A 57,671-nucleotide genomic window follows, 5' to 3' on the forward strand; every position below is an offset into this window, starting at 1 on the left:
ATCGCAATACACTGCGTAATTTCTCATCATACTGCAATAATGCACGTGTCATTCCATGACATATCGCTCCAGCCTGACCAGACATACCTCCACCTTTTACAGTGATATAAACATCTAATTTATTTAGTAAATTAGTAATTTTTAAGGGCCTGATAATGATTGACTGTATGTTATGTTTAGGAAAATATTGATCTAATTCACGTTTATTTATAATAACTTTTCCATTACCTATCCCAGACCTAATAAACACTCGAGCGGAAGCAGTTTTTCGTCGTCCAGTACCATAATATTGATTTAAATTCATACTTTATTTCCATTGTTATTTCTCATTATTAACAATCTATAAATTGAGGTTCTTGAGCAGCATGCACATGCGCATTGCCCGAATACACTCTAAGTCTAGAGTACATCATACGACCCAAAGGACCTTTCGGTAACATACCTTTTACTGAAATTTCAATTATCTTTTCAGGGTATCTATTTATCATTCCTTTAAAATTCAATTGCTTAATACCTCCAATATATCCCGTATGATGATAGTATATTTTATCATCACGTTTATGCCCACTTACAGACACCTCTTTTGCATTTACAACAATAACGTAATCTCCGGTATCGATATGAGGAGTATATTCTATTTTATGCTTACCAATTAAATATCTAGTGATTACAGTAGATAAACGACCAAGTATTTTATTCTTAGCATCAATAATATGCCATTTTCGTCTAATTAAATGTGATTTTGCCATAAAAGTTTTCATCAACATAAAACCTCACTCAATATAAAAAATTTAACCATATTAACTAAACATAAAATAATGAATTCAATATGCCAAATAAGATACTTGATTAATATCAGCATATATACTACCATTGAACATTAAAATTGTTATATCATAATACCTTTTGAACCTATAAAACAGTATAAATTGGTACTACTTCAAACAATGTCTCAATCCATATATTATAGATTAACTAAAAGTAAATTAGTTGATGTGATAAGATATATTGTATCATCATTCTATTTCTAGAATCACTCTAATATTTATTTCAAAATAAATACTCAAATAGATACCTATCTACTTACTTTATAACATTCTGTATGAATATTTATTGATAAAGAAAACTAAGTAGAATAAAATTCTACTAAATCACGTATATATTAGATAATCGATAATTGGGATTATTAACTTTGAATATATTATACGATAACATAAACATATGCAAAATTATGTATTAAATCAATTAACATACGAAAACAAACACATTAAATAAAATAAATTTAGGGGTGTTATTATGATATGGATGTGTATATTCATAAGTTTAATAATCGGAATAATTATAGGGGGATCTATAATGTATTACAAAGCACGCTATTTACTACATGATCAAAAAACTTTATATAACGAACTACAGGATAAAAAAATTAAACTGAATGAATACCAAAAAGAACTAAGTAATCACTTTGTTTATACTATAGAATTACTAAACAAAATGGCAGATGATTATCGTCATTTATACCATAGCGTTAAAAAAAGTGCTAATTTTTTTTTACCAAATACACATATACAAGATAATATACACGCGTTTAATATAAAAAAAACAACCATAAAAAACGAACAATTACCAATAGTAGAAGCACCACTAGATTATTCCAGTAATGTAGAAGATACTATAAAAAAATCATGATATTAAACAATATAAGGCAACTTTCATTATTCTACATAAGCTATTTGACGTCATATACTATATACAGCATGTGTAATATAGTAACTCATCATCCACCTAAATCTATTCTAGACAATTAAAAGTTATTACCTAGAATAATAAAATTGGAGCTTGTATTTTTAGTTGTTAAAATTTATGAATATTTAAACAATACTATTTCTTGATTACAATATAACTAACTTAATTAATTACCTATGAAGATAACACATTTCCTGAACATATTGAGTATATTATTTACATTGGGAATGTCATATGCTGGGTCTTCTATAAATCATACAACATTTTCTACAGAAATGTCGGAATGCTTTCCGAGTTTAGCGCCCATGTTAGATACAGTGCTGCCAGCAGTAGTAAGTGTGCATGTAGAAGGCATTCAACCTGCAAGGAGGCTGACATTACCTAAAGAATTTAAATATTTTTTTGGACCAGATATCCCTGGAGGAAATTTTGGATCTAGACCATTCGAAGGACTAGGATCAGGAGTAATTATTAACGCTAACAAAGGATACATTATCACCAATAACCATGTTGTCAACGGTGCAGATAAAATTAAAATACAACTTAACGATGGTCGAGAGTTTAATGCCAAATTGGTAGGACATGATGAACAAACTGACTTAGCATTGCTTCAATTATTAAAATTTAAAAATCTCTCTGAAATAAAAATAGCTGATTCTGATATTTTAAAAGTTGGTGATTTTGCTGTTGCGATTGGTAATCCTTTTGGATTAGGTCAAACAGCAACTTCTGGAATTATATCAGCATTAGGAAGGAGTGGTTTAAACCTTGAAGGATTAGAAAACTTTATACAAACTGATGCCTCTATAAATAGAGGAAATTCTGGAGGAGCTCTAGTGAACTTACATGGAGAATTAATTGGAATTAATACTGCTATTTTAGCGCCTGGGGGAGGAAATATTGGTATTGGTTTCGCTATTCCTAGCAACATCGTGAAAAATTTAAGTCAACAATTAATCGAATTTGGAGAAGTAAAACGAGGACAATTAGGAATAAAAGGTACAGAATTAACTGCCGATATCGCTAAAGCACTTAATATCGACGCACAACGTGGAGCATTTGTTAGCGAAGTTCTACCGGGAACTGCAGCCTCCAAAGCAAATATTAAAGCAGGAGATATTATTGTATCCATAGAAGGAAAACCAATAAAAAATTTTGCAGAATTAAGGGTGAAAATTGGTACTACTACTCCAGGTAAAATTATAAAACTAGGATTGTTACGAGATGGGAAAATACAAACAGTATCAGTGCTATTAGATGATAGCACTTCTGTAAGTACCAGCGAAGAAATGTTAACTCCAGCATTACAAGGGGCTTCTCTAAGCAATGGATCTTCAAAAGATGGAACAAAAGGAGTACGAGTTGAAGATATAGTAAAAGATTCTCCAGCTTACTCTATTGGTCTTCAAAAAGGCGACTTAATCGTCGGATTAAATCGCACGAAAGTACACAATTTATCTCAATTACGTAAAATTTTAAACGAAAAACCATCAGTTATAGCGCTGAATATTATGCGTGGAGATACAAGTATATTTTTACTACTTCGTTAAGTTTAATCTACTTTAAACAACAACACAACTAATAAATAATTAATTAACCTATATTATATACCATTAAATAATTTTAACAAAGATTCCCATATAAACTCTAATTATTTAATATAATTAAATAACATAAAAACATATATTTCAACAAGAAGATCACTCAAAAAACGCAATTTAAAATTGCTACACTCAATAAAACAGTTATTTATTAGTAACTCGTTCAATATGAGCTCCCATATGTTTTAACTTTTTTTCAATATGATCATATCCACGATCAATATGATATACACAATCCACTATTGTCAACCCTTCAGCAATACAACCAGCTAATACTAAACTTGCAGAAGCCCGTAAGTCCGTGGCCATAACTTGAGCACCGATTAATGAATCAACACCGTGACACACAATCATATTATTTGATATTTTAACACGAGCTCCCATACGAACAAGTTCTGGTACGTGCATAAACCTATTTTCAAATATAGTTTCTACAATTTTTCCCGTTCCTTCAGAAACTATATTTAATAAAGTAAACTGTGCTTGCATATCAGTAGGAAATCCTGGATATGGTTTAGTACATACAGTAATAGCTTTGGGTCTTTTCCCATGCATATTCAAACCGATCCAATCTTTTCCAATATCAATATCAGCTCCAGATTCACGTAATTTTTTTATCACAAAACGTAAGGTATCCGGACGAGATCCTAAACAAACTACATTTGTACGCGAAATAGCAGCTGCAACTAAATAGGTACCAGTTTCAATACGATCGGGCATAATTGAATACTTCCCTCCGCCTAATTTTTGAGCCCCTTCGATAGTAATTCTGTTGCTTCCAGCTCCATTAATATTAGTTCCTAACATAATAAGAAAATTAGCAGTATCAACAATCTCTGGTTCGCGAGCAGCATTATCAATGACAGTAATCCCCTCTGCTAATGCAGCAGCACTCATTATAGTAACCGTAGCTCCAACACTGATTTTATCCATGATAATATGAGCACCGTGTAACCGTCCATTCACAGAAGCTGTAACATATTCTTCTTCTAAAATAATTGTCGCTCCCAATTTCTCTAAACCGTTGACATGTAAATCCACTAATCTTTTCCCAATTGAACATCCGCCAGGCAGCCAAATTTTACCTTCTCCAAACCGTGCTACTAATGGTCCTAATGCCCAAATAGAAGCGCGCATAGATTTAGACAAATCATAAGATGCGCAGTACGTATTAACACTACTAGTATCTACAAAGACTACATCGCAATGATCCACTTTTGCTCCAAGTTGTGTTAACAATTTTATAGTAACATCAATATCTTTTAACTTAGGTACATTAAAAATTTCTACTGGTTCTTCAGTCAACAATGTAGCAAACAAAATTGGCAATGCAGAATTTTTAGCACCTGATATACTCACTTCACCACTTAAAGGAGTAGGACCATGAATATAAAATCTATCCATTGTCATAGCCTAATATCATGATATATTATATTAATTTAACATTAATTAAAAACTGATTCACGTTCACGTACCGCATAATCGACGTTTCTTATTCCATTCCTTAGGATTGAATGCTTGAATAGATATTGAATGAATTTTATTATTTAAAATATACTTCATAAGAGGAGCATATATGATTTTATGCCGTTCTAACTCATCCATATCATCATAAAAAACATGACTTACGGCGATAATTTGATAATTATTATCACACAGAGAAACATATGCTTCATCTAATGACAAATTTTTTAATAAAATACTTTTGACTTCATCCGCACGCATAACTATCACCATTTAAATAATCATATATAGTATTAGAAAAATGCAGAATTATGTTCTCATATTTTTTATGACTATACAATTATTATTCTACTGTTGTTTTATATCAAAATATCAATTTAATCTAATATTTCATTTGCATTTGCATGACGAATCACTTACTTTCTGTTACAGTAAGTATAACAATATTCATTGTTATTGAACTTTTTCTAAAAAACAAATCGCAATATAAAATATACAATATATAATATAAAATATTACAAGATAATTAATTAATATCAATGATTTCCATTATTAATTAAAATATTTTCTGTAATTACTATTTAAGTATTCTTCAATACAAATAAAAACATTATAACAATATTCTTTAATCTATAAATAAAATTCATTATTAAACATCTCATATCCAAGACGTTATTATGTAATGCTACTCAATTTAATTTAAATATAAAAAAATAGGATATAATGTATTTTCAAGAATAAACACTATTAATAAATACCTTTTATAGGATAGACATCATATCTATCGATCGATAATTTTTATGCTAAAAGATATTATTTCAAATTGTTAATTCAATCATAATAAAATCCTTCACAAAACATATATCTAAACACATTGAATCAGTGATAATCCTTTTCATCAGAAAAATTACACATCATTTATAATGATATAAAAATTGATTATTCATAAAATTCGTAAAATAATTTAACTAACTCAAAATATCCACACCCTTAGCAATATTACACATGAATAATCAACAACACCTGTATAACTAAATTATTTGTTAGTCATTAGCAATACACCAATCTATCTTATTTGTAATTGTATTTAGAAATCAAAAATATTCTTATGTTTTTCGATGCTAAATCTTAAAATAATAAAAATTTTAATTGATATTGTTACTAATATTATCTAATCTAGATCGGTGTTATTTATTACTGATTTAAATAACATCGACTCACTTTAATGACTTTTATCATACAATAATACTCATATTTTGATACTAAAAATCCATATTAAATATCATGATGAATAAACTACACGAACGTCAAATAAATAGTATTTTTACCTAATTTTTAAACACACTGCTATATATCAATCGACAACCATAATTAAATAATTTCCCGAAATATCTAATCATACTGATGTAATATCTTTAATTACTGTAAGATATGGGTATCTTCAATTATTAATATTATCAAAATAACAATAGCCTTAAAAAATTTAAAATAATCATTTAATCATCATTATTAATCATTATTGAATGATTTTTCAACTAAATAATTTATTTAAATAATCTAATTACATAACATATATACACATTTATATCTCATATTTAAACACACCTTACATGAAAATTTTCTAATAAAAATGCAAATGCCTTCCCATTTCCAATTCTTTAATTTTACTAAAGATTAACTTATTTTTTGATTTTTAAAAACCATAACGATAATTATTGTTTAAATACATTCTAAACAAATGATTATTTTTACAAATCACATGATGCTGATGTTTCCATCTATAATGAAACTGTCAAATCATTCCATCTATTATTAATAATCTATTCTTTTTATTGTTTATATTCTAAAACCCAATTATGCAGTTATCATCAATAATAATTTAATTTTGAAAATAATTTTTTTCTATAAAACAAAAATTAAAATTTATACACGTCTATTTCATAGAAATACATTATAAAACATAAATTATTTAAATACTTTTACTGAAATATCAAAAATTTATAAATGATTACAGATACTATAATCGACCATATTAATAATATAAATAAAAAAATTATTAACATAAACAATTATTAATTAATGATAATAAATAAATTATTATGAGTTCGTGTACTTTAATATAAAAATATTCTTTATTATTCACGTTTTTCACCTAAATAATATAATTTTTTTATAATAAAAATTACTCTTTAATCTTTCTATTAAAAATAGAAGATATTTTAAATAAAAATAGTATCATTAAATATAATACTTCTTTAACAATATCGCAAAACTTAAGAATCTATTTGCTATATAAAAACTAAAAATATAAGTTATGATTTTCATTAACAAATATATTTTAAAAAAAAATTCATATATTTTATTTGATTACTATTAGTTACTGAAAATATATATGCGCATCAACAGTAGTATGCGTGATTTAAATTACAATCCATTAATTAACATAATAACTATTCATCTCGAACATATTCATATACAATGCACACTATTTACACAAACTTAAAAAGATACCTAAATCTTCTTATAGATGAAGACTTAAAAAACGTAATATTCTTCAGAAATATATCACTGCAAAATACATAATTTATAATTCATATATTCAAATAATCTTTGTTACATATTATTTTTTTAAAGGATAATTCTAAAATATTTTTATATTGTTTCATATTAAATAACTGATTATTTAAATGCGTATTTCATCGAAACAACAATTAAAAGAAAACAATCGTAATAATATTAAATTCATATTACCTATCTAATAATATCTTTTATCATCTAAAAAATAAAAAAAATATTAAGTTATAATCATTAATTAAATATGAGATCCTATATAATGTTTTATACATCACAGTCACCAAAAAAAAATAAAAAATATATTTTTATTTTAATTTTATTGATATTAATCATAATTTTTACGTTTTTTATCATGAAAAAAACATCAATCATGTTGAATACATCATTACACCTGTTATCTGATCATAACATATGTACTCATCAAGGCAACGATATCATCGTGAACATATACAATAAAACAGGACAACTGCAATTTAAATTGACGGCACATTGCATTCAACATTTTTCAAATCAAAAAATTACTTGGTTCATGTATCCTAGCATCACATCTTTCAACAACAAAAATATTCCAACGTGGAAAATCATAGCAAACCAAGCCAAATTGAATTCTGAACAAACATTACACTTATACGGATATGTACATATCAATAATTTAATAAATAACACATGCTTTCAGTCCATTATTACAAATCAAGCAACAATTAACTTAATAACTCAAGACATTATTTCAAATGAAACAGTAATTATACATGGTCATTATTTTTATTCTGTAGGGATGAAAATGTATGCTAATTTACATACACAAACAGCAAAATTAATTGATAATGCACAAACCTGTTATGAAATCCAACATATACGATAAATATAAAATAATGATTACTTGTATCAATACATTTTTAATATTTGCTCACTCCTATGCTGTAGAAGATAAAAAATCACAAATACTTCAAATTTGTTCTGAATGTCAATCAATCAATATGTTAACTAATACAATAGTTTTTACAGGTCAAGTGACGTTGAAGTATAAAGATATTAATCTTTATGCAGATAAGATATTAATCTCTCATGTAGAAGATACACATCACCTGTCCATGATAGAAGCGCATGGAAACCCTGTTACTTTAAATCAAACTCAAAAAACGAAGAATGTGGTATTTGCTCAATCATCAATAATACAGTACAATACCAACAATAATACCGTTATTCTTATTGGTAATGCTTATATAAAACAATCAGAAAATTCTATACAAAGTGATAAGATTACATACTCAATAAAAAATAAAAAAATAAAAGCCACTTCCAACCAAGGCAATAAAGTTATAACAACTTTATCAAAAAAATCCATTTAAAAATATATTTAACATACATTACATCATTAGTTATATTTTAATTTCATGACAACACTGACTATAAAAAATCTATCCAAAATTTATAAAGGACGACATGTAGTTAAAAATGTAAGCTTATATGTAACTTCTGGAGAAATTGTTGGATTATTAGGTCCAAATGGCTCGGGAAAAACTACAACATTCTATATGATATTAGGAATTATTCAACATAATTCCGGTAGTATTTTACTTGGTAACAAAGATATTAGTATGTTACCAATCTACCTTAGAGCTCGATTAGGAATAGGTTATTTGCCTCAAGAAAGCTCCATTTTTCGTCGATTAACTGTATTTGATAATCTAATGGCTATATTGCAAACGCAACATGATCTTAATAAAAAAAAACGTGATAAACTTATTACAGAATTAATGAATAACTTTCATATCAGTCATTTAAAAAATAACATCGGGCACACGTTGTCTGGCGGTGAACGAAAACGTGTAGAAATTGCAAGAGCATTAGCTGCTAATCCTAAATTTATATTACTCGACGAACCTTTTTCTGGAGTAGATCCAATTTCAATAATAGATATACAAAAAATTATTAAACAACTTCAAGCCAGAAAACTGGGAGTATTAATAACCGATCATAATGTACGAGAAACATTACGTATATGTGAACGAGCATATATAGTTAATCAAGGAAAATCAATTGCCCATGGATCCCCTAAGGAAATATTAAGTAATGAACACGTACAAAAAGTATACTTAGGAGATATATTTAAAATATAACACATGACACATATCATGTGTTATATGGAATAATGAAAATAAAATAATTTTAAAAAAATCAATTTGTGTAAACTATCAATATTCAAACATTATTTTCAATCGATCTATAAACAATAAAATTTAACAAATTACATCAAAATAAATATAAAATTACTAATAAAAAATACTTTGTGTACTACATCGTAAAAAAATAAACACACTAACTGAATAATTTAAAAACCAAAATAAACTTCGTAACACAAATATTATCTATTTTAACAATCAGTTCAAACCAATTATTGTTCCTGTTATTATAAGCCCCGTTAAATAAAGATTTAAGTTTTCTTAGATCTTCCATTTGTCTGTTTAAATACAATGAAAATATATCGCTATTATTAGTAATAATATACTTAAATTAATATTAATCCATACTTCTACATAGTATGTACTATGTTAATAAATTAATTACTTATACATAAAATTATAGCATTAGAATACTAAATTTATCTGTATACATCACAAAAAATACTCTAATCAAACAAATAATGATAATAATCATAAATTTTGTTTTTTGTTATATACAGAAAATACAATACCTTTATTTCTACCAAATAACACCGAAATTAAAAAAATTACACTACCACATAATACTATAGTAGGGCCTGCAGGTAAAAACATGTAAAATGATCCAAGCAACCCTATCCACGAACACAAAAAAGCAACAAATACTGATAAGAGCAACATATGTATTAAACTTTTAACCCAACATCGAGCTGATAGTCCAGGCAACATCATTAAACCAACAGACATCAAGGTACCAGTGACTTGAAAACTTGCTACTAAGTTCAACATGACTATTGACAAAAAAAATATTTGAATACATCTCGATACTTCAATGTTATTGTTTCTTAAAAAATTTGGATCAAATATTTCAATAATCAAAGCTCTATAAAATAATGCGACAGTAAGTAAAGTTATAGTACTAATGATCCCAATACATCCTAAATTTAATAAATTTACAGATAAAATAGATCCACCAAATAACAAATCCAACAAATCTATATTAGGACCATGTAACGACATTAATATAACTCCAAATGCTAAAGATCCAAGATAAAGTCCAGCAAAACTAGCATCTTGTTTCAACAATGTTTTTTCACTAATCCAATTAGACAATATTGCGACCATTAAACCAGAAATAAATCCCCCTATACTCATTATCATAAATGACATACCTGAAAAAAAATACCCTATCGCCACACCTGGTAATATAGCATGAGATAACACATCTCCTACTAGACTCATACGTCTCAACATCAAAAAATTACCTATTGGCGTGATACTAATAGACAATATACAACAAGCAACTATAGCTCTGCGCATATATCCACAGTTAATAAAAGGATCAAATAATATGTGAATGATCATTCATACAACCCTTTGATTTACTACAAGCAACTTTATGTATGTATACGGAAGTACATACAAAACAATCAAAAATATCTTAAAATTTAAAGTTTTTAACATTTATATGGACGGATTCCAAACACTACGGAAGCGAGTTAACGATAATATATTAGGAAAATATTCAGTAACGAATTCATTATTATGTAATGCAGCAATCACAGTACATCCTCGTCTACACAGAAGATTTACAGCGCGTATCATTATCTTGCAAGTATTCATATCAATACCCTGAAATGGCTCATCAAGTAAAATCAACGATGCCTTCTGAGCCAATATTCTAGCAAATAACATGCGTTGCACTTGTCCGCCCGATAAGGTTTCTATATATTGATTTAATACATCTAACAATTTCACTTGATCTAAAGAACGCCAGATTACTGCGATTTGATATCGGTTAAGTCTTTTTAATAAATTTACTCTCGGCCAACAACCCATAGATACTACGTCGAATACAGTTAATGGAAAATGGTGATCTATAGTTCTATTCTGAGGCAAATACCCCATACGAGGTTTACCTTTTTTTCCAAATTCTAATCGACCGGACACCGGAGGCAATAATCCAGCTAAAGTTTTTAATAAAGTAGATTTACCTATTCCATTAGGTCCTACAATAGCAATCATACTACCATACTTAATCTGGCCACTTACAGATGGACTAACATTACGCCCATAATAACCTGCTATTAAATTATGTAATGTTATCATAGTTTTAAGTGTTTGTATTATTACGGTAGCAAAGAAGACCAAAAAATAGCAACCCATGAACATAACAATATAAATAGTACTATGAGCATACGAAGTAACCCTGAAGCAAGAAATATTTTCATAGTAATTGACAAACGTTGTTTCAAATGAAATGCCAATGGGGTTTCCTTAATAATTTTGTTATGTTATAACATAACAAAATTATTAAGTAAAAACAACAACCTTTTTGAAAAAAGAAAAAATTCAAGACACAAACCCAAACGATTTTAACAAATCGACATAAATATTTATTACTCCAAACAAATTCAATCACTATATAATAGTAGTACTTTAATTAATAAATAGATGAAATTTGTTCATCATAACACCGAAATCTATTTGTACATCTTCAAAACTAAATTCAGATTATCAATCTTAAAATTACTTTCTTATAATTACCTGATATAAAATTGCCGAAGGCCGGGCTCGAACCGGCACACCATTAAGGTGATTGATTTTGAGTCAATTGCGTCTCCCTATTTCGCCACTTCGGCAAAATCTGAACATATCTAGTAAATCCACCTTATGTAAGAAGACTACACAACCTCAAAAAGTCTATCAAATTTTGAAAGATAATTCAATATACAAAATCAATTGTTCCACAATCATTCAACTTAAGTATTAAAATTGTAAATATAATATAATTCTTCATGAAATATAATTCAAAATATTAAAAAATTCGAACACCATCTATTAAATGTTTCATTTTTAATAATATAAAGAATTACCAAATACACGTATATTATGTGACATTGTTATTACAATAACAATGTATCAAAAACTTTTATTACATCAACTACACCACCACTTATGATGGTCACACTATACAAGTGTACAATAACATTATGATTAAGTATATTTAATATATTTTACTATTGTACATTTATACATTATAATACAATGTAACATAAATATTACATGAAAATTTATTATATGAATAATTTTGATTTCAATTTACTAGTAATTCTTAATGCACTACTAGAAAATAATAGCGTAAACTTAGCAGCAAAAAAATTAAATGTTACTGCTCCAGCTATTAGTAAATCCCTCAATAAAATACGTATTTTATTTAATGATCAAATTTTAGTTCGTAGTGGAACTAAATTAATCCCTACACCTAAAGCAATTTCTCTAAAGGAAAATATTAAAGAATTAGTTAATCGTATTGAGTCAATATTCAACAGCAACATAGTATTTGAGCCTACAACTACTACTATATCATTTACTATTGCATCAAATAATGCTATTCTTTTTATCCTGAATACTATCTTATTTCAAAAAATACAAAATGAAGCTCCCAATGTATTCATTCATTTAGTAAATGATTCAGATTACGATGATAATTTTTTGCGCAACCACACCATAGATTTATATATAGGAGAAATACGTGCACTTAATCCCGAAATAACTATTCGAACTATCTACGTATCCAAATGTTATATGATATGTCGGAATCATCATCCTATTTTATCTCAACCTAAAAATATGGATAATTTGTTAAAATATCAATTCATCAAAACCAAACATGAACATTTAACCAATGCCGATGAATATAGTAGATATTTTTGGTCAGAACGTAATTTAATTGGTATTACTCCTGGATATATTACCACTGTCAACGCTATAATTAATTCAGATGCATTAGCAATAATACCAGAGTTTACATTAACAATGATACAGACATTAAATATACCAGTAACATATTTTAATACTGATTTTAATTTAGGCAAAAAAAGTATTATTCAAGCATGGCATTCTAAACATAACCACTCTTCTGCTCATAAATGGCTGAGAGAATTTACTAAAAACATATTTTTAACCAAAATATAATATAAAAATTGTCAAAAATTTTTATATTCATAAGATTATGAATATATCCACATAATAATAACACTAATTGCTAAAAATATTACACTAGGTGATATAGATCCAATTATTGGAGAAACACTATGTGTAGCACTTAATATTCCAAATATTTGATTTACAATATAAAATAAAAACCCCACTATACTTCCTACAAATAGTCTAACACCTATCTTTTTTTTATATAATGGTCCAAAAGTAAACGCTAGTGCCATTATGGTCATCACCGACCCAGAGATAGGAGATAATATTTTCTTCCAAAAAATCACTTGATAATATTTAGAATTTTGACCAATCCTATTAAAATATTTAGCACAACTATATAATTTAGAAATAGACAAAAAATTTGGATGCGTAATCATCATGGATAATCTATATGGAGTTAACGCAGCATTCCATTCAGAATGGGGTGTTTTTTTATTAGTAACATATATTTCCTCAGAAATATCCAACTCATTTACATTAATTAAATGCCATACTTTATTCGCAAATACTGCCCGTTCAATATAACATATCTTTTTTAATTTTTTTTCTTCATTAAAATTATACAGATTTATTCCTAACAACTCATTACAAGTGATTATATTCTCAACATAAATAAAATTATTATTATCTATAAACCACAGATTTTTAATCTTTACAGACAGCGAAGAAGAATCATGTTGTGATTGATTATGATACATGCACATTATTTTTTCACTATTAGGCACCACCCATTCATTAGAAATGATGCTACATAATAGTACAGGAATAGAAGCTTTTATTACTGATACAGCAATCTGTAATCTGCTAAATCCAGAGACCTGCATTGCTATAAATTCATTATGCACTTCGAGCATACATAAACCCAAAAGCCCACCTAACAAAGTAGCTATAGGGAAAAATAATTCAAAATCTTTTGGTAAATTTAAAACCATATACACAATAACTTCAAAAACAGAATGATTTTCTTCTCCTGTTTTACGCAATTCATCAACTAATTTGATTACACTAGATAAAGATAGTAACACTAAGAACACCGCTGTTATATTCGATATAACCATTTTTCTAATGTAATCATTCAAAATGCTATACATATACACTATATTTTTATGTGACTACGATAACACATTATTAAAACTAATTTTTTCATACAAGAAGTATCCCATGAATTAAGCAATAAAATTATCGATAAATAAATACTATTAATAACCCACATCCATACTATAGGATTTATTGTATCCAACAGAATATAAGAGCGCAGTAAAATATGAAAAATAAAAAAAATTGTACATAGAACAAGTGTTGCTAACAAATTTGAGAAATAATTATATGAAACAACAGTGATTAATAATACTGCGATCATTGGCATAATAAAAATAGATACTAACAGAGTTAAACGCCAATGAAACTCCATCCGCATCTCTAATTGATCAGAACACCATAACTGATACATAGACATATGATCAACAGATTCATTTTTTTTTAACAATCTTTTAAAAGTACCATTGATTAACATTGCATACTGAGAAAAATCGGTAATAAACACATCTTTGCGCAACTCACACTTATTATAAATTTCATAATATGTGCCTTTTTCTAAAATAATTGATCGAGATCCATCAGAATTTCTACAAACACTGCCTTGATCTGCAGTGATAATTATAAACATATCACTATCTTTATCTGGATTTTTTTTCGATAAAAACACGTGTTTTAATGTATTTCCCTGAATGCTATCTGAAAATAAAATTAAGTATTTAGTAGCTAACGGTTGAAATTTTTTTTCTGATAAAACAACCGAATTAATATTTTCCTTAATTTGATACAACAATCTACTTTGACAACTTGAGCAATAAGGAGATAACCACGCTATATTAATCATAGTGAATATAGCAACGATCCCGCTAAAAAAAACCATGCTTCTTATAAAGATATATTTATCTACAGCACAAGAATACATAGCTATAATTTCTTTATGAACATGTAATCGATAAAACGTTACTAACACACTTAAAAATACACTAAAAGGAATAAGTAATTTTCCTAATTCTGGTATATTTAATCCAAGACACAGAAAAATCAAGCATATTGAAATATTATTATCTATCATCAAACCCAACATTTTAACCAATTTTTGAGAAAAGCACACTAAAAATAACAATGTTAAAATAATGAACTGATTCTTAAATGTTTCTTTCAATATATATTTGGTAAATATCATTATATTGCCTAAAAAAACTTGTTTTTACATAAAAAATAAGTATTGTAATGGTAACAGATTATGATGTTGAAAAAATGATACATATTCCGATTTGTGTATAATGCAACAAAAAAATTACTATTGAGTTATAAATCCAATACAAATCGTCACAATGATATATGTTAATTATGTTTCCACATAAAATATAAAAAAATTTATGAATGTTGTATCTAGTTTGTTTTGCAGCATATCATTTGACATATTTACACATAGGAAATTTTATGATAAAATTTAGAGTTACTAGCGATCATATAGAATTATATCCTGACGGCTGCATTGTTACTGGCGTATTTGAAGAATTACATTTATTTCCCTCTACCAAAAAAATTGATGACATAAGCGAAGGATATATCAGTTCGTTGTTACATCGTGGAGCGTTACACGGAAAAATCACTCAAACACTTTTATTATACGACGTACCTCATTTACAAAATAGACAAATTTTATTAATTGGTTGTGGCAACAAATCTGATTTTAATGAAAATTGTTATAAAAAATTAATTCGAAAAATAATAATCTTATGCAAAGAGATGCCCATAGTTAGGATATTACTTTTTTTAAGTGAATTAAATATAAAAGGATACGATAATTATTGGAAAATAAGACAAACGATAGAAATCGTCAATGAAGAATTATATGTTTTTAATAAATTTAAAAACAATAAAGCTACATTAAATCGATCACTAAATGAAATAATATTATATATTCCTAATGAAAATGAATTAAGATTTTGTAAAAAATCTATTAGGGATGGATTATCTATCGTTCATGGAATAAAAACAGCTAAAGACCTAGGAAACATGCCTCCTAATTTTTGTACTCCTGATTATTTTGTCAATCAAGTAAATGAATTATCTAACTATGATAATGTCACAATAAATATAGTCGATGCCTTAAAAATGAAACAATTAGGTATGAATGCTTATTTAGCAGTAGGAAAAGGATCTCGTTATGCTCCTACAATGCCCATAATTAAATACAGAGGACATCCTGAAGGATCTAATGTTCCTCCTATTGTATTTATAGGAAAAGGTGTAACCTTTGATTCTGGTGGAATTTCTATTAAAGAATCAAATAAAATGGATGAAATGAAATATGATATGTGTGGAGCTGCTACAGTATATGCAATTATGTGTGTAGCGATAAAACTAAATTTGCCACTAAATATTATCGGAATACTTGCTATTTGTGAAAATATGATAAGCCATACTTCATTCCGTCCAGGTGATATCTTGACTACTTTATCAGGAAAAACAGTAGAAGTATTAAACACTGACGCTGAAGGTCGTTTGGTTCTATGTGATGCATTAACATACGCAGAACGTTATAAACCTGATGTTGTAATAGATATAGCTACATTAACCGGAGCTTGTGTGATTGCTTTAGGACATCATTTTAGCGGTTTAATGTCTAATGACAAAAATTTAGCTAACGAATTAATTATAGCTGGAGAACAAACCAAAGATTATGTTTGGAAATTACCATTAGACGAAATGTTTCAAAAACAATTAAAATCTACATGTGCGGACATGACAAATGTTGGGGGTCAACCCGGTGGTGCTATTACAGCCGGATGTTTTCTTCAACAGTTCGCTTATAAATATCGTTGGGCACATTTAGATATTGCTGGAACAGCATGGATATCTGAGCATTGCGATAAAAGTGCAACGGGGCGTCCCGTTGCACTTTTATCGCAATACCTCATCAATAGATCATCCCGTGAAATTTAAAATTTATTTTTATAAAATCAATTTTATAAAAATAATCAAGATCAATAATATATGAAACACGGTACTTTTTACTTACTATCTCAAAAATTTGAACAACAAAATAAATCTGACTATATCGAACAATTTGCTTGCAAGTTAATAACTATGCAGTGGAGATCGGGAAAAACTATATTAGTAACTTGTGAAAATAAACAGCAAGCTACAAAAATAGACGAAATATTGTGGACATTTGATCAAGATTCATTTTTGCCACATAATCTATTTGGGAAAAATATCCATCACGCTCCAATAACCATATATTGGAATCAATATTATTATGATAATCAACCAAGAGATTTATTAATAAATCTTATGCAAAAAAATATGAGCTTTTTTTTTAATTTTAACGAAATAATAGATTTTGTTCCCATACCTGACATTTTAAAAAAATGGGCAAGATACAGATATCAATCCTACAAAAGAAATGGATTTCAGATAAATGTTATTAACACTCCAACTTCATGAGCAATTATATCATGGAAAAAATATATAACCCTAAAAACATAGAAGAATCAATTTATAAATGTTGGGAACATGAAGACTACTTTAGTCCCCATGGAGATACATCTCAAGGAAGTTATTGTATTATGATGCCTCCACCTAATATTACAGGACAATTACATCTCGGACACGCATTTCAACAAACTATTATGGACGTCTTGATTCGTTATCAAAGAATGCAAGGCAAGAACACTTTGTGGCAAACAGGAACAGATCATGCTGGGATTGCTACTCAAATGCTGGTGGAACATAAAATTTACAATAATACAGGTAAAAACAGACACGATTATACGCGTGATGAATTAATAAAAAAAATTTGGGAATGGAAAAATCAATCTGAACGATTTATTACTTATCAAATGAAACGATTAGGGAATTCAGTAGATTGGAAAAGAAAACGTTTCACCATGGATACAGAGATGTCTTATGCAGTAACAGAAGCTTTTGTTCGTTTATATCAAAATAATTTCATTTATAGAGGAACAAGGTTGGTAAACTGGGATTACAAATTACAAACCGCAATTTCTGATCTAGAGGTTACAAATAAAAAAACAAAAGGTTTTATGTGGTATATAAACTATAAATTTGATAACTCCACTATTATTAATTCAAACTCTAATCACTTAGTTGTCGCAACAACACGACCAGAAACTATATTAGGAGACACTGCCATTGCAGTACATCCAGAAGATACTCGCTATAAAAATTTAATCGGAAAATACGTTATCACACCTATAACTAACAGACGTATTCCTATTATTTTTGATAAACATGTAGACATGTTGAAAGGAACCGGTTGCGTTAAGATCACTCCTGCCCATGATTTTAATGATTATGTTATAGGAAAAAGACATGCATTACCTATGATAAAAATTTTTTCACTTGATGGAAAAATTCTTACACAACCAGAAGTATTTAACAGCTATGGACAACTTAATGAGCAGTTACACTGCAATATTCCCCAAATATTCCATAATCTTGACGGTTATAAAGCACGAAAAAAAATAATTTCCGAATGCAACGCACTTAAATTGCTACATAAGATAGAACCTCATGATATAACGATTCCATATAGTGATCGTACTGACACTATAATCGAACCCATGTTAACTAATCAGTGGTATATACGAATTAAAAATTTATCACAACATGCAATAAACGCAGTAAATTTAGATATGATTAATTTTATTCCAAAACAATACAAAAATATGTATTTTAGCTGGATGCACAACCTGCAAGATTGGTGCATCTCTCGTCAAATATGGTGGGGACACAAAATACCTGCTTGGTATGATGATAATAACAAAATATACGTAGGACACTGCGAGCAAGACATTAGAACACAAAATAAATTAGATAACGACGTAATATTACATAGAGATGAAGATGTATTAGATACATGGTTTTCTTCAAGTCTTTGGACATTTGCTGCTTTAGGTTGGCCTAAAAATACTAATTTATTAAATGTTTTTCATCCTACTAACATTATAATCAGTGGATTTGACATCATATTTTTTTGGATTGCACGAATGATTATGTTAACTATGCATTTCATTAAAAATGACAACGGATCAGCGCAAATTCCCTTTAAAACTGTATATATTACCGGTCTTATACGCGACGAATTTGGTCAAAAAATGTCTAAATCTAAAGGAAATATCATCGATCCAATAGACATAATAGATGGTATTTCAATAGAAAATTTATTAAAAAAACGAACAAAAAACATGTTACAACCACAATTGTCTAATCAAATTATAAAATATACCAAAAAACAATTCCCCAATGGAATCAAACCTTACGGAACAGATGCTTTACGATTCACCTTAGTAGCATTAGCATCATCTGGACGAGATATACATTGGGATATGAAACGACTAACAGGTTATCGTAATTTTTGCAATAAATTATGGCATGTTAGTCGCTTTATTCTCATGCATACTAAAAATCAAGATTGCGGTATATCTGCTAAAGAAAAATCATTTTCCTTAGCAGATCGTTGGATCACCACAAAATTTTATCAAACAATACAAATTTTTCATAAAAAGTTAGAAATTTATCGTTTTGATAAAATAGCAAATATTTTACATGAATTTATTTGGCATCAGTTTTGTGATTGGTATATAGAATTAACGAAACCAATACTTTACCATGGAAATACATTAGAACTACGAGGCACGCGTTACACATTAATTACATTGTTAGAATCATTACTAAGATTAGCGCATCCAATTATTCCTTTTATCACAGAAAAAATTTGGCAAGAAGTTAAAATAATTAGTGGAAATAACGGAAAAACAATTATGCTACAATCATTTCCAGAATATAATGAATCTATGATCGACACAAAATCTGTAGTAGATCTAGAATGGATGAAACATACTATCATAGCAATACGTACCACTCGAGTAAACATGAATATAGCATACAATATACCCCTACAGATAGTATTTAGAAATACTTCATCAGAAATTAAAAGACGCATTACAGAAAATTCCAATATTTTATGTCATATTGCTCAATTAAGAAGTATCAATTTCATACCCAAAGATACAGTTTATCCAAAATCAGTGATAATACCCTTAGATTCATCAGAATTATTAATACAAATACCTGAAACGTTTAACAAAGAGATCGAAATAAATAGATTGAAAAAAGAATCAAAATCAATAAATCATAAAATTGAAGCAATACAAAAACTGTTAGATGACAATAATTTTATGAAGAAGGCTCCAAATTCCGTCATCCAAAATAAACAAAAACTATTAAATTATTACGAACAAATTCAAAATAAATTGATTGATCAATGCGATATAATAAAAAAACTGTAATCAGTTGATACAAAAAATATAAATAAAAACAATTTGGAAAATAAATTTTTATTCGTATTCTAAGTATGAATTAAAAAATTAAGTAATAAATTTATTCCATTATTTTTTAATTAGTTATAAATAACTCTCACGCTTTGATGATCAAAATTAATTTCCATATATATATTCACAATGTTTAACACCACATGATTATATAAATATCAATATTTTAGGTAAATATCATATGAATCAATTATATAAACGATCTTTTTTACGATTAATGGATTTCACTATAAATGAAATTTATTACTTATTACAATTATCCAGTCATTTAAAACACCAAAAACATACACAAACTGAAATTAAAAAATTAAACGGAAAAAATATTGTACTCGTTTTTGAAAACCATTCAACTAGAACAAGATGTGCCTTTGAAGTAGCAGCATTTGATCAAGGTGCATGTGTAACCTGTTTGACTCCAAATATTAGTCAAATTGGGCATAAAGAATCTATTAAAGACACTGCTAAAATATTAGGCCGCATGTATCATGGGATTCAATATCGCGGTTACAGTCAAGATACAGTTACCACATTTGCACAATATTCTGGGGTACCAGTATGGAATGGACTTACCGTAAAATTTCATCCAACACAATTACTTGCCGATCTGATGACTATGAAAGAACAACTACCACATAAAATGTTTCATCAAATGAAGTTAGCCTATATAGGAGATGCAAAAAATAATATCAGCAATTCTTTATTAGAAGCTGCTGCTATAATGGGATTTGATTTGAGATTGGTATCACCTAAAATATTTTGGCCAACACAAGAACTATTTATAAATTGTAAAAATATTGCGCAACGTAATAATGGAAATATCACACTGACTGAAGATATTCCTATCGGAATCAATAATGTAGATTTTTTATATACTGATGTATGGGTATCTATGGGAGAAAATGAAAAAATATGGAAAGAACGTATTTCTTTATTATCTCCATATCAAGTAAACCATCGTATGGTCCAAGAGACCAATAATCCAAATGTGAAATTTCTACATTGTTTACCGGCATTACACAACAACGACACCACTATTGGTAAAAAAATAGCAAGACAATATAATTTGAAAAATGGACTAGAAGTAACAAACGATATATTCGAATCTTCTTGTAGTGTAGTGTTTGATCAAGCTGAAAATCGATTACATACCGCCAAAGCTCTGATTCTGGCAACGTTACTACCCAATGCTAATAATTTTATTAATAAATAATAGAATTATTTGATATAAATACTCAAAATTAGAGCATCTTTTTCATTAAAAAATTAGGATAAATCATATGTTTCACATTATCAATACAAAAAAATCCCCCCTCCCTATGGGGCCTTATGTTCAAGCAATAGACATAGGAAACATAGTATTTGTATCTGGACAAATAGGAATATGCCCGGATACAGATACTATTCCTGATAATATCTACGATCAAACACATCAATCACTAAACAATATCCAAAACATCATAAAAACTGCTGGTTTAAAAATAAACAATATTATTAAAACTACATTGTTTGTCATTGATATAAATGATATGCCTACTATAAATGCTAGCTATAAAAATTTTTTTCATTCATCTTCTTTTAATTATAATAAAGATACAATCTTACCAACACGATCCTGTATAGAGGTTTCTAGACTTCCAAAAAATGCTAAAATAGAAATTGAAGCTATCGCTGCGCGTATTTTATAGATATATAATAATCATGACAAAAACACTAATAAACAACAAACAAACAAATCATTTTGCATAATCTCATTGATAATGATACATCTATTTGGCTCCCTATTTTTTAAATAGGGAGCCAAATAGATGTATACAGACCTCAAACTGCATTATCTCTCTATTTATAAAAGATACTTACACAATAAGTAATAAAATTCTTTCATCATTATTACATACATCTTTATTTTTAAAGAAAACAAAAATTTTAAATATACCAATATTGAAAAATCTTATTTTTATAAATTATTATAAATAACAGATACTATTTTATTTATTTACTAGATAACATCTCTGATTCATATATAAGCGCTCGTTCTGTATCATATTGATTCTCCCACTTTGCAATAACTAGCACCGCTAAAGCATTGCCTATGACATTTAAAGCTGTACGACCCATATCTAAAACCCTGTCTACCCCTGCTATAAACGCTAATCCTTCTAATGGAATACCTACACTACCTAATGTAGCTAATAACACTACAAAAGAAACCCCTGGAACACCAGCAATACCTTTAGAAGTAATCATTAAAGTCAATACCAAAATAATTTCCTGACTTAAAGCTAACTCAATACCGTATAATTGCGCAATAAAAATAGCAGCAATACTTTGATATAAAGTTGATCCATCTAAATTAAAAGAATAACCAGTAGGCACCACAAATCCAGTGATAGTTGAAGGGGCTCCATAAGCTTCCATTTTCTCTATGATACGCGGTAATACAGTCTCTGAGCTAGCAGTAGAAAAAGATAAAATCAATTCTTCTTTTAAAATACAAATTAATTTCCAAATTCTAAGATTGCATATACGTGCCACTATACCCAATACTACTAATGCAAAAAAAATAATAGCACCATAAACTAATAATACAAGTTTAGTAAGGGGTAATAAAGAGCTAAATCCAAAAGTCGCAACGGTCACTGAAATCAAAGCAAACACTCCGATAGGAGCATACCGCATCACGATATGTGTTACTTCAAACATAGTATCCGCTATAGAATTAAAAATATCTAATAATGGAGTTTTAGTTTTTTCTGGTAACGTAGCTAATCCGAGCCCAAAGATGACTGAAAAAAAAATAACTGGCAACATATCTCCTTTAGCCATAGAATGAATAATATTCGAAGGAATCAACGATAACATAGTGTTCACTAAATTGGATTGTATTTCAGATGTAGTTTGTTCATACATTGAAATATCTGTTTTCGAAAGAAGAGACATATCAATTCCATAACCAGGATGCATCAAATTAGCGAAAGCTACACCAAGCACTATAGCAAGTGTTGTAATAATCTCAAAATAAATGATAGTCTTTAAACCAATACTGCCCAATTTTCTAGCATCTCCAATACCAGCAATTCCAACTACCAACGTAGCCATTACAATGGGAACCACGATCATCTTTATCATTCGGATAAAAATTTCTCCAGCTGGAGACAAAAATGTAGTAATCATCCAATCTTTTAATTCTATTTGATTATGCAATACAATTCCTAAAATAATACCCAAGTTTAAAGCAAAAAAAATTTTCCAAGCAAGGGTAATTTTAAACTTTTTAATCATCATAGTTCCCTTAATTAAAATGAGTCATGTTTGTTGTACCATCAATTCCGAATCAATCATATTCAATTAATTTAAACAATTTTCTTCTCAGAATCCCCATGAAATAACACAAACGTACACAAAGAAACTACTAATCACAAACATAAACCAATTCACAAAAAATTGATTAAACTTTATATCAAAAACACTGCATATCCATTATAAATGATTTATTAAACACAATTACTTGAAAAAACAAAACTCAACGCAACATATTTTTTTATGTGCATTGAGTAATATACCAAATTAATACATAAAATTATGTATTAACTATTCATGAAAACTTACAACTAAGCACAATATAACATCAACACCCTATCTCTATCTTAAATAGAGAGACCCTAATAATTTCAAACTACCTGCCAAAAGGACAAAACCGCCCATAATTAAAACCAACCGATCTCATAACGAAATATCCATCAAAAAATTATTATTTTTTAACAAAAAAAATTATATGTTACGTCAACACGTAACATATAACAATATATAATTGCATTGAAAATAAAATAACATCGTATTTTACTATATAATTGAGATTATCACAACAGCATACATGACCAATATTTATATCAGTTACTTTTAATTTTTTTTAAATTCTTTAGTATTTAATACTACCATAATCTTTACACGAAATCACAATATTATCTTTATTAAGATAAGTGATATTATTCGTGCCCTGCTAATAAAGCTTCCAAAAAATCTAAATCACGTAATAATTTAGTTAATGTTTCATTGCTAATTTTTTGTTGTGCGCGCAAATGATAATATTCTCCTCGTTCAGCACGTAATGCATTCAACCTCATCCGTCTTTCTAATTCTTCAGTTAACATAGAATTCGCATCATTGTTGCCATCTATACGACGACGTAAATTCCCTATAACACGCGCACTTACCTCATTAATAATTTGACTATCAATATTTTCTTCTTGGCTATGTATTAACCGTTCTTCCAGTTTATACAAACTTTCAATAGCTACTTCTGCTGCTATCGCTCGTGCCATACGTTCCTCTTTTCGTTGTAATAATTTATCAGATACTATAATTCCCTGCAACAACCACGGAAGAACAATTACACCACATAGTAAAGAAAACAGAATAACACCAGTGGCAATAAAAACTAATTGATAACGAAATGGAAAAACTGATCCATCTCTCAAAAAAAGTGGTATTGAAAGTACTCCTGCTAATGTAATAGCGCCACGTACCCCAGCGAAAGAAGCAATTAAAATCTCTCGTATACTATATTCACCAAATACCATTGGACGCTTAGTCATACAATATAAACTTATGTTTTTCATCAACCACAACCACCCAAATCTAAGTATCATTAATGCGAAATAAATAAGAATTACGTATACAAATAACATCCATGTTTTAATAGTTGGATCCATTGCTGCTTGTGAAATAGAGGTTGATAAAATATCTGGTAATTGCAATCCCAGCATAATAAATACCATGCCATTAAACACAAATTCTAACATCGTCCAAACACTATTCCCTCTTAAACGCATAGCTAACGGTGCATTGCGAATTATTCCTGATTGCCCAATAGTCATTCCCGAAGCAACTGACGATAATATCCCAGATACCCCAATATGTTCAGCAACCAAATATGCCGCAAAAGGCAATAATAAAAGCAATATTGTTTGAGTAGCAGGATCACCACCGCTCCAATGAGTGATAACCCTTAATGATTTACTATATCCCCAAGTAACAGCTACCCCTGCTAATAATCCACCCATAGATACTTTGATAAATTCTATAGAAGCTCCACTTACACTAAAAACCATAGTACCCATAGCTACTGAAATAGCAAATTTGAGCGATACCAAACCTGATGCATCATTCATCAAAGCTTCTCCTTGAAGAATATCCATAATCTTTTTAGAAATACGTCCTTCCCCCACAATGCCTGAAAGCGCTACTGCATCAGTTGGAGATAAAACTGCTGCCAATGCTAATGCTGCTACGAGAGGCATTTCTGGTATCATCCAATGAATTAAATATCCAATACCAACCACGGTAATAATAACCAATACCAATGCCAATATAACAATTTCTCCCCCATGACGCAAAAACTCACGCATTGGAGTTTTCCAACCATCAGAAAATAATAAAGGGGGAATAAAAAGCAACAAAAATAATTCAGGATTAAAATCTACATGTAATCCAAATCTAGGCCAAGCTAATAAAGCTCCTAATACAATTTGCATTAAAGGTAATGGCATTTGAAATGGCAAAATTCGCGTTATAACTCCTGACATAGAGACAGCTAAAGTAAGAATAAGAATCGTGAAAAAAATCTCCATGCCGTAATCTCAACCGTATCAAAAAAAAATAAATATTTTACCTACGAATATAATATTAGTTTTATATTTACTTCATATTGTATATAAGCATGGCATTAATGCATAATGCATTAAACAAAATGATTGAATTTATATATGTATATAACCCTTTGGTTATATACTACGTACAAGAAATCAAAATATTTTTACATTTGCTTTAACAATATAAACACTATGATTTATTATTTAAATATATTCAATATAGTATTGAATGTACCATTCATATATGTATATATACTTACTGTATAACATCCTAGATGTATGGCAATTCTTGTAATAACTCTGTTTGAAGCACTTTAACACTCGTTAATATGATCAAGTTGATTGAATGATAGCAAAAATATAAATGCATATTTGATTAGTTTATATAATTTAAACAACATGATAACAATATGAAATTTCTGTTGATATAACTAAAAATACAAAACATAATCTATGTATATTGATGTTTATAGGCTATATATAAATATATAACATGAGCCTAACTATTCTAAAATCCAACCCATACACAACAACATCTCACACAATAAAACAGACCAAAGTCAATTTTAATGCATTCAAGTTCGTTCAAAAAGGAATATCCTCTTCATCGAAAGAAACATCGGGCGAATCATTAGAAGCTACATCATTCGATGTAGATTCGTCACTGTTATTCATTATGTTCTGATCATCTAATGATACGTTTTCTCCTGCATGACGGCTACCCAACATTTGCATTGTTCCTCCGATATTAACAATGATTTCAGTAACATACCGATCTTGTCCATTTTTATTTTGCCATTTTCTAGTTTTTAACGATCCTTCGATATACACCTGAGAACCTTTATGCAAATATTCTGATGCAATTTCTGCTAATCTTCCAAATAACACTACACGATGCCACTCAGTTTTTTCTTTAAATTCATTCGTTTGTTTATCTTTCCAGGATTCAGTAGTAGCTACTGAAATATTAGTGACCATATTACCATTAGGCATATAACGAATCTCCGGTTCCTGACCGAGATACCCTATTAAAATAACTTTATTAATTCCTCTGTTAGCCACAATGCCTCCGCTAATTACATCGTATGGTTTTTATATAAAACATTTCTATTCAAATAACTATGTGATTGCCATTGCATTAAACAATATAATTAATATACTTCAATCAAAACCAATATTATTAACTAATATTTCTAAAAAATTCCATAAAATAAAATGAATCATATTAAGAATCAGTATTTTATCGAGTGATACGACACTGTATTAGTAAAAAATTTTAAATTATTGCATGAATTTCATGAAAAAAATTAAAAATCACATTTATACTGAAACATATAATAATAATTAATTATTAATTCATAATTAACTTTATTTTTTATGTTTATTACAGTATAAAACATAATTAAACAATAATATTTATATATGTATTATGTATCATTTATTGTAAAACAAATACTAAAAACTTTGCTTAAAATAAATACATAAGTTACTACTTTATATAGTAATATCTACAACAAATCCACATCACCAATAGAATATCAATATTGACCAGATTCAACATAGTTATCAAATCGAGACCATTGTCCGTTAAACATCAACCGTATGGTGCCAATGGGACCGTTTCGTTGTTTCCCTAGGATAATTTCAGCAACCCCTTTCATTTCGCTATTTTCATGATACACTTCATCACGATAAATAAATAAAATAAGATCGGCGTCCTGTTCAATTGCTCCAGATTCACGTAAATCTGAGTTAATAGGATGCTTGTCAGTACGCTGCTCTAAACCTCTATTTAACTGAGAGATTGCTATCACTGGCACTTTTAATTCTTTAGCTAAAGCTTTTAACGAACGAGAAATTTCTGAAATTTCTAATGTACGATTATTAGATAAAGACGGTACTCTCATTAATTGTAAATAATCAATCATAATCAAACTCAAACCATCATGTTCACGACACAACCTACGAGCACGACCACGCACTTCAGAAGGCGTTAAACACGAAGAATCATCAATATATATATTACGTTTTTCCAAAAGAAGTTCCATAGCACTAGTAATTCTTTCTCGGTCTTCATTATTCAGTCGCCCCGTACGAATACGCACTTGATCAACTCGAGACAATGAAGCTAACATACGCATTATAATTTGATCACCAGGCATTTCTAAACTAAATATCAACACTGGTTTCTTCTCAGTCATTGCGGCATGTTCACATAAATTCATAGCAAAAGCAGTTTTTCCCATAGAAGGACGAGCAGCAATAATAATAAGATCAGATTTTTGTAAACCATCAGTTTTTTTATCCAAGTCTTTATATCCGCTAGAAACACCAGTAACACCATATTTCGGTTTATTACATACCTTCTCAATATGAGCAACTGTTTTTTCTAAAATATGATCTATTCCTTGTGGATTAATATTGTGATTACTTTTACTATTTGAGATTTGAAAAACGAGAGATTCAGCTAAATCTAATAGCTCGTCACTGCTTCGACCTTGAGGATTATATCCGGCATCAGCAATTTTATTTGCTATCGCAATCATTGCGCGTATTACCGAACGTTCACGTACTATATCGGCATATGCAACTACATTAGAGACACTAGGAACATTCTTTGACAACTCTGCTAAATATGCAAATCCTCCCACTAATTCTAATTTTCCTTGAATCTCTAAAGATTCCGACAGTGTTATTAAATCAATAGGTTTATTCCTTTCTAACAAACATTTCATTTCATTAAAAATAATTCGATGAGCATAATTAAAAAAATCATCAGAATTTACTTGTACTGATACATATTCCCACTGAGTATTATCTAACATTAAACCACCCAATACTGATTGTTCAGCTTCTAATGAATACGGTGGTATCTTTACATTATTTACTTGTTGATCATGCGAAACATGCATTGTCTTAATATTTTCTCCGCATAAATTTTTATTTTTATTAACAAGAAATATCTAAATTTGTAAACATGAAAACCATATTTCCACCATTACAAATACCTGTGTAACACCCAAAATAACTAAACTAATGCCAATCATAAAATGATATATACAAATATCATACCTATGTATACTGGGATTGTTTAAAATATTAAAAATGAAATTAAAATACATTTTGTATCTAATAATACAATATTTTTACTAATATAATATGAAAATACTTACAGTTTAATCGATGATAGTATAAACATACAGTACATAAACATCTTTTTATAGATAAAAAATAAAATCATTATGCGTAACCATCTTTCAATATTATTTATTATTCATTTACTGCAAACTATATGCTATAAACGTAAAAGACACAATTAATTAATAAATCTACATTTTTATATGTACTATAATTACTTTTTAGTATCATCTTTTTTTCAGGGATATATCAAATAACTGTTGATTTATACCTCCTATATTGACAATAACATAACTATATCATCAATAATTTAAGGAACAGTATGAATACTAATATCCAAAAAATATTAACTCAAATTAAAAAACTGTGCGAACAACGATGTGTACGTTTAACACCGCAACGCTTGGCGGTCTTACGATTGATATCCCAATACAACGGAGCTATAAGTGCTTATGATTTACTAGATTTACTACGACAATCTTCGTTACCCCACGCAAAACCTTCTACTATTTATCGCGCTTTAAACTTTCTGTTAGCACAAGGATTTATTCATCGTGTTGAATCTACTAATAGTTTTATGTTATGCCACTATTTTTTTGAATTATCACATAATTTTGCTTTCTTTATTTGTAAAAGTTGCAAACAAGTTACCGAACAAACAACAAAAGGAATCGAAGAAATTTTACAAAACATGGCTCAAATCACAGGATTTACTATGTTTAATAATATTATTGAAGCACACGGATTATGTCCCAAATGTATCAATATTAAGTTGCACTCACATTACAAACCCTAATTATTTATATATGTACTAAAATTAATACAAATATTTTATATATACGTCATTAATTTTTAATATTATAATAATAAAAATCAATTAAAACTAACAATTTATCCATAATTGCGCCGTATATTAATATCAACTTAAATTAAAATTTTAATACTTTAGAATCCACATAAACTCGTAAGGCTACTTTGTACATACACTTATTCTATACACTCTTATTCTTAAAAAATAAAATCTATTATCTGTAAATTAATAGAAACTTGAAGCAATACCTATAAACACTAACATACCTACATAATTATTACTCAAAAAAGCCTGAAAATATTTCATTCGTTTTCTTTTATTAAGCAATATTTGTTGCCACGTAAATAATACGATGACACCAAATAATGAAAAAAAATAAAATGCTACAGTAAATCGTTCTTTCCATCCAATAATTCCCAATATAAATATAATACACAACTGAAACATTCCTATTGCAAATTTATCCATGTCTCCAAAAAACACAGCAGATGACTTTACTCCCACACATATATCATCCTCTCGATCTATCATAGCATATTGTGTATCATACACCACTGTCCATACAGTGTTCATCAGAAACAATAACCAAGCAGTACTATTTACAGGACTATTAATTGCGGTAAACGTCATTAAAATAGGCCAACTAAATAATATTCCTAACATTAATTGAGGAAAATAGGTGTATCTTTTAAGATAAGGATATATCCAAGACAATATCAATGCTACTACAGATAACAAGATAGTAATAACATTAAAACTTAGAACCAATATGAATGCAATAAAAAGAAGTATCACTAATACCACTAATGCCTCCTTTTTTGTGATCCTCCCAGATGATAAAGGACGCATTTTAGTACGTTGAACACGACTATCAATATCGTAATCAACATAATCATTTATGATACAACCTGAAGAACGCATACACAATACGCCGACAACAAACACTATCAAAATCCCTTTATCGGGGATACCTTGATGTGACAACCACAACCCCCATAAAGTAGGCCATAGTAATAGAAAAAACCCAATAGGTTGATTAATGCGCATTAACTGTGCTAGATTATAGCACTTTTTAATAAAAAAAAGCCCGTTTGACATAAAATTAGTAATTAATATAATCATTGTAACTTTTTACCAATAACAATATCAATCATCGATAATGTTATCACAGTATATACAATGGCATTGTGGATATTTATTTCACTTATATTTCATGAAATAATTACGTATTACCGCAATCGTATCCATCGCCGATTTATCAAACCAATAAATATTATGTCATATACAATAGGAAGCAAGCATGAAATATTTTTACAAACAACATGACCGTACAATAATGAAATATATCATGTATACATATGATCATCGTAAAAAAATATAATTTTCTTTTTTTCTATATAGATTCTCTTAGATAATACGAATTTTATCATTTTAATAATGGCGTATTTCTTATGTCACACTTTCTATTCAACTTAGAAATACACATCAGCATTATGTTGATTCTTGCATTGATTCTCGTATGTGTTTATGAAGCTATTAATGGTTTTCATGATACTGCTAATTCTGTAGTCACTGTAATTTACACTTGCGCATTACGTTCTCACAGTGCGGTGTTAATGTCAGGAATATTCAATTTCTTAGGCGTAACACTAAGTGGTTTGAGTGTTGCATATACAATTATCCATTTACTTCCCACTCATTTTTTTATGAATTCCAATACTAACCATATTTTAGCTATGATTTTTTCCACATTATTTGCAGCGATACTATGGAATCTTGGAACATGGTATTTCAGATTACCTACTTCTAGTTCTCACACTCTAATCGGAACATTAATTGGGATCGGATTAGCACATGCAATTATTACACACTGTCCAATGGTGCAAGGATTGAATATTCCAAAATTAATTAATATTTTTTTATCATTAATAATATCACCAATAATAGGTTTGACGCTATCTAGAATAATTATGTTAATATTATGTAGATACTGGAACAGCAACAAAAAAAATAAAAACATTCATATCACTCCAACTCAACAAGCAGAAGAATATGGAAAACCTCAACCATCATTATGGACTCGTATTATATTAATTTTATCTGCAGCTGGAGTTAGTTTTTCTCATGGCGCAAACGATGGACAAAAAGGAATTGGTCTTATCATGTTACTGCTAATAGGAGTAGCTCCAGCAAACTTTATGTTGAATATGCATGCTAGTACTCATGATATATCCCGTACTCGAAATGCCGTGGATGACGTTTATAAATATTATACTCAACACTATAATAATTTTAAAACTATCATGCCATCAGAAATCACATCTATGCCCATATCAATAGCATTAAACCAAATAAAAGTTATTGTTCCTTCCATCAAAGACTCTACGCAAATTTTTATAAAAAATAACAACGTAACATATTTTAATAAATATCTATCTGCTTCAGAAACAGAGATACAACTAAGAAAAATTTTCCACGATTTATCATTAACTCTTACTATTATCAATAACGCTTTACTGTTGCTTGAAAATTTGGATAATTATGCTCAATTAAACGTAGATCAACGTTCCCAAATGAGACAATTACTCATCTATGTAGTAGATGTTTTAGATCAAATCATAGTACTCCCAGAAACCTCGTATGAAAATAAAAATTTCCTTAAACACTTAAAAAAAAATTTGTTGAACACCATTGAATACGCACCAACTTGGATCATTTTGGCTGTTGCATTATCATTATCTTTAGGTACGGTAATTGGGTGGAAACGAGTTGCTACTACTATCGGGGAAAAAATAGGAAAAAAGGAGATGACTTATGCGCAGGGTTTATCAGCCCAATTAACTACAGCTATATCTATAGGCACAGCAAGTTACGTTGGAATGCCTGTATCAACTACTCATGTATTATCCTCATCCATTACGGGGAGCATGCTAATTCGGGGATGGGGAGTACAAGGGAAGACGATAAAAAACATATTAATTACTTGGTCATTAACTGTACCTGTGTCTACTATATTAAGCGGAAGTTTTTATTGGGTTACATTAACACTATTACATAAATACATTCAAATATAAAACAAAAAAGTATAAATAACTTCTAGATTTCTTACACATAACTACTGAAGATATCTGTCAAAAAAACCAAACAACATCCTCTATCATCAATTTATCTGATTAATCTAAGAATAATTGCATACAATTAAAATGGTGTATATAATAAATTATGCACGTTTTATTAACATAGAATTATCAATAGTAACAGAGAACCCATAATATCTTAGCATCGGTTTTACTGTCATAGTGTGTGTACTACAAAATTTTGAAAGACATTTTTTTAAGTCAATGGACCCCCCCAACGCAAGAATATCATGAAGAAACAATTTCCCTATTTTTGAATTAAGAATGCCTAATTCTTGAAAACGACACCAAACATTGGATGCCAACATATCCGACCATAAATAACTATAATACCCTGCAGAATAATCATTAGAAAAAGTATGTAAAAAAGAGTGAGGAAAACGATCCCAATCCATTGAAAAATGATACGTTGATATTTGTTTTATTACGTCATTAAATATTTTTAATACACTCCTCTTTTCCCCCGGAATATATTCATGATGTATTCGTAAATCAAATAATCCATATATCACTTGACGTAAAAGATACGATGATGATTGGTATGTTTTTGTTTTTAATAAGTTATTTATTATATGATCAGGTAACGGTTCTTGTGTTTGACAATGCATGGAAATTAATTGTAATACATTAGGTTCCCAGCAAAATTTTTCCATGAGTTGACTAGGTAATTCTACCACATCCCAAGGTACCCCATTAACTCCAGATATCTCTGGAATATCAATGCGTGTCATAATATGATGTAGTACATGCCCAAACTCATGAAATAAAGTAATGACATCATGATGCGTCAGCAAACATGAAGATTTTTGATTTTCTGAACGATTAAAGTTACAAGTTAAGTATGCGATGGGTTTTTGATTAGCAGTATTATTCCGATACATCATGCTCACTAACTCATCCATCCAAGCACCCTCTCTCTTATCATTTCTAAGGTATATATCTAAATAAAATCCTCCTATCCACTCATTTTCTTCGTCAAAAATATCAAAAAATCGTACATCAGAATGCCATTTCTCTATGTTATAACGTTCTTTAATAATGATTCCATAAATGCGATTCACTACTGAAAACATTCCATGAAGTACCGTTTTTTCAGTAAAATAATAACGTAGTTCTTCATTTTTAATAGAAAAAAGATACTGTTTCTGTTTCTCTCTATAATATGCAACATCCCATGGATATAAAGATATACAAGAACATTTATTTTTAGCAAAATTTTGTGTTTCTAAAAATTCTTTATATTCGTAAGGGCGTATCTGGTCGGATAGGTTTATAAGAAAATCAAATACTTGCTTTGGGCTTTGTATCATTCTGTTTGCTAAAGATTTTTCAAGATAAGTACTAAATCCCAAAATTTGTGCTAACTCATAGCGTAATGCAAGAATTTCATCCATTACCAAAGTATTATCCCATTTTCCGCTATTAGGTCCTTGATCAGAAGCACGAGTATTAAAAGCCCAATATAGTTCTTCTCTCAGTTCTCGGGTATCACAATATAACAAAACTGAAGAATAACTAGGATATTGCAATGTAAATAACCATCCTTTTTTTCCACGAACTTGTGCTGCTGCACGAGCAATCTCTAATATATGATCTGGTATTCCGGATAATATTTTTTTTTCAGTAACTAACTTATTCCAACCTAACGTTGCGTCAAATACATTATTGGCATAATTTGAACTTAATCGGGATAATTTAGAGGTTATATATGCATATATCTTTTTATTCTGTGGAGACAAATAAATTCCTGATAATTTAAAATTACGTAAAATATTATTTAACACTTTTTTTTGTATTGAACTTAACTGTTGATAAGCATCTCCATGTCGTAATAATTGATACGATCTATACAATCCATAATGTTGATTGACCCAATTTCTATATTCAGAAATAAGTGGTAAACTTTCTTCATAAACTTTACGTAATTCTAAATTATGTTGCACAGAATTTAAATGCGTTATCGGAGACCAAGTGCGTTGCAACTCATTTTCTGCAATCATCAACGGATAATATAACGTGTCCCAAGTAATACGTTTCTCAGATGCAATCTGCTCTACCGTATTATAACAATGAGTCAATACTGTTCGCACAGCCTCTTTTATATGGCTTACCTTAATAGAGGAAAACGGAGGAAATATAGAATAGCTTAACAACGGATTATTATCCATAAAACAAACCTTAAAAAATTATAGCTATCGTATAGCCAATTTTGAAATCTCACGTTGTATTAAAATCATATACATAAACAGGTTATACATACATCCAGATATTATCTGTAAACTTATTTATTTAATTAAATAGGTCTTTATTGACGCATCATTTACAATCATTTTACTGTTTATCAATTTACGTAAAATTCAATAAAATACATCATTATTTTATATCGGTGAGGAAGGATTTGAACCTTCGACCTATACGTCCCGAACGTATTGCGCTAACCAAACTACGCTACTCACCGTCGTGTTATAAGTATGGTTGCATATAACTCGCGATTCAACATAAATATTCTGATTTTATTGACACAATCAACCACAACAAAATTTAGAATTTACTAATACGATTTTATCAATAAGAATACCACTAAACAGATATCTAAATTAAAATATTTATTTTATCATGTTTTATCAAAAGTTGAAATATACACAAACATCATATTAAATAATATAAATAATTTGCATACATTTATTAATAAATAATCTATTCGTATACATTATTATCTAACAAATGTATAATCTAAATTATGCTTAGAATTAATAGTCTTACTATTTACATTATTATGGAGAAATTTTAATTATGAGTTTTATATTACCTTCTTTAACTTACTCATATGATGCTTTAGAGCCATTTTTTGATGAAAAAACTATGGAGATTCATCATACAAAACACCACCAAGCATACATTGATAACGCTAATGCAGCGCTAATTGATTTACCTGAATTTTCTAATCTATCTGTTATAGAATTAATAAAACAATTAAATCATTTACCTAATCACAAAAAAACTATATTACGTAATAATGCCGGAGGACATATCAATCATAGCCTTTTTTGGAAGTATCTTAAAAAAAATACTGTACTTCAAGGATCATTAAAAGATGCAATAGAATATAACTTTTCAAGTATCTCTTCTTTTAAAGATCATTTTGAAAAAACCGCCATTAGTCGTTTTGGATCTGGTTGGGTATGGCTTATAAAACAAAATAATATTTTATCTATAGTATCTACTGCTAATCAAGATAACCCATTAATGGGAACAGATATTTCCGGAACAAATGGACACCCAATTCTTGGTCTAGATGTATGGGAACATGCCTATTACTTAAAATATCAAAATCGGCGATTAGAGTATATTAGATCATTTTGGAGTATAGTGAACTGGGATGAAGTACACGAGCAATTCAATCAAGTATAAAATAGTTATTAATTAAACTAAAAGATATGAGTTTTATATACACATGTCAAATTTGATGGCATTCTAAACACAAACAAGTTTACGAAGTACCATTGATCATAATTTCAGTTAGCTCGTAAAAAATTATTAACGAGCTAACTGAAATTAAAAAATACACACATAAATATACAGTTAAACATTTAATAAAGAAATATCCGACACCTTCAAAAATAAATTTTTAACTTTATTTAATAAAGTTAATCGATTGATTCTTATCTCTTCATTTTCATCCATAATCATAACATTATCAAAAAATGCATTCACCGCATTTGATATCGTTACAACAACAATTAATGCATCATAATAACGATGTTGTGCGCACAATACCTGCAGTCTTTTTTCAATCGAAATTACCTCCATGGCTAAACTTATTTCTTCTGGCTTTTTTAACAAAAAATATTGCACATCATCATAAGATATCTGATGTTTTAATAACATATGAGATATGCGTTTATAAATTAAATTCAATTTAACATTCTTCTCTTTTTGTAATCTACAAAAATCAGTGACTGCTTTTATCCGGTCATCGATATCTACTATGCTATCAGATTTAATACTTAAAACTGATTTTATAACATCTAATTTGTAACCTCTCAAAGAATACCACGAAAACAAACGATTATACATAAAATCATAAATATCATTAATAGCTGTCGCATTAATTAATTGAGAACCATATAATTGTACTGACTTTTTTATTAGATCACATAAATTTATTGGTAATTTTTTATATATAAGAATACGTAAAATTCCAACTGCAGATCTCTTTAAAGCAAACGGATCTCTGTTTCCTTTTGGTAATTCTTTAACTCCAAATATACCTGATATAGTATCTATTTTATCTGCAATAGATATAACACAAGAAATATGAGTGGTAGGTAATGTATCTTCAGAAAAACGAGGTTGATAATGTTCCTTTTGCGCTAATGCTATTTCTTCCAATTCACCATCACGACGAGCATAATACATACCAATAGTTCCTTGAGTTGAAGGAAATTCAGATACCATATTACTCATCAAATCACACTTACACAAACGCCCAGCGCGTTTCGTTTGTTCTATATCTATACCTATTTTTTCAGCTATCCATCCGGATAATGTTTCTATACGCCAACTTTTATCACGCAAAGTACCAAGTCTGCTATGAAATAAAACAGCATTTAATTTAGGTATATAATCTTCTAAACGACATTTGTTATCTTGCATTAAAAAAAACTCTGCATCCATTAAACGTGGAGTTATCACATTTTCGTGTCCAGCAATAATTTGTTCGTAGTTATCTGAAATCGTATTTGATACAAAAATAAAATACGGTAATAAAACTCCACCTGTAACATCGTATACAGGAAAATACTTTTGATCGTATTTCATAATATGAAGTATTACCTCACATGGTAATACTAAAAATTTATTATTAAATTGACCAGAAAGAATTACAGGCCATTCTACTAAAGAAGTAACTTCTTCTAACAAACTCTCTACACTCTGAGCATCTACAATTCCCCCAAGTTTTCTAGCCTCTTTTTCTATTTCTGAACATATTATATTTTTACGTACATCATAATCTGCTATTACCCAACCATCTTTAGTCAAAATATCTGGATAATGATCTGCATGTTCAAGAGTAATTTTATTCTCTTCCATACATCTATTACCATATAATATTCGATCTGTTTTTATACCGAAAAAACAACCCGGAACAAGATATGTATCTAACAATATAGTCATAGTACGGACGGGCCGAACAAATGGAATATCTATATCGCTCCAACGCATCATTTCATAATCATTTAATTTTTCTAAGGAGGAATTAACTATTTTACATAATAAATATTTTAAATTTTTATGCGTTGCTATATTTTCATCGTATGCCAATATTTTTTGAAAATTATCGGTGTGCAAAATACTTTTGACATTCATATTATTAACTATATGATTAATTTGAGTATCTGCATTTTTAATACATTTATCATACATATCACTAGTATCTGATTGATTAACACATTCTATATTAGTATTGAAGTCACTTCTTACTGTTATATTAGCCTTTACCGCTAAGCGACACGAAGATGCAAACCACTTCACTTTATCACAAAAAAAATTACTTTTTTTAAACTCATTAACAATCTGATAAAAAAAATCTTTTCCTAATCTTTTTAAAATTTTAGATGGCAACGACTCAGTACCAACCTCTACTAAAAAAGTATATACTTTCATTATAAAATTATCCTTGCATTATATTATAATTTCTTTATACACATAGGAAATCCTAATTTTCTGCGAGATATATAGTAAGATTCTGCTATCATTTTTGATAATTTACGAATACGTAAAATATAATTTTTTCTTTCTGTAATGGAAATTACTTTCCTAGCATCTAATAAATTAAAAATATGTATTGCTTTTAAAACTCGTTCATATGCGGGCATAAGTAATGGTTGCGTCATAGTAATCAAATATTTTATCTCATTTTCATATTGACTAAAAATTTTAAACAAAAATTTAATATCCGTATGTTCACAATTATAAATTGATTGTTCTAATTCATTTTGATAGAATAAATCTCCATACGTAACAGGTCCTAATACACTATGACTCCAAATCAAATCATAAACACGATTGACCCCTTGCAAGAATAAAGATAAACGTTCTAAACCATAGGTTATTTCTCCAGTAACAGGTCTACATTCTAATCCACCCATTTGTTGAAAATAAGTAATTTGTGTTATTTCCATACCATTCAACCAAACCTCCCAACCTAATCCCCATGCCCCAAGCGTAGGGTTTTCCCAATTATCTTCAACAAAAAAAATATCATTTTTTATATGATTTAATCCAAGTTCTTTTAAAGAATCTAAATATAATTGCAGCATATTTTTTGGAGAAGGCTTTATAATTATTTGGAACTGATAATATTGTTGCAATCTATTGGGATTTTGACCATACCGACTATCCATTGGCCGGCGAGATACCTGAACATAAGAGAGAGCAATAGGCTCTGGACCAATAGCATTAAAAAAAGTCATGGGATGCGAAGTAGCGGCCCCAACTTCTATATCTAATGGTTGAACTATAATACAACCATAACTTTCCCAATAACTTTCTAATGTTCGTATTAGTCCTTGAAAGGTTTTTGTATCATTGTTATCGTACATTTTATCTTATCTATTTAAAAAATCATTTTGATTGCACATCTACTTATAACAATAAATATTCATTTCATTATTGTTGATGACATTTATAATATAACAAAACTTAAAGTTATAATTACAGAAAATAATTTCTATCATGTAATGCAAAACATCTTAAATTAAAAATCAATATATATTGATATATATAGGACATCAAAAACATCAATATTAATATTTTTATATCTATTTAATATTAGGTATTATATATTCATATATATAATAATGAGATGATTTTTAAATCAGTTGCTTAAAACAAATTCATTCTACATCGATCATTATAAATATGCTATACAACAAAATAAAAATTCACATTCATATATTATGAACATGTAGTTTTATTCTTAATCTTGATAAGACATTACATATTTCAGAAATCTACACGCATTAGGGTATAAAATGATTTCTCAAGAAACACCGATCATAATAATTTCTTATCTAATAATGTTTATTTTTATCATTACCGTAATACCATTGGGTTTATTTCCTTGTTTTTTTTCTGGATTTTTAACTTATGAAATTATAGTATCTCTTGCATCTTACTTTGAACGATTTATTGGAATCAGTCGTGCTCGTTGGATTTCAGTAGCATTTATTGTTATAAACATAACTATTGTTATAGTCATAGGAGTTATTAACTGCACCAATTTTTTTACAGAAGATATCAATAAAATTAGTATTTCCATTGAAATTAATAGAATTTTTTCTGATTTTAAAAAAAGACTTCCTGATTTTTTACCTTCTTTTTTACCAAATACTACCGAAGAACTAAAAGATCAAATATTTACTTGGATCGAATCAAACTCAATTCTTATCCGAAATATGGGACACACTTTTCTACACGGATTTATTACCTTACTAGTAGGAGTAGTGGTTGGTATTTTAGTATCTTGCTCTAAATCTACAAAATATTATACTCATGATACATTTTTCATTATTCAATTATCAGAACGTATATATAATCTTTCTAGAGCATTTCGCAATATTGTTTTTGCTCAAATTAAAATTTCTTCCGTAAATACACTGTTAACATCCATTATAATTTTTGTTTTATTACCATTAATTGGACAATCTTTACCATTAGGAAAGACTTTAATCATCATTACTTTTGTTTTGGGTATGCTACCAATCATTGGTAATCTTATTTCCAATATTATGATTACTATCGCTGCTTTATCTATCTCGTTAAGCATTGGATTAATGATGCTTATTTATTTAATATTAATTCACAAATTAGAATATTTTTTGAATGCCGAAATTGTTGGAAATAAAATCAATGCTAACCCTTGGGAACTAATACTTGCAATGATTTTGCTAGAATCAATATTCGGATTAGAAGGCCTAATAGCAGCTCCAATTTTTTATGCCTATTTAAAAAATGAATTACGTTCGAAAAAAATAATTTGATATTTTAGTGTTAAACTCATTCACATAATCAACTAATTTATTGATTAAATATCGGAAACTATAAAATCAAACCGAACTCTATCCGTATATTTAATTAATAAAGCCCGGTTTGATTCTTACATTACATTAAGAATTAAATTTATCACTATTTAATTTCTATACGCCTTGGTTTTAATGTATCTGGTAATATTCTTTCCAAATGTATGTAAAGAATTCCATACTCCAGATTTGCACCTGTTATTTGAATATGTTCGGCTAATTGAAATTTTCTTTCAAAATCATGCTCAGTAATACCCTGATACAAATAATTTTTAGAATTTTGATGGGAATCAATATGTATCCCTTTAACTACTAACATATTATCATGCATTGTAATATCCAATTCACTATTCGTAAAACCAGCTACTACAATAGAAATACAATATTTGTGTTCACTAACTAATTCAACATTATAAGGTGGATAACTTCCATTACTTTGCCCGATCTCCAAAAAATTAACTAATCTATCAAATCCAATGACAGAACCATACAACGGCGAAAAATCGAAATTACGCATATACAGCACTCCTAATCAAGTGATTGACTAACTTTAACAAATGTACAAATATAATAAGATTTAATTACTGTATCTTCTACTATAATATCATTAGCTATATTATAATACTATTTGTGCTTATAATATCAATACATAATTACATAATAACAATCTATTAACTGGAAAACCATTTTTACATCAAATTCACATGAAAATATTTACAATTTAGTAATCTACATTTGTTGCTTTCAATGCATTCTTTTCAATAAATGCACGTCTTGGTTCAACTAAATCACCCATAAGTGTAGTAAATAAATGATCAGCTTCTATTGCATCTTTTATTGTTACACGTAACATACATCTGTTTTTTGGATTCATAGTTGTTTCCCATAATTGATCTGGATTCATTTCACCTAGTCCTTTATAACGTTGTATTATTAATCCCTTTTTAGATTCTTGCATAAGCCATTCCATTGCTTGATCAAAAGAATGGACCCGTTTACGATATATCCCATATTCTATATATGCATCTGAAATACACAATGCATTCATTTTCATTCCAAAAGATACCAATTTTTTATATTCATAACTTTTAATAAAATCCATACTTAATACATAATCTATATTTATACCGTATGTTCGTATACGTAATACCGGTTCAAAATATTTATGCTCATGACGTTTTAAAATAATAAAATCATAACTATTTCCATATTCTTCAAAACCACTCAATGAGTCAACTAAAGATCTCACCCATATTTCAACATTTTCGTAACAACAACATTGTTCCTCAGATAAAACTGAATGATAAACTAATCTATTCAATAGTATCTTGGGAAATCGATGCTCCATTCGAACAATGATTTTTTGTATTAAATAATATTCAAAAACTAATTGTTCTAATATTTTTCCTGTTAAAGGAGGGGTATCAGGATTAATATAGAAACGAGAACTTCCCACTGCTATTGATATTTGATATCTACTCATTGCTTCCTCATCTTTAAGATATCGTTCTTGGCGTCCTTTTTGAACTTTATACAAAGGAGGTTGCGCAATAAATATATGGCCTCTTTCAATAATTTCTGGCATCTGCCGATAAAAAAAAGTCAACAACAAAGTCCGAATATGTGCGCCATCAACATCTGCATCCGTCATAACTATAATATTGTGATATCTCAATTTATCTGGATTATATTCATTTGGACCAATTCCGCATCCAAGAGCAGTAATTAACGTCATCACTTCTTGAGAAGTTAACATTTTATCGAAACGTGCTTTTTCTACATTTAATATTTTGCCTTTAAGCGGCAATATTGCTTGATTTTTACGATTTCTACCTTGTTTTGCAGAACCACCAGCAGAATCTCCTTCTACCAAATATAGTTCAGAATAAACTGGATTTTTTTCCTGACAATCGGCTAACTTACCTGGAAGTATTGAAAAATCTGACAAACCCTTACGACGTGTCAAATCCCTAATTTTTCTCGCTGCTTCTCGAGCCCGGGCAGCTCCTATAACTTTATTTATTATATTCTTAGAATCTATTGGGTTTTCTAAAAAAAATTCTATTAATTTTTCATAAACTAATGACTCAACGGCAGTTTTCGCCTCCGAAGACACCAATTTATCTTTAGTTTGCGAAGAAAATTTTGGATCTGCTATTTTAATAGATAATACAGCAACAAGCCCTTCTCGAGCATCATCTCCTATAGTTAGAACCTTAACTTTTCTATTATATCCTTCTTTATCCATATAAAAATGCATTGTTCTTGTAATAGCTGCTCTTAAACCTGATAAATGAGTCCCTCCATCCCGTTGAGGGATATTGTTAGTAAAAGAATATATCTTTTCCTGAAAGTTATCATTCCATTGTAATGCAACCTCTATATTGATTTCTCCTTTATTGCCTAAGCAATAAAATATATTAGGATGAATTGGTGTTTTATTAACACTTAAATACTTTATAAAAGATTTTACTCCGCCTGAGCAATGAAAGTTTTCTTCTTTATTATTACGGCAATCACGCAAAATAATTACGATTCCAGAATTTAAAAATGACAACTCTCTAAAACGCCTAGCTAAAATATCATATTGAAACTCAGTTTTACCCGTAAACGTTTTAAGACTTGGCCAAAAACGTACTGTGGTGCCGCTGTGCTCACTATCACCTATAATTTCCAAAGGTGACAACGGTTTTCCTTCACAATACACCTGTTTGTAGGTTTTAAAATCTCTTTGTATTACTAATTCTAGTCTCTCAGACAATGCGTTTACTACTGACACTCCAACACCATGTAATCCTCCTGATACTTTGTAATTACTATTGTCAAATTTACCTCCAGCATGTAATATAGTCATGATAACTTCAGCTGCAGATATTCCCTCTTCTTCATGCAGACCTGTGGGAATACCGCGTCCATCATCCTGTACCGAAACCGAATGATCCTGATGAATTATTACTACTATTTTCTGACAATATCCCGAGATAGCTTCATCAATAGCATTATCTACTACTTCAAATACCATGTGGTGCAATCCTGTGCCATCATCAGTATCTCCAATATACATCCCAGGACGTTTTCGTACCGCGTCTAACCCTTTTAAGATCTTAATACTTGAAGAATCATAAGCACTCAACATGACCTTGTTCCTGTATAAATACACATATAATATAAACAAATTTTTTCAAAAAATATATAACCCAAAATAACTACAACTGAAGTATCATATTTATAAATATGAACACACACATGCATGCATAATCATTTGATCATGCAGCAAAGATTTACTTATATAAAGAAAATATATTGATTATTCCATTTTTAATTTGGAAATGTATAATCACTTAGATAATTTATCCGTTTTGGTGTTATTGTGATTACGCACTATCAACTAAATCACACTTCATAACATTAAAATACATGTTAGGTTACAATCTGTAAATCATTATTATATCCGAATTGGCATGACGATATATGTTGCTCCATAACATTGCTCTGTGCCCTCAATTTGCACGCTAGATATTGCATTTGTTAAATAAAACCTCACATAATAAGCATTCATTACCTGAAGAACATCGATCAAATAATCTACATTAAAAGATATTTTCATATTCTGACCTGAATATAAAACGTCTAAAATTTCTTCTGATGCTTCATGTTCAAAATTATGCGCGGTTATTTTTAATTGATTAGTACTTAAGGCAAATTGAATGATACGAAGTTTTTCATTTGCAAGAATAGCTGCACGTTTTAAAGCCTGCTTCAAAAGATCACATTCTATTTCCAAAACATTTTTTGGGCGTTTTACAAAAATATCATGACAATTCGGAAACACAGCATCAATCAACTTAGAAGTAAAAGTATAATCATCTGCCTCCATACGAATACTATTATTATTCGTGCGAATATTAACTAATTTTTCTCTGACGTTTAACAAACGTAAGATTTCAATAACTCCTTTTCGAGGTATGATCACTGATTGATCGGGTAACAATGAATCCATAGTTATTTCGCAACTTGCCAAGCGATGTCCATCTGTCGCAACAATACGTAAAACATTTTCCTTAGTTTCAAAAAACATACCATTTAGACAATAACGTACATCTTGATGACCCATAGAAAATTGGGTTAATTCAATCATTTTTTTTAAAATATCTTGAGATATGACTAATTGTAAGTTACTATCCCAATTTTCTAATTTAGGAAAATCTGACGAAGAAAACGTAGATAAATAAAATTTACTACATCCAGAACAAATAATCAGTTTTTTGTCCTCTAATACTATAGAAATTTTTGATGATTCGGATAAACTGCGACAAATTTCAAAAAACTTACGCCCTGGTACTGTAACGGATCCCATGGGACACTTATCTTGTAACATAATTCGAACCGTTATCTCTATTTCTAAATCTGTAGCAGTAATACACAAACAATTATCATTGACTTCTAATAATACATGAGTTAATATGGGGATCCTCGGGCGTCCGCTAAGGATGCCCATAATCTTTTGTAATGATCGATATAACAACTTTCTATCTATTGAAACATCCATAACTGAACTTGTTAAAAACAATATTCCAAAATAATCACGCGTGATGTTATTTTGATTAAAGACTCAGTAATATATCGTAATAATATAGTGTGTAAAATATCAAAACGCAAACACATTGATGTGTAAAAAAATAAACGACACGTTCATACAAATAATTACCTTCATTAGTATTATTCCAAATCAACAATCATCACTAAAAATAATAAAACAAAACTCTAAATATTTTTGACTTCGTCTATACTATCCTATAGTATAAGCGTTAATTATCAACGCAAAATAGTTAAATAACACAATTAAATAATTTTATTATTATTATCAAGTAAATACACAAGAATATAAATATGAAACGCACCTTTCAGCCTTCCATATTAAAACGCAATAGAGCGCACGGGTTTAGAGTAAGAATGTCAAGAAGACAAGGCCGTAAAATATTATCCAGACGTAGATCCAAAGGACGCGTTCGATTGGTTGTGTCTGTATAAACATTCACTAAAATTTTATTAGTTAGTGTGCAACCAAATGAATAGAAAATTTCTACCTAAACGGGCACGTTTATTGACTTTAAATCAGTTTATTTTTGTATTTCAAAAACCAGAGCGTGTTAAAACAATTGGAATCACTTTGTTCAGTCGATCCAATCGATTAGGATATCCTCGTATTGGGTTATCTATCTCAAAAAAATATGTTAAATGTTCTCATGAACGCAATAGAATAAAAAGACATATGCGCGAAACATTTCGTACAAATCAATCTAACCTATTAGATAAAGACTTTGTTCTAACTATTAGTTCAAAAGAGATTATTCATTGTAATAATAAAACATTGATACAAAAGCTCGAACAATTATGGTATCACCACTATTTGTGTTAATAGAAAAAAGCATAATATGGCTGATACATGGATATCAAATCAGTATTAGTCCCATATTGGGCCATCATTGTCGTTTTCAAAAAACATGTTCTCAATACGGGGTAGAATCAATACGTAAATTTGGAGTATTACGAGGTATTTGGATAACATGTATTCGTGTTTTGCGATGTCACCCTTTAACATTAAATAGCGATAAAGATTTTAAATATTATTCATATTCACATATTCAGGACATAATCAATATGGATTCGCAACGCAATTTCTTTGTGATAGCTTTTTTAATTATGTCGTTTATACTATGGCAAACATGGCAAACAGAATATCACCAAAGAACGAACATTAATAAAATAGATATACAACATGCAAATACATATCCATTGATTCGTGCTGAAAATAATGATGAGATCAAACATGTTCATAATACAAATCCTGTGATTACAGTAAAAACAGATGTATTGTCGCTCAAAATAAATACTTATGGAGGAGATATTGAAGAAGCATATCTATTAAATTATTTAGAGAATTTACATTCTAAGGAGCCTTTTCATTTATTAAGTACTTCACAAGAATTTACATATCAAACAACAAGCGGACTAATAAACGAAAATGTTCCGAATAAAAAAAAACTATTGTATACTACCGAAACTAATCAAAGTACATACTTTATACCAAAAAATAAAAACAAACTACAGTTAACTCTAACACATTACACCTCCGATGGAATTACATATACTAAGAATTATATTTTCAATAGAAATGATTACTTCATATATTTATTTTACACCGTAAATAATATGAGCACTTCTCCGTTAAAAATTAAGTTGTTTGGCGATATCATACAATCTGAACACTATCCAAAATCACACAATAACAGCAACAATGACGGAGATAATTTTCCTTTATACTCTTATCGAGGATCAGCATACTCTACTGATAAAAAAAAATATCAAAAATATAGCTTTAAAGATATAAAAAATATGAACTTAAACATTAATACTTCTAAAGGTTGGATAGCAATGTCACAAAAATATTTTGCGACAGCTTGGATACCCATTACTCAAGGAAATAATACATTTTATACTACATATCATGATAACAATAGTGTTTCTATAGGTTTTCAATCTGATTCAATATCCCTCCCAATAGGAGAAACAGGTACATTCCAATCTATATTATGGATAGGTCCAAAAATTCAAGAAAAAATGAAAGAAATAACTCCAAATTTAGAACTAGTAATTGATTACGGATGGTTATGGTTTATTTCTCAACCATTGTTTAAATTATTGAGTTTTATTCACAGTTACATAGAAAATTGGGGTATATCTATTGTTATAATAACATTAGTGATACGTCTAACCATGTATCCGTTAACCAAAGCGCAATATACTTCTATGGCAAAAATACGCATGCTACAACCCAAATTATCTGCAATACAGGAGGCATATAAACACGATAAATATCAATATCATCAAAAAACTATAGAGTTATATAAAACAGAAAAAGTGAATCCGTTAGGGGGATGTTTGCCTTTATTAATTCAAATGCCAATATTTTTGGCTTTATACTATATGTTGTCAGGTTCCGTAGAATTAAGACACGCTAAATTTGCTTTCTGGATTCATGATTTATCTGCTCCGGATCCTTATTATATATTGCCTATATTAATGGGAATTAGTATGTTTTTCATACAAAAAATGTCTCCTACTACAATTAGTGATGCGATACAAAAAAAAATGATGACGATCATGTTAATAATTTTTACTATATTTTTTTTCTGGTTCCCATCTGGTTTAGTATTATATTATATAGCGAGCAATATGATCACCATCATTCAACAATACATGATTCATAGAGAATTAGAAAAACAAGGATTACACAATAAAACAACTCACAAAAATATTTAAAAATTTATAGATTAAAAATACTTACACATTATCATATATCTTAAAATAACATAAAAATGAACTATACAACAGATACAGTGGTTGCTATTTCCACACCTCCAGGACGTGGAGGTATTGGAGTTATACGAATATCTGGAAAATCAGTTCCTATAATTGCTGGTAAATTATTAGGCAAAATACCACATCCCAGAACAGCAGAATATTTACCATTTTTAGACACAGATGGATCCATACTAGAGAAAGTAATAGCCTTGTTTTTTCCTGAACCAAATTCTTTTACCGGAGAAAACATACTAGAGATTCATGGACACGGAGGTCAAATAATTCTAGATATATTATTGGAACGTATTTTAAAAATATCCTCTGATATTCGAATAGCACACCCAGGGGAATTTACTAAACGAGCATTCTTAAATAATAAGATAGATCTCATTCAAGCAGAATCAATAGCTGACATTATCGATGCTACTTCATATCAAGCTGCAAAATCAGCATCAAATTCTTTACAAGGAATGTTTTCGCGTAAAATACATATAATATCAGAACAACTTACTAATCTACGCATGTACGTCGAATCATCTATTGACTTTTCAGAAGATGAAATTAGCATCATTTCATATGAAGATATTAAAAACAAATTGAAAAAAATTATCAACAATATACAACAAATGCATAAATCAACCTGTCATGGTGTTTTGCTCCGTGAAGGAATAAAAATAGTAATTGCTGGAAAACCAAACGCTGGAAAATCTAGTTTATTTAATGCGTTAATTGGAATTGATAGAGCAATTACAAGTACGATATCTGGAACCACACGAGACACATTAACTGAATGTATTCAGTTAGATGGAATAACATTCCATATCACTGATACTGCTGGACTACAAAAGAACAGTGACAATGAAATAGAACAAATTGGAATGAAACGTGCATGGGAAGAATTAAGTAATGCAGATCATATATTATGGGTAATTGATCCTAATGATCACATAAATACAGAACATAGCATCACACTACAACATGTAGAAAAAATATTGTGTTATAAAAATAAAAAAACTCCGATTACAATCATACATAATAAATCCGATTTAACTAATAATCCAATCGGAATCAATATGATCAATGATTATACAATCATCACATTATCAGCTTTATTTGACGATGGAACGAATTTATTAAAAGAACATTTAAGCAATAATATAAAATTAAAAATCCAGAAAGATTACTCTTATAATCTTTCTGAAAATCAAGGAAATTTTATCGCGCGTAGACGTCACTTAAAAGCGCTTGAAAAATCTTCTCAATTTCTTGTGTCTGCTCAAACACAACTATTGTCTGCTATGACAATCAATGAACTCTTCGCTGAAGATCTAAGATTAGCACATAAGGAATTGAGTAAAATTTTGGGAAAATTTACTCCTGACGATCTACTAAAAAAAATATTTTCTACATTTTGTATTGGAAAATAATGCATGATAAACGCGCATAATCAATTTTCAAATATTTTTTACAAATATAAATTTCCTTGAAAATCTGTAATTAGAATGTTGTGTTCGGATATAACTAATAAATAAAAAATAACACTTATTTTTTTGATCGCTTCTTCCAATTTAAAATAGAAAATTGTCGTATTCTACTAATAATAGTTTCCCCAGGAGGTACATCTCGAGTTACTGTAGTTCCGGCTCCAATAGTTGCGTTTTTTCCAATAGTTATTGGAGCTATTAATTGACTATCCGCTCCAATAAAAACGTCATCACCAATAATAGTATGATGTTTCTTGATGCTGTCATAATTGCAAATAATAGTGCCAGCTCCGATATTTACTTGATCACCAATGTTTGCATCACCTAAATAACTAAGGTGTTTGACCTTAGATTTCTCGCCCAATTGAGTATTCTTTATTTCTACAAAATTTCCCACATGACTTTTTTTCTTTAATTCAGTTCCTGGTCTCAACCGAACAAATGGACCAACTTTACTTTGAAGACTTATTTTTGTATTTTCAATAATTGAAAACGGATATATTTCTACATCATCTTCAACCACTGTGTCTTTCAATATACAACTTGCGCCTATTTTAACTCTATTCCCCAAAGAAACATGTCCCTCAATGATCACATTTATATCAATATACACATCTTTTCCATGTACTAAGTTTCCTCTTAAATTAAATCTATTTGGATCAGCAATCATCAACCCTGACAATAAAAAACATTGTATTTTTCTTTGTTGATATTGTTTATCTAAATCAACTAAATCTAATTTACTATTTACTCCCATTATTTCAAATAGATCCGCGGGACACATGGTGTGTATGATGTAACCCGATTGATGGGCTATCTTCACTATATCTGTTAAATAGAATTCATTGTTTAACTTATGCGCTGTTAATGCGCTTAACCAATGCTTTAAATGCCCAGAAATAGCAATAAAAATGCCAGTATTAACTTCTTTAATTTTGTTGTGATCATCATTGATTATATCATTGTGTTCTATTATATCAACAACATTCCCTTCCTGATTTCGAATGATACGTCCATATCCTTTTGGATTAGGCAATGTAGCAGTTAACATGCTTATATCACACTGGGATTTAATGGCATGTAATTGTCGTAATGTTTGATAAGAAACAAAAGGAACATCACCATATAGCACAAGAATTTCTTCTCTATCACCGAAAATAGGTAGCACTCTCCGAACAGCATCTCCGGTCCCAATAAGTTCATTCTGCAGTATCCAATATACAGGAATTTTATACTGATCCGCATTAATTTTTTTTTTGATCATTTCTCCTTTGTATCCATACACCACATATATGGACTTAACACCTACCTTTATCACAGAATCGATCAGATGTTGCAACATAAACTTACCGCCAATCTGGTGCAATACCTTTGGTATATCAGACAACATTCTATTACCTCTACCGGCAGCAAGGATAATTGCGCTGAAATCAATATATGACATAATTTATATATTTCTTTGGGTTATTACTTTTGATTGTATCTACTCGTATTATATTATCATATGATTACATATGCTTGTTTTTTTTGGTCAATTCCATTAATCTAAGTTTTGCAATAGCTTTAGATATATCTGAAGCTATTTTTATATAATCTTTATCAGCGTTATGGCGATAATTCTTAATATGTTTTTCAGCTTCATATTTAGCTTCCATGGCTTTTTTTTCATCTAACTCTTCCGCGCGAATGGCTGTATCCGCCAATATCGTCACTACATTTCTCTGAACCTCAAGTATACCTCCAGATATATATACATATTCTTCATGATCATATGATTTTACTATACGCAATATTCCTGGCTTAATCGATGTAAGTAATGGAGTATGCCTGGGAAAAATACCCATTTCACCTTCAGTACCTGTTACTTGAATTTTATGCACCATACCAGAAAATATCTTTCTTTCGATAGAAACAACAGTTAAGTAATACGTGTGCTCAGACATTCTGATATCCTTTACTTTTTATCAATAAAATAAAAAAATTTTAAAGCGTTTTATTTTTTTCTATAGCCTCTTCTATAGTTCCTACCATATAAAATGCTTGCTCTGGAATATGATCATATTTTCCCTCTATGATTTCTTTAAATCCTTGAATAGTATCTCTTAAAGCAACATATGTACCAGAAAATCCAGTAAAAACTTCTGCAACAAAAAAGGGTTGCGATAAAAACCGTTGAATTTTTCTAGAACGTAACACGATTAACTTATCTTCTTCTGATAATTCATCCATACCTAAAATCGTAATAATATCTTTCAGTTCTTGATAACGTTGCAGGATAGATTTCACATCACTCGCCACATCATAATGTTCTTGTCCCACAATCAGTGGATTTAATTGTTGACTATTAGAATCTAATGGATCTACTGCAGGATAAATACCAAGAGCAGCAATTTGACGACTTAAAACTATAGTTGCATCTAAATGAGAAAAAGTAGTAGCAGGAGAGGGATCTGTAAGGTCGTCCGCAGGAACATATACTGCTTGCACAGAAGTAATTGATCCTAATTTTGTAGAAGTAATGCGTTCCTGCAAAATACCCATTTCTTCCGACAATGTTGATTGATATCCTACTGCTGATGGAATACGTCCTAATAATGCAGAAACTTCAGTTCCAGCAAGAGTATAACGATATATATTATCTATAAACAACAATACATCATGTCCTTCATCTCTAAATTTTTCCGCTATAGTAAGACCACTCAAAGCCACGCGCAACCTATTCCCAGGTGGTTCATTCATTTGACCATATATCAAAGCAACTTTATTAATAACATCAGAGTTTATCATTTCATTATAAAAATCATTACCTTCACGAGTGCGCTCTCCGACACCAACAAATACTGAGTAACCAGAATGTTCTACAGCAATATTACGAATAAGCTCCATCATATTTACGGTCTTTCCTACCCCTGCCCCTCCAAAAAGACCAATTTTTCCTCCTTTAGAAAAGGGGCACATTAAATCAATTACCTTAATACCGGTAACTAAAAGTTCTTGATTGGTAGATAATTCAGAATAAAATGGAGCAGATCTATGAATAGACCACTTTTCTTTTTCATTAATTGGTCCTTTCATGTCAATCGGCTCACCCAATACATTCATTACACGACCTAAAGTTTCTTTACCTACTGGAACTTCAATAAAACGTTTTAAATTGACTACTACTAACCCGCGTCGTAACCCATCTGTACCACCCATTGCAATGCAACGTACTATACCTCCACCTAATTGTTGTGCTACTTCTAATATTAACTTTTTATTAAAATTATCAACATACACTTCAAGAGCGTGATATACAGTCGGTACCGCATCTTGATGAAACGCAACATCAACTACTGCTCCAATAACCTGGACAATTTTCCCAGAACTCATATTAATTACACCTCTAACTATCTTTTAAGTTTATATCACAGAAGCTCCTGCAACAATTTCTGTAAGTTCTTCCGTAATTTTAGTTTGTCTAGCTTTATTATAAAATAACTTTAAATCATTAATAATAATTTCTCCATTATCCGAAGCTGTCTTCATCGCCGTCATTCGAGCAGATTGCTCGCTAGCTAAATTTTCTACTACTCCCTGATAAACTTGTGATTCAATATATCTTTGTAATAAACTATTTAACAATATTTTAGAATCCGGTTCATATAAATAATCCCAATATTTAGTTTGTAATATAGAGTTTTTTGAGGGAATAATCGGTAGAATCTGTAAAATCTGAGGAACTTGAGTTAAAGTATTAACAAATGTATTATATGCCAAATATAATCTATCTATCTGATTACTATCATACAACTGCAACATCACTTTCACAGACCCAATTAACGCTGACATTTTAGGAGCATCTCCAATTCCATGGACACAGCTGACTATTTGAGTTTGTTTTATAGAACGTAAAAAAGAAGCAGCTTTTGATCCAATAATAGCTAATCTAATCGTTATTCCCGTATTATTCCATTTGCTAAAATCGCATAATAACGTTCTAAATAAGTTAATATTTAATCCTCCTGTTAACCCTCTATCTGTAGAAACTACCCAATAACCAACAGATTGAATGTTTCGTTCTAAAAAATAAGAATGTTTATATTCTAGTGTCCCTGAAGAAATATGATTAATTACTTTACGAATAGTTTCTGCATACGGCTTACTTATTAACATACGTCTCTGTGTTTTATGAATCTTAGCAACAGAAATCATTTCCATGGCCTTGGCAATTTTCTGTATGTTACGAACACTATTTATTTTCCCGCGTATTTCTTTTGGACCAGACATATTTTTGTTCCATCATGTAACTCGTTTGCGTTTACCAAGATTGATTTGATTTAAAAGTCTCAAGTATACTTTTAAATTTATTTTCGACATTAATATTATATACGCCATCATTATCAATGATTTTAATCAGCTCCTTTTCTGTATGAATCATATATAATATTAATGCAGACTCAAAATCATTTATCTTTGAAACTTCAACATCTTCTAAATAACCATGCACTGCTGCAAATAAAATAATGGATTGACATGAAACAGACATAGGTACATATTGTTTCTGTTTTAATAATTCAGTTACTTTTTGACCATGCTGCAATTGTTTTTGAGTAATCTCATCTAATTCTGAAGCAAATTGAGAAAAAGCAGCTAATTCACGATATTGGGCTAAAGCAGTACGAATTCCCCCAGACAACACTTTCATGATATTAGTTTGAGCAGATCCTCCAACTCGAGATACTGAAATTCCTGGATTTACTGCAGGACGAATTCCTGAGTTAAATAAATGAGACTCTAAAAAAATCTGGCCATCAGTGATAGAAATAACATTAGTTGGAATAAAAGAAGAAACATCTCCAGCTTGAGTTTCAACGATAGGTATTGCAGTTAACGAACCAGTTTTTCCTATGACCTTTCCATGAGTACATCGCTCCACATAATCAGAGCTAACTTTAGAAGCTCGCTCTAACAAACGAGAATGCAAATAAAATATATCCCCTGGATATGCTTCACGTCCCGGAGGACGCCGCAGCAATAGAGAAATTTGACGATAAGCTACTGCTTGTTTGGAAAGATCATCATATACAATCAACGCATCTTCTCCATGATCTCTAAAATATTCTCCCATAGCACACCCGGCATAAGGAGCTAAATATTGCAATACAACTGATTCAGAAGCAGATGCAAGAACCACAATAGTATTTGACAACGCATGATATTCTTCCAGTTTTTTTACAACATTAGCTACAGTTGTTGCTTTTTGACCAATAGCAACATAAACACATTTCACCCCACTATGACGTTGATTAATAATAGTATCAATTGCTAATGCAGATTTTCCAGTTTGACGATCTCCTATAATTAATTCACGTTGACCGCGTCCAATAGGTATCATAGAATCTACAGATTTATATCCTGTTTGAATAGGCTTATTTATCGACTTTCGATCAATCACACTAGGCGCACTGGCTTCTACCGGCAAATAAGAAGAACATTGTATTGCTCCTTTATTATCCACGGGGACCCCTAATGCATTTACTACTCTCCCCAACAACGCTGTTCCCACAGGAACTCTTAATATATTTCCTGTACATTTTGCCACCATTCCTTCAGACAAATTTAAACATGAACCCATAACTACAGCCCCGACAGAATCACGTTCTAAATTCAACGCTACAGCAAACTGATCTGATGGCAAAGCAATCATTTCACCTTGCATAACATCAGTTAATCCATGTATACGAACTATTCCATCACCTACGGAAGTAATAGTACCTTCATTACGAATCTCACACGTTATATCAAATTGAGCAATACGTCGCTTAATTAATTTGCTAATTTCATTTGAATTTAATTGCATCATCTTTTGTACCTAAAAACTAACATTAAAATATTAAGATTGTAGAATATTATTTAATCGTAAAATACGTCCACGTATACTGCCATCAATTACAGTATCTCCAACACGAATAATTAAACCAGCCAGAATATCTTTATTTACTTTGTGTACTACATTCACTGTTTTAGATAAACGTTTAGACATTATATCAGTAATTTTTTTTAGTTGCCTATACTTCAAAGGCCAAGCAGAAACAATTTCTATTTCTACAGTACGAGCATACATAGCGCATAAATAAGTAAACTCTTTGCACACAATTGGTAACAACAATAAACGATGATTTTCTGCCATGATATAAATTATATTTCTACCAAAAACATCAATTTGTTTTTTTTGATAATCTTCACAAATAGTAATAAAAATATCTGATAATCTTTTCGGTTCTAAACATCTAACAAATAAAGATTGTACTAATCTATTCACACTAATCTTAGAAAATAAATCAAGAACTGATTCCCACTTGCTTATATCTTTTTGTTCTACAGCTATATCAAATATAGCTTGAGCATATGTACGAGCCACTACAAACATACTAGACATTTAATCCTCATGTGACAACGTATTAATAATATTATTTACAAGATCTGTATCAATCATTTCAGTTATAGAATGTTCTATAATTTTCTCTATACCCTCAATTACAAGATTACCAATTTGCTTTCTTAATTCATCAATAACACATTTTCTTTCATAAAGAATCTGTTCTCTCGCTTGGGACAAAATTCTACTTTGTTCCTTTTCGGCTTCATGTTTAGCTTCATTAATTATCTGCATTTTACATATATTTGCTTGGTTTATAATGTATTGAGCTTTTATCCGAGCCTGTCTTAAACAAATCAAAGCTTCAGCATTAACACGATCAGATTCTGTTCTAGCATGAGTAGCAGAAGCCAAATTATCAGAAATTTCTTTTTGACGTTTCTCAATAATAGACATAAATGGATACCATACATACCTCATACAAAACCAAACAAACAAAATAAATGAAATAGTTTGACCTAATATTGTTGCATTAAGATTCACGGCACAAATCCTGATATCTGATAATCAATATAATAAATACACACATTAATTTTAATTGTTAAACTGCAGAAAACATCACATACAAACCAAGACCCACAGTAATCATCGGTATCGCATCAACTAATCCCATAACAATAAAAAATTGAGTACGAAGAAT

At 29.5% G+C, this 57,671-nt stretch carries 47 protein-coding genes and 2 tRNA genes (2 of these 49 running past the window's edge); 19 read left to right on the forward strand and 30 right to left on the reverse strand.

The annotated features are described in order from the left end of the window. Both rpsI and rplM read right to left on the reverse strand, forming a co-directional pair. Nucleotides 1-304, reverse strand: the 5' portion of a protein-coding gene (rpsI, locus tag M9397_RS02430; protein WP_250226802.1) for a 30S ribosomal protein S9. It extends 95 nt beyond the left edge of the window; the window shows 304 of its 399 coding nt (coding positions 1-304); its start codon is at nucleotides 302-304; its stop codon lies beyond the left edge, outside the window. 28 nt (nucleotides 305-332) lie between these two features. Continuing rightward, nucleotides 333-761 carry a 50S ribosomal protein L13 gene (rplM, locus tag M9397_RS02435; RefSeq protein WP_250226803.1) on the reverse strand — a complete coding sequence of 143 codons (429 nt, stop codon included), beginning with the start codon at nucleotides 759-761 and terminating at the stop codon, nucleotides 333-335. Between the two features lie 544 nt (nucleotides 762-1,305). On the opposite strand from rplM, the gene M9397_RS02440 reads away from it, so the two are divergent. Both M9397_RS02440 and M9397_RS02445 read left to right on the forward strand, forming a co-directional pair. Then, nucleotides 1,306-1,689, forward strand: coding sequence for a Z-ring associated ZapG family protein (locus M9397_RS02440; protein WP_284150761.1), 384 nt, complete (start codon nucleotides 1,306-1,308; stop codon nucleotides 1,687-1,689). A 233-nt stretch (nucleotides 1,690-1,922) separates the two neighbouring features. Further along, a complete protein-coding gene (locus tag M9397_RS02445; RefSeq protein ID WP_250226805.1) occupies nucleotides 1,923-3,296 on the forward strand; it encodes a Do family serine endopeptidase in 1,374 nt (457 codons plus the stop codon). 195 nt (nucleotides 3,297-3,491) lie between these two features. On the opposite strand, the gene murA is transcribed toward M9397_RS02445, so the two are convergent. Continuing rightward, entirely contained in the window at nucleotides 3,492-4,751 is a 1,260-nt protein-coding gene (murA, locus tag M9397_RS02450; RefSeq protein WP_250227208.1) for a UDP-N-acetylglucosamine 1-carboxyvinyltransferase, read from the reverse strand. 63 nt (nucleotides 4,752-4,814) lie between these two features. After that, nucleotides 4,815-5,072 carry a BolA family protein gene (locus tag M9397_RS02455; protein ID WP_250226806.1) on the reverse strand — a complete coding sequence of 86 codons (258 nt, stop codon included), beginning with the start codon at nucleotides 5,070-5,072 and terminating at the stop codon, nucleotides 4,815-4,817. Between the two features lie 2,572 nt (nucleotides 5,073-7,644). On the opposite strand from M9397_RS02455, the gene lptC reads away from it, so the two are divergent. The 3 genes from lptC to lptB are packed head-to-tail and all read left to right on the forward strand — an operon-like array spanning nucleotide 7,645 to nucleotide 9,505. Continuing rightward, nucleotides 7,645-8,247 (forward strand): LPS export ABC transporter periplasmic protein LptC, encoded by a 603-nt coding sequence (lptC, locus tag M9397_RS02460; RefSeq protein ID WP_250226807.1) that lies wholly within the window; start codon nucleotides 7,645-7,647, stop codon nucleotides 8,245-8,247. Then, nucleotides 8,225-8,734: a lipopolysaccharide transport periplasmic protein LptA gene (gene lptA / locus M9397_RS02465; RefSeq protein ID WP_250259637.1), complete on the forward strand. Its 510-nt coding sequence runs from the start codon at nucleotides 8,225-8,227 to the stop codon at nucleotides 8,732-8,734. Before lptC ends, lptA begins: the two co-directional genes overlap by 23 nt. Nucleotides 8,735-8,779: 45 nt before the next feature. Then, nucleotides 8,780-9,505 (forward strand): LPS export ABC transporter ATP-binding protein, encoded by a 726-nt coding sequence (gene lptB, locus M9397_RS02470; protein WP_250226809.1) that lies wholly within the window; start codon nucleotides 8,780-8,782, stop codon nucleotides 9,503-9,505. Nucleotides 9,506-10,039: 534 nt separating this feature from the next. Here the strand turns inward: lptB and M9397_RS02475 are convergent. The 4 genes from M9397_RS02475 to M9397_RS02490 all read right to left on the reverse strand — a co-directional run bounded on the left by M9397_RS02475 (nucleotide 10,040) and on the right by M9397_RS02490 (nucleotide 12,189). After that, complete coding sequence (locus M9397_RS02475) at nucleotides 10,040-10,912, reverse strand: metal ABC transporter permease (RefSeq protein ID WP_250226810.1); 873 nt, start codon at nucleotides 10,910-10,912, stop codon at nucleotides 10,040-10,042. A gap of 99 nt (nucleotides 10,913-11,011) precedes the next feature. Continuing rightward, nucleotides 11,012-11,656 (reverse strand): metal ABC transporter ATP-binding protein, encoded by a 645-nt coding sequence (locus M9397_RS02480; protein WP_250226811.1) that lies wholly within the window; start codon nucleotides 11,654-11,656, stop codon nucleotides 11,012-11,014. Between the two features lie 20 nt (nucleotides 11,657-11,676). Then, nucleotides 11,677-11,814: a hypothetical protein gene (locus tag M9397_RS02485; protein WP_250226812.1), complete on the reverse strand. Its 138-nt coding sequence runs from the start codon at nucleotides 11,812-11,814 to the stop codon at nucleotides 11,677-11,679. 292 nt (nucleotides 11,815-12,106) lie between these two features. Further along, nucleotides 12,107-12,189, reverse strand: a tRNA-Leu gene (locus M9397_RS02490). 439 nt (nucleotides 12,190-12,628) lie between these two features. On the opposite strand from M9397_RS02490, the gene M9397_RS02495 reads away from it, so the two are divergent. Next, nucleotides 12,629-13,525, forward strand: coding sequence for a LysR family transcriptional regulator (locus M9397_RS02495; RefSeq protein ID WP_250226813.1), 897 nt, complete (start codon nucleotides 12,629-12,631; stop codon nucleotides 13,523-13,525). Nucleotides 13,526-13,560: 35 nt separating this feature from the next. On the opposite strand, the gene lptG is transcribed toward M9397_RS02495, so the two are convergent. After that, nucleotides 13,561-14,634, reverse strand: coding sequence for an LPS export ABC transporter permease LptG (gene lptG, locus M9397_RS02500; protein WP_284150752.1), 1,074 nt, complete (start codon nucleotides 14,632-14,634; stop codon nucleotides 13,561-13,563). 5 nt (nucleotides 14,635-14,639) lie between these two features. Beyond that, nucleotides 14,640-15,761 (reverse strand): LptF/LptG family permease, encoded by a 1,122-nt coding sequence (locus M9397_RS02505; protein ID WP_250226815.1) that lies wholly within the window; start codon nucleotides 15,759-15,761, stop codon nucleotides 14,640-14,642. Between the two features lie 260 nt (nucleotides 15,762-16,021). Here M9397_RS02505 and M9397_RS02510 point away from each other — a divergent pair, with 260 nt between their 5' ends. From M9397_RS02510 to M9397_RS02530, 5 genes are all read left to right on the forward strand, one after another. After that, nucleotides 16,022-17,530: a leucyl aminopeptidase gene (locus tag M9397_RS02510; RefSeq protein WP_250226816.1), complete on the forward strand. Its 1,509-nt coding sequence runs from the start codon at nucleotides 16,022-16,024 to the stop codon at nucleotides 17,528-17,530. 51 nt (nucleotides 17,531-17,581) lie between these two features. Further along, the gene (locus M9397_RS02515) at nucleotides 17,582-18,034 is read left to right on the forward strand and encodes a DNA polymerase III subunit chi (RefSeq protein ID WP_250226817.1); all 453 of its coding nucleotides are present in this window, start codon (nucleotides 17,582-17,584) and stop codon (nucleotides 18,032-18,034) included. Between the two features lie 11 nt (nucleotides 18,035-18,045). Continuing rightward, the gene (locus M9397_RS02520) at nucleotides 18,046-20,901 is read left to right on the forward strand and encodes a valine--tRNA ligase (RefSeq protein WP_250226818.1); all 2,856 of its coding nucleotides are present in this window, start codon (nucleotides 18,046-18,048) and stop codon (nucleotides 20,899-20,901) included. A 223-nt stretch (nucleotides 20,902-21,124) separates the two neighbouring features. Beyond that, complete coding sequence (gene argF / locus M9397_RS02525) at nucleotides 21,125-22,153, forward strand: ornithine carbamoyltransferase (RefSeq protein WP_250226819.1); 1,029 nt, start codon at nucleotides 21,125-21,127, stop codon at nucleotides 22,151-22,153. A gap of 67 nt (nucleotides 22,154-22,220) precedes the next feature. Next, complete coding sequence (locus M9397_RS02530; RefSeq protein WP_250226820.1) at nucleotides 22,221-22,628, forward strand: Rid family detoxifying hydrolase; 408 nt, start codon at nucleotides 22,221-22,223, stop codon at nucleotides 22,626-22,628. Between the two features lie 304 nt (nucleotides 22,629-22,932). Here the strand turns inward: M9397_RS02530 and gltP are convergent, their stop codons facing one another. From gltP to dnaB, 4 genes are all read right to left on the reverse strand, one after another. Further along, nucleotides 22,933-24,219 carry a glutamate/aspartate:proton symporter GltP gene (gltP, locus tag M9397_RS02535; protein ID WP_250227209.1) on the reverse strand — a complete coding sequence of 429 codons (1,287 nt, stop codon included), beginning with the start codon at nucleotides 24,217-24,219 and terminating at the stop codon, nucleotides 22,933-22,935. A gap of 707 nt (nucleotides 24,220-24,926) precedes the next feature. After that, nucleotides 24,927-26,570 (reverse strand): Na+/H+ antiporter, encoded by a 1,644-nt coding sequence (locus M9397_RS02540; RefSeq protein WP_250226821.1) that lies wholly within the window; start codon nucleotides 26,568-26,570, stop codon nucleotides 24,927-24,929. Nucleotides 26,571-27,176: 606 nt separating this feature from the next. Then, nucleotides 27,177-27,653 carry a single-stranded DNA-binding protein gene (gene ssb / locus M9397_RS02545; protein WP_250226822.1) on the reverse strand — a complete coding sequence of 159 codons (477 nt, stop codon included), beginning with the start codon at nucleotides 27,651-27,653 and terminating at the stop codon, nucleotides 27,177-27,179. A 476-nt stretch (nucleotides 27,654-28,129) separates the two neighbouring features. Beyond that, nucleotides 28,130-29,503: a replicative DNA helicase gene (gene dnaB / locus M9397_RS02550; protein ID WP_250226823.1), complete on the reverse strand. Its 1,374-nt coding sequence runs from the start codon at nucleotides 29,501-29,503 to the stop codon at nucleotides 28,130-28,132. A gap of 548 nt (nucleotides 29,504-30,051) precedes the next feature. On the opposite strand from dnaB, the gene zur reads away from it, so the two are divergent. Continuing rightward, nucleotides 30,052-30,525 carry a zinc uptake transcriptional repressor Zur gene (gene zur, locus M9397_RS02555; protein ID WP_250226824.1) on the forward strand — a complete coding sequence of 158 codons (474 nt, stop codon included), beginning with the start codon at nucleotides 30,052-30,054 and terminating at the stop codon, nucleotides 30,523-30,525. Nucleotides 30,526-30,765: 240 nt separating this feature from the next. Here zur and ubiA read toward each other — a convergent pair whose 3' ends face one another. Further along, nucleotides 30,766-31,638: a 4-hydroxybenzoate octaprenyltransferase gene (ubiA, locus tag M9397_RS02560; RefSeq protein WP_250226825.1), complete on the reverse strand. Its 873-nt coding sequence runs from the start codon at nucleotides 31,636-31,638 to the stop codon at nucleotides 30,766-30,768. A gap of 353 nt (nucleotides 31,639-31,991) precedes the next feature. Here ubiA and M9397_RS02565 point away from each other — a divergent pair, with 353 nt between their 5' ends. Then, a complete protein-coding gene (locus M9397_RS02565) occupies nucleotides 31,992-33,614 on the forward strand; it encodes an inorganic phosphate transporter (RefSeq protein WP_250226826.1) in 1,623 nt (540 codons plus the stop codon). A 146-nt stretch (nucleotides 33,615-33,760) separates the two neighbouring features. On the opposite strand, the gene M9397_RS02570 is transcribed toward M9397_RS02565, so the two are convergent. Together M9397_RS02570 and M9397_RS02575 are read right to left on the reverse strand one after the other, a co-directional pair. Continuing rightward, nucleotides 33,761-35,845 carry a M3 family metallopeptidase gene (locus M9397_RS02570; RefSeq protein ID WP_250226827.1) on the reverse strand — a complete coding sequence of 695 codons (2,085 nt, stop codon included), beginning with the start codon at nucleotides 35,843-35,845 and terminating at the stop codon, nucleotides 33,761-33,763. 215 nt (nucleotides 35,846-36,060) lie between these two features. Further along, a tRNA-Pro gene (locus M9397_RS02575) sits at nucleotides 36,061-36,135 on the reverse strand. A 335-nt stretch (nucleotides 36,136-36,470) separates the two neighbouring features. Here M9397_RS02575 and M9397_RS02580 point away from each other — a divergent pair. Beyond that, the gene (locus M9397_RS02580; RefSeq protein ID WP_250226828.1) at nucleotides 36,471-37,088 is read left to right on the forward strand and encodes a Fe-Mn family superoxide dismutase; all 618 of its coding nucleotides are present in this window, start codon (nucleotides 36,471-36,473) and stop codon (nucleotides 37,086-37,088) included. A 171-nt stretch (nucleotides 37,089-37,259) separates the two neighbouring features. Here M9397_RS02580 and glyS read toward each other — a convergent pair whose 3' ends face one another. Together glyS and glyQ are read right to left on the reverse strand one after the other, a co-directional pair. After that, nucleotides 37,260-39,344 carry a glycine--tRNA ligase subunit beta gene (gene glyS, locus M9397_RS02585; RefSeq protein ID WP_250259641.1) on the reverse strand — a complete coding sequence of 695 codons (2,085 nt, stop codon included), beginning with the start codon at nucleotides 39,342-39,344 and terminating at the stop codon, nucleotides 37,260-37,262. A gap of 23 nt (nucleotides 39,345-39,367) precedes the next feature. Further along, a complete protein-coding gene (glyQ, locus tag M9397_RS02590; RefSeq protein ID WP_250226830.1) occupies nucleotides 39,368-40,282 on the reverse strand; it encodes a glycine--tRNA ligase subunit alpha in 915 nt (304 codons plus the stop codon). A gap of 432 nt (nucleotides 40,283-40,714) precedes the next feature. Between glyQ and M9397_RS02595 the strand changes: the two genes are divergently transcribed. After that, nucleotides 40,715-41,722, forward strand: a complete 1,008-nt coding sequence (locus M9397_RS02595) for an AI-2E family transporter (RefSeq protein WP_250226831.1) — start codon at nucleotides 40,715-40,717, stop codon at nucleotides 41,720-41,722. 145 nt (nucleotides 41,723-41,867) lie between these two features. On the opposite strand, the gene M9397_RS02600 is transcribed toward M9397_RS02595, so the two are convergent. From M9397_RS02600 to dnaN, 3 genes are all read right to left on the reverse strand, one after another. Then, complete coding sequence (locus M9397_RS02600) at nucleotides 41,868-42,278, reverse strand: Hsp20 family protein (protein WP_250226832.1); 411 nt, start codon at nucleotides 42,276-42,278, stop codon at nucleotides 41,868-41,870. Between the two features lie 204 nt (nucleotides 42,279-42,482). After that, nucleotides 42,483-44,897, reverse strand: coding sequence for a DNA topoisomerase (ATP-hydrolyzing) subunit B (gene gyrB, locus M9397_RS02605; RefSeq protein WP_250226833.1), 2,415 nt, complete (start codon nucleotides 44,895-44,897; stop codon nucleotides 42,483-42,485). 309 nt (nucleotides 44,898-45,206) lie between these two features. Next, nucleotides 45,207-46,310 carry a DNA polymerase III subunit beta gene (gene dnaN, locus M9397_RS02610; RefSeq protein WP_250259643.1) on the reverse strand — a complete coding sequence of 368 codons (1,104 nt, stop codon included), beginning with the start codon at nucleotides 46,308-46,310 and terminating at the stop codon, nucleotides 45,207-45,209. 341 nt (nucleotides 46,311-46,651) lie between these two features. Between dnaN and rpmH the strand changes: the two genes are divergently transcribed. The 4 genes from rpmH to mnmE are packed head-to-tail and all read left to right on the forward strand — an operon-like array spanning nucleotide 46,652 to nucleotide 50,553. After that, the gene (gene rpmH / locus M9397_RS02615) at nucleotides 46,652-46,792 is read left to right on the forward strand and encodes a 50S ribosomal protein L34 (protein WP_250226835.1); all 141 of its coding nucleotides are present in this window, start codon (nucleotides 46,652-46,654) and stop codon (nucleotides 46,790-46,792) included. A gap of 37 nt (nucleotides 46,793-46,829) precedes the next feature. Continuing rightward, nucleotides 46,830-47,180: a ribonuclease P protein component gene (gene rnpA / locus M9397_RS02620; RefSeq protein WP_250226836.1), complete on the forward strand. Its 351-nt coding sequence runs from the start codon at nucleotides 46,830-46,832 to the stop codon at nucleotides 47,178-47,180. Then, complete coding sequence (yidC, locus tag M9397_RS02625) at nucleotides 47,156-49,084, forward strand: membrane protein insertase YidC (RefSeq protein ID WP_250259645.1); 1,929 nt, start codon at nucleotides 47,156-47,158, stop codon at nucleotides 49,082-49,084. Before rnpA ends, yidC begins: the two co-directional genes overlap by 25 nt. Nucleotides 49,085-49,140: 56 nt before the next feature. Next, on the forward strand, nucleotides 49,141-50,553 hold the full coding sequence (gene mnmE, locus M9397_RS02630) for a tRNA uridine-5-carboxymethylaminomethyl(34) synthesis GTPase MnmE (protein ID WP_250226838.1): 1,413 nt from the start codon (nucleotides 49,141-49,143) through the stop codon (nucleotides 50,551-50,553). 115 nt (nucleotides 50,554-50,668) lie between these two features. On the opposite strand, the gene glmU is transcribed toward mnmE, so the two are convergent. From glmU to atpE, 8 genes are all read right to left on the reverse strand, one after another. Then, complete coding sequence (gene glmU / locus M9397_RS02635) at nucleotides 50,669-52,054, reverse strand: bifunctional UDP-N-acetylglucosamine diphosphorylase/glucosamine-1-phosphate N-acetyltransferase GlmU (protein ID WP_250226839.1); 1,386 nt, start codon at nucleotides 52,052-52,054, stop codon at nucleotides 50,669-50,671. 64 nt (nucleotides 52,055-52,118) lie between these two features. Next, entirely contained in the window at nucleotides 52,119-52,553 is a 435-nt protein-coding gene (locus M9397_RS02640; RefSeq protein WP_250226840.1) for a F0F1 ATP synthase subunit epsilon, read from the reverse strand. Nucleotides 52,554-52,593: 40 nt separating this feature from the next. Beyond that, the gene (atpD, locus tag M9397_RS02645) at nucleotides 52,594-53,982 is read right to left on the reverse strand and encodes a F0F1 ATP synthase subunit beta (protein WP_250226841.1); all 1,389 of its coding nucleotides are present in this window, start codon (nucleotides 53,980-53,982) and stop codon (nucleotides 52,594-52,596) included. A 30-nt stretch (nucleotides 53,983-54,012) separates the two neighbouring features. Next, nucleotides 54,013-54,879: a F0F1 ATP synthase subunit gamma gene (gene atpG / locus M9397_RS02650; protein WP_250226842.1), complete on the reverse strand. Its 867-nt coding sequence runs from the start codon at nucleotides 54,877-54,879 to the stop codon at nucleotides 54,013-54,015. 31 nt (nucleotides 54,880-54,910) lie between these two features. Further along, on the reverse strand, nucleotides 54,911-56,452 hold the full coding sequence (atpA, locus tag M9397_RS02655; RefSeq protein WP_250259648.1) for a F0F1 ATP synthase subunit alpha: 1,542 nt from the start codon (nucleotides 56,450-56,452) through the stop codon (nucleotides 54,911-54,913). A 33-nt stretch (nucleotides 56,453-56,485) separates the two neighbouring features. Then, a complete protein-coding gene (locus M9397_RS02660; protein ID WP_250259650.1) occupies nucleotides 56,486-57,031 on the reverse strand; it encodes a F0F1 ATP synthase subunit delta in 546 nt (181 codons plus the stop codon). Further along, nucleotides 57,032-57,514: a F0F1 ATP synthase subunit B gene (gene atpF / locus M9397_RS02665; RefSeq protein WP_250226845.1), complete on the reverse strand. Its 483-nt coding sequence runs from the start codon at nucleotides 57,512-57,514 to the stop codon at nucleotides 57,032-57,034. A gap of 58 nt (nucleotides 57,515-57,572) precedes the next feature. Beyond that, nucleotides 57,573-57,671 carry the end of a F0F1 ATP synthase subunit C gene (gene atpE, locus M9397_RS02670; RefSeq protein WP_011282559.1) on the reverse strand. It continues 141 nt past the right edge of the window, so only the last 99 of its 240 coding nucleotides appear in the window; its start codon lies off the right edge, out of view; the stop codon is at nucleotides 57,573-57,575.

The organism is Blochmannia endosymbiont of Camponotus sp. C-003 (genome assembly GCF_023585685.1).
GTDB lineage: Bacteria > Pseudomonadota > Gammaproteobacteria > Enterobacterales > Enterobacteriaceae > Blochmanniella.

Bases quoted from the DNA above. Each gene is read 5' to 3' on its own strand.
- rplM (WP_250226803.1), bottom strand. From the start codon at position 761: ATGAAAACTTTTATGGCAAAATCACATTTAATTAGACGAAAATGGCAT.
- M9397_RS02440 (WP_284150761.1), top strand. From the start codon at position 1,306: ATGTGTATATTCATAAGTTTAATAATCGGAATAATTATAGGGGGATCT.
- M9397_RS02445 (WP_250226805.1), top strand. From the start codon at position 1,923: ATGAAGATAACACATTTCCTGAACATATTGAGTATATTATTTACATTG.
- murA (WP_250227208.1), bottom strand. From the start codon at position 4,751: ATGGATAGATTTTATATTCATGGTCCTACTCCTTTAAGTGGTGAAGTG.
- M9397_RS02455 (WP_250226806.1), bottom strand. From the start codon at position 5,072: ATGCGTGCGGATGAAGTCAAAAGTATTTTATTAAAAAATTTGTCATTA.
- lptC (WP_250226807.1), top strand. From the start codon at position 7,645: ATGTTTTATACATCACAGTCACCAAAAAAAAATAAAAAATATATTTTT.
- lptA (WP_250259637.1), top strand. From the start codon at position 8,225: ATGAAATCCAACATATACGATAAATATAAAATAATGATTACTTGTATC.
- lptB (WP_250226809.1), top strand. From the start codon at position 8,780: ATGACAACACTGACTATAAAAAATCTATCCAAAATTTATAAAGGACGA.
- M9397_RS02475 (WP_250226810.1), bottom strand. From the start codon at position 10,912: ATGATCATTCACATATTATTTGATCCTTTTATTAACTGTGGATATATG.
- M9397_RS02480 (WP_250226811.1), bottom strand. From the start codon at position 11,656: ATGATAACATTACATAATTTAATAGCAGGTTATTATGGGCGTAATGTT.
- M9397_RS02495 (WP_250226813.1), top strand. From the start codon at position 12,629: ATGAATAATTTTGATTTCAATTTACTAGTAATTCTTAATGCACTACTA.
- lptG (WP_284150752.1), bottom strand. From the start codon at position 14,634: ATGTATAGCATTTTGAATGATTACATTAGAAAAATGGTTATATCGAAT.
- M9397_RS02505 (WP_250226815.1), bottom strand. From the start codon at position 15,761: ATGATATTTACCAAATATATATTGAAAGAAACATTTAAGAATCAGTTC.
- M9397_RS02510 (WP_250226816.1), top strand. From the start codon at position 16,022: ATGATAAAATTTAGAGTTACTAGCGATCATATAGAATTATATCCTGAC.
- M9397_RS02515 (WP_250226817.1), top strand. From the start codon at position 17,582: ATGAAACACGGTACTTTTTACTTACTATCTCAAAAATTTGAACAACAA.
- M9397_RS02520 (WP_250226818.1), top strand. From the start codon at position 18,046: ATGGAAAAAATATATAACCCTAAAAACATAGAAGAATCAATTTATAAA.
- argF (WP_250226819.1), top strand. From the start codon at position 21,125: ATGAATCAATTATATAAACGATCTTTTTTACGATTAATGGATTTCACT.
- M9397_RS02530 (WP_250226820.1), top strand. From the start codon at position 22,221: ATGTTTCACATTATCAATACAAAAAAATCCCCCCTCCCTATGGGGCCT.
- M9397_RS02540 (WP_250226821.1), bottom strand. From the start codon at position 26,570: ATGGAGATTTTTTTCACGATTCTTATTCTTACTTTAGCTGTCTCTATG.
- dnaB (WP_250226823.1), bottom strand. From the start codon at position 29,503: ATGCATGTTTCGCATGATCAACAAGTAAATAATGTAAAGATACCACCG.
- zur (WP_250226824.1), top strand. From the start codon at position 30,052: ATGAATACTAATATCCAAAAAATATTAACTCAAATTAAAAAACTGTGC.
- ubiA (WP_250226825.1), bottom strand. From the start codon at position 31,638: ATGTCAAACGGGCTTTTTTTTATTAAAAAGTGCTATAATCTAGCACAG.
- M9397_RS02565 (WP_250226826.1), top strand. From the start codon at position 31,992: ATGTCACACTTTCTATTCAACTTAGAAATACACATCAGCATTATGTTG.
- M9397_RS02570 (WP_250226827.1), bottom strand. From the start codon at position 35,845: ATGGATAATAATCCGTTGTTAAGCTATTCTATATTTCCTCCGTTTTCC.
- M9397_RS02580 (WP_250226828.1), top strand. From the start codon at position 36,471: ATGAGTTTTATATTACCTTCTTTAACTTACTCATATGATGCTTTAGAG.
- glyS (WP_250259641.1), bottom strand. From the start codon at position 39,344: ATGAAAGTATATACTTTTTTAGTAGAGGTTGGTACTGAGTCGTTGCCA.
- glyQ (WP_250226830.1), bottom strand. From the start codon at position 40,282: ATGTACGATAACAATGATACAAAAACCTTTCAAGGACTAATACGAACA.
- M9397_RS02595 (WP_250226831.1), top strand. From the start codon at position 40,715: ATGATTTCTCAAGAAACACCGATCATAATAATTTCTTATCTAATAATG.
- M9397_RS02600 (WP_250226832.1), bottom strand. From the start codon at position 42,278: ATGCGTAATTTCGATTTTTCGCCGTTGTATGGTTCTGTCATTGGATTT.
- gyrB (WP_250226833.1), bottom strand. From the start codon at position 44,897: ATGTTGAGTGCTTATGATTCTTCAAGTATTAAGATCTTAAAAGGGTTA.
- dnaN (WP_250259643.1), bottom strand. From the start codon at position 46,310: ATGGATGTTTCAATAGATAGAAAGTTGTTATATCGATCATTACAAAAG.
- rpmH (WP_250226835.1), top strand. From the start codon at position 46,652: ATGAAACGCACCTTTCAGCCTTCCATATTAAAACGCAATAGAGCGCAC.
- rnpA (WP_250226836.1), top strand. From the start codon at position 46,830: ATGAATAGAAAATTTCTACCTAAACGGGCACGTTTATTGACTTTAAAT.
- yidC (WP_250259645.1), top strand. From the start codon at position 47,156: ATGGTATCACCACTATTTGTGTTAATAGAAAAAAGCATAATATGGCTG.
- mnmE (WP_250226838.1), top strand. From the start codon at position 49,141: ATGAACTATACAACAGATACAGTGGTTGCTATTTCCACACCTCCAGGA.
- glmU (WP_250226839.1), bottom strand. From the start codon at position 52,054: ATGTCATATATTGATTTCAGCGCAATTATCCTTGCTGCCGGTAGAGGT.
- M9397_RS02640 (WP_250226840.1), bottom strand. From the start codon at position 52,553: ATGTCTGAGCACACGTATTACTTAACTGTTGTTTCTATCGAAAGAAAG.
- atpD (WP_250226841.1), bottom strand. From the start codon at position 53,982: ATGAGTTCTGGGAAAATTGTCCAGGTTATTGGAGCAGTAGTTGATGTT.
- atpG (WP_250226842.1), bottom strand. From the start codon at position 54,879: ATGTCTGGTCCAAAAGAAATACGCGGGAAAATAAATAGTGTTCGTAAC.
- atpA (WP_250259648.1), bottom strand. From the start codon at position 56,452: ATGCAATTAAATTCAAATGAAATTAGCAAATTAATTAAGCGACGTATT.
- M9397_RS02660 (WP_250259650.1), bottom strand. From the start codon at position 57,031: ATGTCTAGTATGTTTGTAGTGGCTCGTACATATGCTCAAGCTATATTT.